Below are 55751 nucleotides of genomic sequence, written 5' to 3'. Positions count from 1 at the left end.
CCGGACTGGCCGTCGCGTACGCGGCGGGCAACGCCGCCCGTTCGGCCATCCCACTCCTGCCCGCCGGGCTCGGTGTCATGGACGCCGTGCTCGTCCCCGCACTGACCGCCAGCGGAATGACCGGCGCCGAGGCGGTGTCCGCGATCGTCGTCTACCGCCTGGTCAGCTTCCTGCTCATGGCCACCATCGGCTGGATCGTCTTCGCGGCACGCTTCCGGGGTGCGCAGCAGCAGGGCGAGGAGGGCCCGGACCCCGCACCACTGTGGCGCCGCCGGAAGTAGGAGGTCTCGCGCGGCGAGCGCACGACCGGACCTCGGTGGCATTGCAATGATCCAGCAGTCGTTTCACTGACGGCGCGGACCTAGCCGCTCGAGATATTGCTCGTCTGAGCGAATCGGTTCGACGCAGCCGTCGCACTGGACACGTTCGTGGAGCACCGGGTGACCTACACGATCGGCTCGATCACAGTGTTCAACGCCCTCTCAGACGTGCCGGGTGTCAGCGCGGCCCACTTCCCCTCGGTCAGGACCCTCTCTTGCGGCGGCGCGCCCATCTCACCTTCCACTCGACTTGCGCCGAGTCGACGGACCGAAACAATTGTCGGTTCGGGAGTGGACCTGACCGCACGGGGCGAAAACGACGTACGCGGTGTGGCTGGTCGGGTGACGGGCTGGTGACGTAGGCGATACCCGTGGACGGGTCCACCGTCACATCGAGAGTGGTCCCTTCCCGACACTCACCGTGGGTTTTCCCAACGGGGCGTCGTGGACGGCGGAATCACTCCGTGACTGCCCGCACACCGCCACGGGAGCATCGCGGCCACGGCAATCCAGGCCGCTCGCCTGCGTCGCCGAGGAGCGCCGACCATTCCGTCCACGACCTCTCCCGTCGACTCGGATCACCCGTAGTCGCCATTCTGTCACCACCAGTGGTGCGGAATGCCCGTGTCGGGCCGACCTGAACTCCTACGTCGAAACAAGGTTGACGCTCAAGCCGCCCCTGCTTGGTCGATGCTCATGCCACGGGTTTCACGAGCGCAGAGCATGACGGGTCCGAGGCACACAAGGAAGATCGCGCAGATGAGCCAGAACGGTGCACTCGTCCCCAGCTTCGTCTGGATGAAAGGGATCGACGCGACGACGAGGACTCCGCCGAAGCACCTGCTCGCGGATTCCACGAATCCCGCGGCGGTTCCCCTCGCATGGGTGGGGAATTGCTCGGACGTGAACAGTTTGGTGAAGGGAACCAAACCCGTGCAGAAGAACGCGCTGACAAACCCGCACGCGACAGCGAGAGCGATGTTCTGAGACAGTCCGAGCGCGCTGAATCCGAAGATGGCGCCGACGCTGTAGAGAAGAAAAGTCTTCTTGCGGCCGAGCCTGTCGGCGAACTGTCCCACCGCGATCGCCCCCACTGCGCCGGCAATGATGATTCCGATGGTGGTCACCAACGCTCCCTGGGTTGTCATCCCCATATCCGCGTACATGACCGAGGCGTAGACCAAGAGCACATAGGCGCCCGCGCTTGCACCGGCGCAGATCAGCAGGCACAGCACGAATCTGCCGAGCAACGGTCTGCGAAACAGATCCTTTGTCCCGCTTCCTCGTTCGGCGCCGGACTCGTACTCGGCGCGCACGACGGCGGCGACCTCGGGGTGCACGAGCTCATTCTCGTGGTTGTACCCGGCCTCGCGTTCCAACTGCTCGACCAGTGCCCGCGCCTCGTCTGCGCGACCCTTCAGCAGCAGCCACCGAGGGCTTTCGGGCAGATTCCGATAGATCAGCGGCACCGCGAGGATCGGGAGGCCACCGAGGAGGAACAGGATGCGCCAGGCCAGATCGACCGGAAGGTGACCGACCATGACGAGCGCCGCCGCCTGCGGAACCAGATAGCTCAGTGCGAGCACCGCGGACGCCGCCGCGATCATTCGGGCGCGGGATCGGGTACCGAGCAGTTCGGAGAGCATAAGGTACGGAATGGGAAAGACCGCACCCAATGCGAGTCCACCGAGAACCCGCATCGCCATGATCCACCCCACGTCCGCCGAAACCGCACACAGCGCCGCGAACAGCGAGAACAGCGAAACACCCCAGAGCAGAACGCTTTTACGGCCGTACCGGTCGATGATGCGTCCGGCGAGGGCTGCGCCCACGATGATGCCGCCGGTGGACGCGATCCCGAGCTGGGCGGTTCCCTGAGCCGTCAGGCCCCAGGGCTCCGTGACGAGCAGCAGGATCGGGCCGATGACCCCGGTTTCGAATCCTTCGGCGACCCAGATGACGGTCACGAGAATAGTGGTCAGCAGAGCTGTCCTGGTCATCGGCAGCCGGTCGAGGCGCGACAGCAGGTTGGCAGTCACCATGACATCTGGCGCCGCAGTGGTTTTGTCCATGACGAACCTCCTTGGGTGTATTCGGGGTCGACGAAGTCCGCGACCGGCACCGGTCGAAAGACGCGGACCTGGACGTGGATTCAGAGATGGGTCAGTCGGTGCCGAGGATCATCACCATGTACGCGGACATGACCATTCCTCCGGCCTGTACGAGACAGGTACGCGCATCCGGGACCTGGCGTGCGGCGCATTCGCCGCGCAGCTGACGGACGGCCTCGATCATCAGCTGCATTCCGAACTGACCGGAATGATTGAAGGAGAGCCCTCCACCGGAGGTGTTCAGCGGAAATGTCCCGCCGGGAGCTATTCGCCCGCCACCGACGAATGTGCCTGCACCACCTGGTTCACAGAACCCGAGCCCCTCGAGCGCGACGAGCACGTTGATGGTGAAGGCATCGTAGATCTGGACGACGTCGATGTCGTGCCGATCGACCCGCGCCATTGCCAGTGCGTCGTCGGCGATCTCGCGTAGCACTCCGTTGTCGAGCCAGTCCTCGGTGCCGAGCGGGGTCATGTGATGTCGGTAGGTGTCACCGAAACCCCGAATCGACACCGGCTTCTGCGCCAGATCGGCGGCACGCCCCGCGCTCGTCAGAATCATGGCACCGGCGCCGTCGTTGATCTGGCAGATGTCGAGCTTGCGGAGTGGGTCGGCGATGACCGGTGACGCGAGATAGTCATCCATGGTCAGAGGTTCCCGACGTGCCGCATTCGGATTGAGCTGCGCCCACCGGCGAGCGGCGACGGCCACCTCCCCGAGCTGCTCTGGCATGCAGCCGAACCGGTTCGCGTACAGCTGGGCCAGCATGGCGTAGTACCCGACAGGATTGAGCATTCCGTACGGCGTCGCGAACTGGCCCATCGGTGAGCGCGCGTCCTGGGCGACGCCACCCCGCGCGCGGCTCTTGTCCAGATGCTGTGTGCTGCCGTAGCTGACGAGGGCGACCTCGCACAGGCCTGCCTCGATCGCCGCCATCGCGTGGACCAGGTGGGTGATGTTGGACTGGCCGCCGACCACCGTGTTGTCGACGTACCGCGGGTGAATGTTCAGGTACTCCGCCACGAGCAGTGCGTTCGCGCGGTCGTCCCAGTGCGCGAAGACCCCGTCGATGTCGGCGGGGCCGAGTCCGGCCTCGAGCATCGCCAGGCGGGCGGCCCGGCATTGCAGCGACAGCGCCGTGGCACCGGCAGGCGCCTTGCCCAGACCGGCCTCGCCGACCCCGACGATGGCGTACCGCCCCGCCAGCGCTCTGTTGTCCGCCATCTCTCAGTCCGCCCGCAGGTGTGCGGCGATGATCTTGGCGCGGACGTCCTTCTTGAGGACCTTGCCGACCGCGCTGCGCGGCAACGACTCCCAGAACTCGACCTGTTTCGGCGTCTTCATGCTGCCGAACCGGTTGCGGCACATCTCCATTATGTTCTCGGCGGTCGCCTCGGACTGCGACTTCAGTTCGATCACGGCGGTGAGCCGCTCACCCCAGTCCTCGTCGGGCACACCGACGACAGCACAATCCTGCACGGCGGGATGTGACCAGATCAGTTGCTCGATCTCGCTGGGGTAGATGTTGAAACCGCCGGAGATCACTACGTCTTTCGTCCGGTCGACGACAGAGAGGTATCCGCTCTCGTCGAAGACCCCGATGTCTCCGGTGTGGTGCCAGCCGAAGCGGTGGGCTTCGGCGTTGGCCTCGGGATTGTCGAGGTACCCGGGACAGACCAGCTCACCTCGGACGACGATTTCCCCGCGTTCACCGGCCGGGACGAAGTTGCCGCCCTCGTCCATCAGCGCCACCTCGCAGGCCCCGGTCGGCCGGCCTGCCGACGCGAGGTGTTGTGCACCCGCGGAATCGTCACCGAGGTAATGATCCTGACGAGACAGGCACGTGATCACCCCCGGCGCCTCGGACTGACCGTAGAACTGGACGAAGACCTGACCCCACAGCTTCAGTCCTTCTTCGAGTTTGTCGACGGACATGGGTGCGGCGCCGTAGATGACGTACTCGAGTGAGGAACAATCGCGTGTGTGCACGTCGGGGTGCGCCAGGATCCGGTAGATCATCGTCGGCGGTAGGAACAGGTGTGTGACGCGCTCTCGTTCGATCAGTTCGAGGACCGTCGCGGGATCGGTCGACGGCGCGATCACGTTGCGGGTGCCGAATGCCGACAGCCCCATTGCCGTCGCGCCCGCAGCGTGGGTCAGCGGTGCAACCACCAGGTGCACCGGATCCTTCGCGGGTACGGTGAACTGGTTGGCGATCCGGTAGGCGGCGAGCAGACAGCGGTGGCTCTGCATGATGGCCTTCGGGCGGCCGGTGGTGCCGCCGGACGACTTGATGAGGGCAATGTCGTCGAGGTCTCGTCGGGTGGTGCAGGTCTGTCCGCTGTGCTCTCGCTTCCAGGCCTCGGTGCTGAGCCCGGGCGCGGTGTGCTCGCCGAACGCGATGCAGGCGGTGAGCGTGGGTACTTCGGACCGGATCCGGTCGATGTGGGGGAGGTACTGCTCGTGGTACACCAATGCCGACATCTTCGTGAATCGCATGAACCAGATCAGGTCCTCGATCTGATCGCGGGCGTTGAGGGGGACATAGGTGGCGCCCGCGCGCAGGATGCCGAGCATCGCGACGAAGCCGTCGGGATGGTTGGGGGACAGAATTCCGATCCTGCTGCTGGCCAGCCCTTCCCGGGTCAGTCCGTGCGCAATTGCGTGTGACGCGTCCACGACGTCCCGGTAGCTGAGTCGCAAGGTGTCGGACTGGAGGAACGTTCGGTCCGGGTACCGGGCGGCACCCGCGTCGAAGTAGTCGGTGATCATCGGTTGTCCGCCTCTGTCAGAGTGAATTGGGGAAGGACTGTTTCAGCGCTGATCCGTTCGAAGCGCACTTCGACGCGGGCACCGACGCGGATGCGATCGATCGGGCAGTCCACGATGTTGGTCAGCACGCGCACACCCTCGTCGAGTTCGATGACGGCCACGGCATAGGGAACCTTGTCCGCCATCGACGGATTGGCCGGAACGCGGCAGACCGTGAAGGTGTATATGCTCCCTGCTCCCGCCGACTCCACCCATTCGAGGTTCTCGGAGAGGCAGGCGGTGCAGAAGGCGCGGGGGTAGAACTGGTGACGTCCGCACTGCTCGCAACGTTGCACCACCAGGCGTTCCTGCCGGGCCGCATCCCAGTACCCCGCGGTCTCGGCGGTGGGCCGCGGTTCCGGGCGTACCGGGGTGTCAGCCATTGGCCCGCAGCTCGACTCCGGGGGCCACCAGGCGCACGTTGTGCTTGCTCCGCATCCGTTCGAGTCCGGCCACCAGCTCCACGATCGACTGCTGGACGGAGAAGGTGTCCTCGACCGGGACGAGTGCGTCGATCTTCTGGTCGCCGTACATGTACCGCAGGATCATCTCGTCCGGCGACAGGTGTCCGTACCGCCTGCGCAGTTCCGGCAGGATCGGGTCGAGGTGTGGTGGTGTCTCGGAGATGTCGCGCGACCCGTTGTTCATCACAAGGTCCTTGACGTTGTCGTCGACGGGCAGCGGCAGCGCACCGAAGTATCCGCACACGTACTTCTTCACTTCGTCCGGAACCACGGCGTACCGATCGGGGTTCAGGACGTTCATGACGGCCTGTGCAGCGACGATGGCGGGGAACGGTGTAGCCATGACCGGGGAACCCAATTCCTCACGGACCCGGCCGATCTCCTCGATCACCGCCGGCAGTCTGTCGGCAATTCCCGCGGCCTTCAGCTGTGCCTCGAGATTCGTCATGGCGCCACCGGCGTATTGCGTCTGGTAATTGGCGGGGTCGTACTCCGCGGGGACTCCGACGGGGTAGCCCAGTTGCGCGGCGAGCTTGCCCAGATACTCGCCGACCTCGTCGAGTGATCGGTCGTCGACGTCGACGTCGAACCCCAGGGCACGCAGATCCCGGGCCATCACCTGAGCCGACGGCAACGAGTTGCCGTTGGCCAGCGGATCGACGGCGGTCAGGATTTGATCCGCCCCATACACGGCCGCTTCGAGCGCGACCTGCGGACCCATCCCGGTCAAACAGTGCGTGTTCAACTCCAGCCGGGTGTCGCCGATCGCCGCCCGCAGCGCCGGTACCAGCGTCCGGGTGCGTTCGACGGTCAGGCTGCCGCCCGCGTCGGCAAGAGAAATCGTGTCCACGCCGAACCGGTCGATGACCTCCCGTGCCTGCCGGACGTAGAAGTCGTCGTCGTAGCCCGGTGCGAGGTTGAACACGAGAGCAATCGTGACCTTCGCGCCGAGCCGCTTCGCGATGCGGATCCCGGGTGCCACGTTGTCCCACGAGTGCAGGGAGTCGAGAACCGCGAAGTCACGGATGCCGTTGACGAACATCCGCTCGACGAACAGCTCGTTGATGTCGTCCGGTTGCGGGTAGAAGCCGTGAAGCAGGTTGCTGCGGACGGCCGCACGTAGCGGAGCCGTCGAGATCCGGTCAGCGAGCAGCCGCACCCGTTCGAACGGATCCTGATTCAGGAACAGAACTCCCGCGTCGAAGCCGACCATCGCGATGGCCTCGACGGCACCGAAGCCCGCGTCGGCGATCCTGCTCGCGATGGGCAGCATGTGTTCGGTGCGCATTCGGGTCGCCCACAGGCACTGGTGTGCGTCCCGGAGCGTGCCGTCGGTAAGGGCGATCGTCCGGCGCCGACCCGTCCGGGCGAATTCGGCCTCGACGAGGTGACGAAGGTTGGTGAGCACGGTGATTCACCCTTCCTGTTGCAGATGGATGCGGAGACCGGGCGCGGACACGGTCAGCGTGGCGTAGCGACCGGCCCGCTCGAGCAATCCACGGGTGAGGCTTTCGTAGGGTGTCACTGCTTCGTAGGGCTGCACGTCCACTCTCCGCGGGACGGTCGCGACCGTGACTCCCGCGATCCACGCGAGCAGAACGTCCTCATCGGCCGCGAGATCCGCTTCGGCCGTTGGGGAGTCGAGTTCGGACGTCAGCACCGAGCCGACCCGCGCCTGGAGGTCGACGCGTTGGTCACCGTCCACCGTGCCGTACACGCCCCGCAGCAGCCTCCGCAGAACCGGCCGGAGGGTCTCGTACCTCTGCTCCCCACCGAAGTGGCACATCGCCTGCTCGGCGATCGCCCGGGCGAAGGGGGCCACCATCGGCGGCGAGCCCATCTCGCTCCGCACTGCCGCGCATTCGCCGGCAAACGCGTGCAGGTCGGCCCACCGTCCGCGCTCACGCAGGGCGCTCCGGACGTCGGCCGCCACCTCGCCCGGCAGCTGATGGACGTACGTCGCCAGATCGAATGGCCACGGGGTTGCCGCGGGAAAGCCTTCCTGATCGGCGATCCCGGCGAGGATCGCATCGGCGGACAGCAGAGCGTCGAGGTTGGGCAGACCCTGAACGTCGTCGCGTCGCAGGACGCGGATCAGGGACGGCAGCGACGGAAGGGAGGGCCCGTTGGCGACCGAGGGCAGTGCGGTGTCGATGCCGCGGACGCCGAGCCGGCCGGCCTCGAGGGCGACGACGGTCCCGAGTGCGGTGTGGCACCGAGTGTGGAGGTCGAGGGGAGTGTCACCGAGCGCCGACACCAGTGCCGGGATGAGGGCGTGCGCCCGGTCCGGTGTCAGGACTCCGCTCTCGTCTCGCAGCATGACCCGGTCGGCGCCGGCAGCGACGAGCGATGCCGCGCGCTCCGCATAGGTTTCGTCGGACAGGCCGTCGTCGGCTGTATAGGGAAGCGCGGCAATGGCGGTCAGTCCCGCCGTGGTGGCAGATTCCAGAGCGGTCTTGAGGCGGACCAGGTCCAGCAGCGGATCCAGCAGGACCACCTGCCGCAGGCCCGCTGCTGCCAGTGCCGTCAGCCAGCCGTCGATCGCCGTGGGTCCGAGGACGTCGGCACCCGGCCGCCCATGCCCGGTCAGCAGGTTGACGGTGGCCCGCAACGGAACGGGGCCGCAGTGCCGATGGGCGAGTTCCACCCGCTGCAGCGGGTGTTCGTCGCGGGCCAGGCATTCGTCGAGCACCGCCGGGCTCAGCACCTCGACCGCAGCGAGGCCGCTGGACGACAGCGCGGCGGCGGGGGCGAGGAGCATCCGATTGTCCAGTGCACCCGCCCATACCGCGGCCTGGCCGTCGGTCAGGCTGGTGTCGGTGAAGGTGATCTGATGGTTGCTCATGCCGATGCTCCCGCCTCGGTGAGGGACTGGCGAAGGAAGGTGTCCTCGACCCATCTGGTGGTGACCGCTCCCGCGGCGAAGTCGGGGTGAGCGAGCACCGAGTGGTGGAACGGCGCGGTGGTCGTCGGACCGTCAACCGTCAACTCGGACAATGCAGTACTCATCTTCTCGATCGCCTCGGCTCGGGTGGGGGCGTGCACGATAATCTTCGCGAGAAGTGAGTCGTAGTACGGCGAGACCGTATATCCCGAGTAACAGTGCGTATCGACGCGAACGCCCGGCCCGCTCGGTGGTCCCCACTCCTCGACCAACCCCGGACTGGGGAAGAAGCCGCGATCGGGGTCTTCGGCGTTGATGCGGCACTCGATCGCATGCCCGTCCAGGACCACCTCGTCCTGCGTGAAGGACAACGGCAGCCCGGATGCGATACGAATCTGCTCGGCCACCAGATCGCGCCCGCTGATCATTTCGGTGACGGGATGCTCGACCTGGATGCGGGTGTTCATTTCCAGGAAGTAGTAGCTGTTGTCGCGGTCGTCGACCACGAACTCGACGGTGCCCGCACCGACGTAGTCCACGTTCCGGGCGAGGCGGACTGCGCTCTCGCCCATCGCTTCCCGTTCGCTCTCCCCGAGTACAGGCGAGGGTGCCTCCTCGATCAGCTTCTGATGCCGCCGCTGCGTCGAACACTCTCGCTCACCGAGGTGTACGACGTTGCCGAACTGATCGCCGATGACCTGGATCTCGATGTGCCGTGCGCGTTCGATGAACTTCTCGACGTACAGGGTGGGATCACCGAACGCCGATTGGGCCTCCGACGACGCGGACCTGAACAGTTCCGGGAGTTCCGCCGCCGACCCCACGACCCGCATGCCGCGGCCCCCGCCGCCCGCGGTCGCCTTGATCAGCACCGGAAACCCGATCTCCGTGGCAATCGCCAGAGCCTCGTTCGGATCGGACACTGCCCCCGAGCCGGGCACGCAGGGAACCCCGGCCTCCGATGCCAGGCCCACCGCCGTGATCTTGTCGCCCATGCTGTCGATCGACTCCGGTGTCGGGCCGATGAAGATCAGGCCGGCGTCACCGCAGGCACGGGCGAACGACGCTCGTTCGGACAGGAACCCGTAGCCGGGATGGACCGCGTCACAACGGGTCCGCTTCGCCGCCCGGATCAGCAGGTCCGCGCGAAGGTAGCTGTGGGCCGGCTGCGGCGGGCCGAGGACGACGACCTCGTCGGCCATCCGCGCGGCCAGGCTGTCGACATCCGCGTCGGAGACCCCGACCACGGTCTCGATGCCGAGCCGACGGCACGCCTGGATGATACGGACCGCGATCTCGCCGCGATTGGCGACGAACACTCTCCGGATGTCGTGCCGCACGACTGGGATGTCGCCGGTCATGCTCCGGCCTCCGCCTCGGTGGGATCGACGATCATCAGGATCTGCTCGTGCTCGACTGCCTGACCGTGCTCGACGAGGATCGAATGAACCCGGCCCGCTGCCGGCGCCGCGACCGAGTTGAACATTTTCATCACCTCGATCAGGCAGAGTGTCGCGGATGCCTCGATCTGCTGACCCTCTTCCACGAACGGCGGCTGAGTCGGTGCCGGTGTGCGGAAGAACGTGCCCGGCATGGGTGCCCGGATGGCGATCATCCGATCCGGGACTTCGGCGAGTGCCGGGCTGCTCACGGCGACCGGGGTAGCGGCCGGTGCGTGCGGCGGCGTCACGGCTGGCGCCGGGGCCGGGGCCGGGGCCGCGGTGGCGGTGGCGGTCGTCGGTGCGAGGGCTTCGACGGGCAGTGCACTCATCGACGCGGCCCCCGGCTTACGCGCCTGCAGTACGACGTCGCCGATCCGGAGGTCCAGCGAATCGAGATACTCTGCGGTGTCGAGTAGTTCAAGGATGCGTCGGACGTCTGCGTGTTGGAGATTCATGGTCTGCTCCTCGTAAGTGGCGTTCGCGATGAGGTGTCGGTCAGGCCCGCATGGTGCGTGCGGTCGTGCCGAGCTGTGCGGGCAGGATTCGGTAGGCCTGACGTACCCATTCGCACAGCATCGGACGGGTGTCGCGGGGGTCGATGACGTCCTGGATTCCGAACCTTTCCGCAGTTCGGAACGGGTTCTCCACGGGTTGGAACCGCGCGTAGAGTTCGGCACGGAGCGCGTCCGGGTCATCACTTTCGGCCAGGGTGCGCCGGTAGGCGGCCTCGACGCCGCCCTCGATGGGGATCGATCCCCAGTGCGCCGTCGGCCAGGCGAGGCGCCGGTTGATGCTGCCACCACCTATCGGCCCGTAGGCGGCGCCTGCCAGCCCGTAGGCCCGACGCACGAACAGCGAGAGCCAGGGGACGCGAGCCTGCTCGAGGGCCATGGCCGTCCTGATGCCCTTGCGGAGGGTGCCCTTCTGCTCGGCGTCGCGGCCGACAAACGTCCCGGGCTGGTCGATCAGGTTCACCACCGGCAGGTGGAACGTGTCGGCCATGTCGACGAACCTGGTGATCTTCTCCGCGGAATCGACGGTCAACGATCCGCCGAGCCACATGGGATCGTTCGCGAGGACCGCCACGGTGTGACCGTCGAGACGGGCGAGCATCGTGATCTGAGACTGTCCGAAATACCGTCCGATCTCGAACAGGCTGCCGTCGTCGAAGACCGAGGCCAGCAACTTGCGCATGTCGTACGAATACTGCTTGATTTCCGGGATCGTCGTGGACAGGGCCTCGTCACGACGATCCACCGGATCGGCGCAGGCCCTCACCGGAGGGAGCTCGTGAACGCTCGACGGAAGGTACGACAGGAATCGGACGACGTCGTCGAGTGCCTCGAATTCGTCGGCCGCCTCGTTGTCGACGACACCCGATGCACGCGCATGCACACCCGCGCCGCCGAGCTCGGCGTTGGTGACGTCTTCGCCCACCGCCTTCTTCACGACTGCCGGTCCACCCGCGAACAGGTAGGAACCCTCGGCGGTCATGATCGACAGGTGACTCGCGCACACCCGGACCGCGCCGAGGCCTGCGGCCGCGCCGAGCGCGACGCCGACGACGGGAACTGTGGCCAGCAACTCCACCATCGGCCAGTGCGGGTATCCCGGAATCTTGGTGGCGGACATCTGCTCGAGGAGGTTGACGCTACCGCCGGCGGTCTCGACCAGCCGGATCACCGGCCACCGGTACGTCAATGCCAAACGCTCTACGTACTGCCATTTTTCGGGGTTGGTCGCTTCCGACGATCCCCCTCGGACGGTGAAGTCCTCGGCGACGACGATGACGTCCCGACCGTCGATCTCCGCCTGCCCGCACACGACATTCGACGGTTCGACCGAGATCAGCTGCCCGCGTTCGTCGTAGCGGGCCGATCCGGTCATCATGCCGATCTCGCGCCACGATCCTTCGTCGACGAGCCGTTCGATGCGTTCGCGCGCCGTCAGTCGGCCGCGCGCGTGTTGGCGCTCGATCTTGTCCGGGCCGCCCATCGCCAGAGCGAACTCACGGCGCTTGGCGATCTCCGCTTCGAACCACGGCCGGCCGGTGCTGTCCGCTGCGCTGGTGCCGACGGTCAGGACCGGGGCCGCCGCTCCGGATTCGATCTGGGTCATGACGAGATTTCCTTCTGTCTGGGATGGCGGTCAGCGAAGCGCAGCGGCCGGCAGTACGTCCGCGAGGTGGGCGCGCACGTGGTGGGTGGAGCGGGCCACGAGGACGCCTGCATCGGCGAGCGCTGCACACTTTTCCTGCACGGTGGCTCCGTCGGCGCTGCGCGGCGCGTGCCCGAACGGCAGCGTCGTCGGGAGGGAATCTGCGGCACGCCCGGCCACCATCGCGATGACCGGCACGTCGATTCGTCCGTCTGCCACCGCGACTGCCAGGTCGATTTCCTGGCCGCCGGACGGTTCGCCGAACACCACCACAGCGCGGGTGTTCGGGTCACTCGCGGCGAGTTCGACGCCTTCGGTGAGGGTCGTTCCGACCGCGGGCGTGCCGCCGATGGACATCTGCACGCTGGTTCCCCATCCCCAGTTGCGCATCAGCATCGCCAGTTCGGAGGCCATGCCGCCGCTGCGGGAGACGATGCCCACCGAGCCGGGCGCGAATCGCTGCCACGGTTCGTTACCGCCGGGGCAGCCGATTCGGCCCACGCCGGGGACGACGACACCTTGGGAGTTCGGGCCGATGACGTGGCAGTGGTGCTCTCGCGCGACCGCGAGTGCCCGGAGCCAGCGATGCTGAGGGATGTTCTCCGAGCTGACCACGATCAGTTCGATGCCCGCCTGTGCGGCCTCGGCTACCGCATCGGCGGCGGCGTGCGGCGGCGCGTAGCTCATCGCGACCCGGGAGTCTGTCGCCGCCACGGCCTCGGCGACGGTGTCGAAGACCGGCACGCCGAGCACCGCGGAACCCCCCTTGCCGGGGGTGACACCGGCGGCCACGTCGACACCGGAATCGAGCATCCACCGCGTTTCCAGCTGCCCCTGCCTGCCCGTGATGCCCTGCACGAGAAGACCTGAACGGGCTTCGAGAAGCTCACGAATCATCGGACGAGTCCTTCCAGTTCCTGCGGCGACTGCTCCATCGCGGTCAGCAGTAGGTCGCATGCGTCTTCGAGTGAGGCCGCGCGATCCAGGACTAGAGCCCCGGGCAGACGCCGACGGAGGACGGCGTGCGCCTCCGCTTCGTGTGGGCCGGCCAGCCGGACGACGGTCGGCACCCGTGTGGAGTCGAATCCGGCCCGATCCGCGGCAGCAGCGAACTCGACCGCCACGTCGCGGGCATCGGCGAGACTCAGCACGGCGCCGCCGAACAGCACCCCGCGAAGCCCGGGGACGGAGAGCGCCGAACTGAACAGTGTCTGCAGCTTCGCGCTACCGGCACCCGGCGACGCGTCGAGGTAGCAGGCGGGACGGATACCGAGGTCGGTCAGGTAGTCCAGGGCGAGAAGCCCCGCACCGCCGCCGGTGATCATGCAGGCGACGTCGCCGTCCAACTCGAAGAACTTGATGCCCGCCCTATTCGGTTCGGCGGCGTCGGCCTCGCGGACTGCCAGTTCGCGTGGGGTGGGTGCGCGGTCCACGACGGGGTCGGCATCCACCAGTGCCGACGGGCGGAGTGCCTGTGCGTCGGGATGACCGTGGGGGTCGAATTCGACCGCCACACCGACGGCGACCAGTCGCTGACCGTCCCAGCGGAACGGGTTGACCTCGACGAGGACGGCCTCCGCACTGCAGAAGGCGGTCCAGAGAACCTGCAGCGCATCACCGATCGCACTGCGCAACCGAGGGTCCGACACGGCGGCCCGGTCGAACAGGTCGGCGACCGCGTGGTCGTCGGGGCCTTCCGCCAGGCCGACCGTCACGGCAGCCGCCTGGTGCGCATCGAATCCGACTCCACCGGTGGCGGCGGCGCGCACGACAGCACCACGAGTCGTCTCGTCCAGGGCGATGGAGAGGTAGCACTCCTCGCCCTCGACGAATTCCTCCACCACCGCGGGCGCACCGCTCCGAAGAGTAGCGGTGACGGCGGAGGACAGCTCGTCCCGGGACCTGCAGATGTGCACGAGGCCGGCGAGGCCCTTGCCGCTGCCGGCGATGTCCGGCTTCACGACCCACTGCGGGCCGAACGCCGGCCCGTCCGGCAGAAGTTCGTGCTCATGCGTCACGACGACCAACTCGGGCGTCGCAAGGCCGACCCTGCGCAGCCATGGCATTGCGGCGCTCTCAGTGGCGCGGGGCATCGCGTCTCCTTCGTTTGGGGCCCTCCCCGGGCCTCTCGATTCGTTTCCCAGTGTGATCCGGGTAACTGATTCACGGAAGTGAGCGCAAGCAACCGGGGCGATTGCCATCATCGATCACTCGGGTCTAGGGTCGCGGCATGAGGTCGGAGCAGATGCGCTATCTGGAGGCCGCGATCCGCCTCGGTTCGCTGCGCAAGGCCGCTCAGGAGGTGGGCATCGGGCAGCCGACTCTCAGCCAGCAGATCCGGCGCCTCGAGGAGGACCTCAATGTCGTCCTCTTGATCCGTCGCGCCAACGGGGTTCTACCCAGCGCGGAGGCCCGGATTCTGCTACCGCACATTCGACAGGTGTTGCAGGCCGATCGCGCGCTCCGCGAGGAGGCGGCGCTGATCAACGGACTGCGCAGCGGCAGCGTGCGCCTGGGTGCCGTCACGACGGCCAGCCAGATACTGCTACCGAGAGTGGTTCCGCTCTACCGGAACTCGTTCCCCAACGTGCGCTTCTCGGTGTGGGAATCGGGCTCCCAGGGTGTGCGCGACAGCGTGACGAACGGCGAACTCGACCTCGGACTCGTCGTGAGGGCCAACGACCCGGCCTCCGACGCAAGCCTCACCGCAACCGACCTGATCTCCGACGAGGTCGTGCTGTGCGTGTCCCGGCGACATCCTCTGGCCGGCAAGTCGACAGTGGGAATTCAGGACCTCGCAGGCCAGTCCTGGGTGGTGTCTGCGCACGGTTTCGCCCTGCGTGAGTTGGTGGACACCGCGTTCGCACCGCCGGCCCAGGACATCGTCTACGAGACGACGAACCCGCACACGAGCCTGCTCATGGTCGCGGCGCGCGTAGGTATCGCCATGCTTCCCCGGCACACGCTCCGCGACCACTGCGCCGACGAAGTGGTCACTCCTGCAACGGATTGGGATCCGCCTCAGCTGACCGTCTGCATGATCAGGCGGGCGGACACTCAGCCGGCACCGGCCGTGCGCAAGCTCATCCAGGCTTTACGCGAGGTCAGCGCGGACTGGTCACGCGACCACCTGATCACCAGGTAACTGATCGCGCCATCGCCAGGGGATCATGCAGTCGCTTCTCGCCCTGATCTCACCCTTCGCCCTGCGATTCCACGACCCACGCCGCGATCTGCGCGCGTGAATTGAATCCCAGCTTCGTCAGGAGATGTTCCACGTGCCCCTGTGCGGTGCGGGGCGAGATCACCAGCCGAGCGGCGATCTCCTTGTTGGTCAGCCCCTCGGCGATGAGGGTGGCAACCTCACGCTCCCGCTTCGTCGGTGCAGGCGACGGACCGGCGGACGTCGGAGAGGGCGAAATCTGCTCGCCCAGCGCGTAGGCGACGGCTGCGTCGAAACCGAGCGCCGTGCCCCTTCTGCGGGCCGCGGTGAAGGCCTGCTCACTCATCGCCTCTCGGGTCCGGCGTTCGCACTCGTCCTGGTACACGCTCAGGCCGGGCACCAACACCGTCGAACTGCCCACCGACCGGGTGAACTCGTCTGCGGCGCCCAGCAATACGACCGCGCGTTCCATGTCCTGTTCCTCGGCGGCTATCCATGCGAGTGCCTGCAGACACACACTGGCATTGAGTCGATCGTTCACCCGACGCTCGACCTGAAGCGCCTGCCCGAGGAGCTGGACCGCTCGTGCTCTCTCCCCGAGCCGCCACACCGCGACGGCCAGCGCCCACAGCGAATACGACCGATACACCGATTCGCCCTGCGCCTCGGTGATCGCGAGGACGCGCTCATGACATTCGATGGCTCGCTCCGTGTCGTTCACGAGGTCGTGCGTCATGCCGAGACCCACGACTGCAGCCACCTCGTAAAGGTCGTTGCGTGCAGTGAACCCTCGGACGGCCTTCTCGAGATGTACGCGGGCGTCGGGAAGGCGCCCCGCGAACAGTGCCGCGTATCCGAACGCGTGGTCGGCGTGCGCACGCACCAGCGGGTCGGTTGTCTGAGCGGCGACCGCCTGCGCTTCCTTCGCGAGCGCGTCCGACACGGGAATGTCGCCCTGCACTCCGGCCAGCACACTGGCGGCGTAGAGCGCCTTGACCCGATCGCCGGTAGGCTCGGCCGGTTGTCGAGCCAGGAGGCGACCGAGCCATCGCCGACCCTCGCTGAGCAATCCCCTGGAAAGCCAGAACGGGTACAGTGCGGCAGCGATCCGCAGTCCCGTTGCGGGACTGTCGGACACGCAGAAATCCAGCGCCTCGCGGATATTCGGTTGTTCCCGACCCAGTCTGGAGATCAACGCGAGCTGCCGGGAACTGATCCATTCGGTTTCCGCCTCGACCGCCAGCCACTCACACCAGTCGCGGTGCCGACGGCGAAGCGCGATGTAGTCGCCGCTCTCCCGCGCCTTTTCCCGCCCGTAGGCGCGGACGGTCTCGAGCATTCGGAACCGCACCGCGGAACCCGACTCTTCTCTCGTCAGGATCGACTTGTCGACGAGGAACGTCACGGTGTCGAGGAGGTCGTCTACGTCGTCACCATCGCAGACCTGTTCCGCGGCCTCGAGTTCGAAACTGCCCGCGAACACCGAGAGCTGCGCCCACATCCGTTGTTCCGCAGGAGTGCACAGGTCATAGCTCCAGTCGATGCACATCCGCAACGTCTGCTGCCGCGAGGGCGCGTCCCTGCTGCCGCGAGTGAGCAGCAGGTAGCGGTCGGTGAGGCGCTGCAGGATCTGGTCGGGCGTCATCGCGCGAAGCCGGGCCGCCGCCAGTTCGATCGGTAGCGGCAGCCCGTCCAGCCGCTGACAGATTCGGGCGATGGTGACCTTGTTCTCCTCGGTCAGCTCGAATCCCGGGGCTACGGCGGCGCCGCGTTCCGCGAAGAGAGTGACCGCATCGTTGCGGGGCAGTCCTTTCGGCAGGTGGTCGGGATCAGGGACGGGCAGCGGGGGAATCAGAAGCGCTGTTTCCCCGCCGATTCCGAGCGGTTCGCGACTCGTCGCGAGAATTCGCAGCCGAGGGCACACGCGGAGCAGGATCTCGGCAAGTTTCGCGGCCGCGGCCACCACCTGCTCGCAGTTGTCCAGCACGAGCAACACTTCACGCCGGGTAAGGAACTCGACGAGCACCTCGTGTGAAGGTCGGGCAGACTGGTCGCGCAACCCCAGTGCGGCCGCCACGACCCCCGAAAACAGCGAATCATCCAGCAACTCAGCCAGTTCCACCAGCGTCACACCGTCGGAGAAGTTTCGTTGTGCCTTGGCGGCTGCGCGTAGAGCAAGCCGGGTCTTTCCCACCCCGCCGATTCCGGTCAACGTCACCAGCCGCGACGTCGACAACAAGTTCGTCGCCTGGGCCAGTTCCGTGCGGCGGTCGACGAAACTGGTCAGCTCCAGCGGAAGTCCACCCGTTCGGCCCGAATCCGCCGGTGACCACGACGGCCGGACTGACGCTCCGCCCTGCACCGCGGCCGGTTCGGTGTGCATTGCCATCTCGTCGACCGGGAAGCCGTGATGCAGTTGGGACTCGCGCAGTTGCCGACCCAGTTCCACAGCGGAGGGGCGAGCGCCGGCCTCGGAGGACATGGCACGTTCGATGACAGCGCTGACCCCCTCGGAAATGCCGTGTTCGCGCGGGTTCGGAACCGGCTCGGACGTGATCCTCAGGAACTGTGCCACCAATTGCTCACCGCTTCGCCGTTCGAACGCCGCATGACCGGTGAAAGCAGCGAACAGGGTGGCGCCGAGGCCGTACACATCGGCGGCCGGACTCGGGGACTCACCGGCGACCACCTCGGGGGCGGTGAACGCCGGCGAACCCGTCACGACGCCGGCCGTGGTTTCGAACCCACCGGCGATGTGAGCGATGCCGAAATCCGTCAGCGCAGGCTCGCCGTAGTCGGTGATCAGGATGTTCCCGGGCTTGACGTCGCGGTGCAGGATCCCGAGGCGGTGCGCGGCCGCCAGCGCGCCGGCCATCTTCACCCCGAGTCGCAACGCTTCGTCCAGCGGGAGCGGTCCGTGACGCCGGATCCGCTCGTCGAGCGACCCCTCAGCGTGGTACGGCATCACGATGAAGGGCCGGCCGTTGCCGGTGACATCGGCGTGGAGAACATTGACGATATTGGGGTGACCGGTCAGCCGGCCGGCCGCACGCTGCTCACGCAGGAACCGTGCCCGGTTCTCCTCGTCGAGGTCTGCGGTGAGGACCTTGACCGCCACGGTGCGGTCGAGCGCAGCCTGCGTGCACCGGTACACGACGCCGAAACCGCCGCGGCCGATCTCCTGGGCATCCTCGAATCCGGCCGCCGCCAACTCCGCCGTGACCGAACCGGACACCGCGCGTTGCGTCGCGAACGGATCGACGTCCGTCATCGACTACATCGATTCATCCCGCTCGAGGCACTGCCGACGAATGCCACACTGCTCACCTCTCGACGATGTACCCCAGGATATCGCCGCGCCGCACCGCTGCGAAGTCGACGAGAATGGTGAACACGGGGTTGGCTGGACAGCCGAAGGCGAACCGGGTGGCTCGGAATGAGCCACCCGGTTCGCTCTCACCTCGTGCGCTGGCGCACACGTCACGGTCGTTATCGAAGCGACCGCAAGCCCGCGCGGACCTCGTTTACCAAATGCTGGGGCTGCTCCCAGGCGGCGAAGTGCCCGCCCTTGTCGAGCTTGTTGAAGTGGATGAGGTTGGGGTAGGCCTTCTCTGCCCAACTGCGCGGTGCCTGATAGAGCTCGTCGGGAAAGACACTCACGGCAACCGGGATGGAGACGCTACCGGCGGCGAAGAACGGGGCCTTGTTCTCCCAGTAGAGACGAGCCGCTGACAACGCCGTGTTCGTCAGCCAGAACAGGGTGATGTTGTCGAGTACATCGTCTCGCGTCAGGCCTTCGGGCTGTCCCGCGAAGACCCGCGAGATCAGCGCCAAACTCGCCGGGTCGTGGTCGATCATGAAGGCGGCCAGACCGACGGGCGAATCCGCCAATCCGATCAGTGTCTCCGGCCGCGATCCCATCTCCACGGCGTAGCCGATGTGCTGATAGAAGAATGCCAGCTGGTCGCACGCAGCCTGTTCGTCGTCGGACAGATCGGCGGGCACGGGATGCCCGGTGAGGAGCGCCTGGTCGATCTCGGGTGGAACCACCTTGGCCATGTTGGTGTGGATGCCGAGCAGTTCCGGCGGTGCCTGCACCGCCATCGCCTCTGTCACGATTGCACCCCAGTCCCCGCCTTGTGCCACGTACCGGTTGTACCCGAGGCGCTTCATCAGCTCCACCCAGGCACGTGCGATGCGGTCGGGGCCCCAGCCGGTCGTCGTGGGCTTGCCCGAGAAGCCGTAGCCGGGCATCGACGGAATCACCAGATGGAAAGCATCCGACGCGTCACCACCATGGGCGGTGGGATTGGTCAGGGGGTCGATGATCTTCAGCTGCTCGACGATCGAACCGGGCCACCCATGTGTGACGATGAGCGGCAACGCATCCTCGTGCTTCGAGCGGACGTGAATGAAATGGATGTCCAACCCGTCGATCTCAGTGATGTACTGCGGCAGAGCATTCAGCTTCGCCTCAACCTTGCGCCAGTCGTATTCCGAGGCCCAGTACTGCGCCAGTGCCTTGCTCGTCGCGAGCGGTGTGCCCTGCGAATGATCTGCGACGGTTTCCGTTTCGGGCCACCGGGTGGTCTCGATGCGCGCACGCAGTGCCTCGAGTTCGGAGTCGGGGAACTGGACTGTGAACGGCCGGATGGTGACGTCGGTTGTGAAAGACATGTACGTTTCCTTGCTGTGTTGGTTGTTGGTCGAGAAGGGTTTTCGTTGGATTGGCGCCTCTGACGGGCCGGGGAGCGATGACGTTGGTTCGGCCCTCAGGGGAGCGTTCGACGGTGCGACCGTCTACCTCAGGGTGCTGCTTTCCCAGCCGTCGAGGATCTCGTTGCCGATGGTGATTTCGGCGCGGCGGTCCTGCCTCTGGTCGCGTTGACGGTCGTGCCGGCGCTGCTGCATGGTGTTGTCGTGATCGCGGGGGATGTCGTGGCTGGCGACGGCGGAAAGGGGGATGGGCGCCGGTGTGCTGGTGGATGCGGCCGCGACGCCGGCGGGGATGATGGCGAGTGCGGCGGCGGCGACTGCGACGGTGGCGAACCGCTTCCAGGAGGTGCTGGTGGTGTGTGCCTTGGTGTGGTGTTGGTGTGTGCTGTTCATGCCGATAAGACTCGCAATTGCGCGGCGAGTGGGACGGCGAAGATCTACGTGCTTCACTACCCGCATTTCCTACGCAGGTACCCGCGGGGACCAGCGAAGCCCTTGCTGAGTTCAGCCCGGGTCCGCACCCAACGCAGCGGGGGCACTGCCCGAACTACGGATTTCGGGACTCGATGCTCTCCTCGCGGGCGATCCAGGCGGCAAGCTGCGCGCGGGATCGGTGTCCGGTCTTCGTGAGGATGCGATCTACATGTCCTTCGGCGGTACGGGGCGAGATAACCAACCTTTCCGCGATCTCCTTGTTCGTCAGTCCCTCGGCCACCAGCTTTCCCACTTCTTTCTCACGAGGTGTGAGTTTCACCTTCGCTGCAGGAGTGGCCGCCGCTGCGGGCTGGGACGTGCGCTTTTGCAGCGCGAATTCGATCGACGCGAGGTGTTCGAGGCGTTCACCGGCCCGGAATTCTTTCTCGAACGCAGAGTCACCCAGCAGCTGGCGGGTGCGTTGTTCGTAACGAGTCCGTGTGCGGATCAGCGTGTCGTTTCCGAAAAGTGGCGAGCTTCCCATCTCGCCGCACAGGGTGCGCCCGATACCGAGCAGGCGGGCGGATCGGACGGGGTTTGCTTCCTCGATCGCGATCCACGCCAGAATTTCGGTGCATGTACTCACACCCAACCAGTCACTCAGTGACTGCTTCAGTTCGAGCGATTCTTTCAACGAGTCCGAAGCTTGCGGGTACTTGCGCTGGGTCCACAGGGCAAGTCCGCGGGCCCACAGCGCCCATGACGTCGAGAAGTGCTCCCTCAGCGACTTACCTGAGGCGATGGTTTCGTCCGCCCAGGCAAGGGATTGTTCCAGGTTCCCGGACAGGCAGTGCACTAACGCGAGCTGAGCGCCGCCCAGCAGTGTCAGGGAATTGACCTCCCCTGACTCTGCGTGAAGTGCCATGCCGGCAGTGAGGTTCTCCAGTGCGACGTCGAGATTTCCGTTTCCGAGCATCTCCGCCGCGCCCCGGAACTGAACTGCAAACGCCTGGGCGGTTCGATCACCGATCGCTTCCGCGACGGCGCTGCATTCCAGCAAATACTGCTTGGAGGTCGGGTTGTCGCCCTGAACCATGGCGTTCCACGCGATCACCCAGAGCGCTTTCGCCCTCTCGCTGCTCGGATCCTGGTCGGTCTCCAAGGCTCGGGTCAGCCAGTACCGCCCGTCGCGCAGCAGGCCACTCGCGTTCCAGAAGAACCACAGTGCACCCGCCATCCGGAGACCGGTTCGCGCCTCGCCGGGGGTGGACAGGCAGTACTCCAGCGCCGCCCGCAGATTCGCCCGCTCGTGCCGGAGACGACGGTTCCATACCAGCTGACCTGACCCCAGTGACTGGCTCTCGCTGAGTTCGGCCAAATGCAGGAAATAGTCTCGATGATTCCTGCGCCACGTGTCCGCGTCGCGTTGCTCGGCAAGTTTCTCGGCCGCGTAGTCCTTGATGCTTTCCAACAGTTTGTATCGGACTGTGGATCCGGATTGAACGGTGGAAATGACCGATTTTTCGACAAGACTGGAAATCAGGTCAAACGCGTCCGAAACGATGTTCGGATCGGTGCACACGCTCTCGACCGCATCGAAATCGAATCCGCCCGCGAAGACGGACAGCCGCGCCCACAGGACTTGTTCCTCCGGCGAGCACAGATTGAAGCTCCAATCGATGGCGCCACGCAGCGTTTGATGCCGCACCGGTCCGCCGCGGTTTCCTCGCGTCAGAATTTCGAAGAGTGCGCCCTCGCGCGACAGGACGCGGTCGAGGGGTAGGGACCTGATCCGGACCGCTGCGAGTTCGATAGCCAAAGGGATGCCGTCCAGCCGCTGGCACAGGCGGGCAACCTCCAGGCGGCTCTCATCGTCGAGGGTGTATCCGGGGACGACGGCTGCAGCGCGTTGCTCGAAAAGATCGACCGCCTCGGAATGAAAGCTCTTGGCGTTCTGTCCGTCGGCGAGTTGAGCTTCCTCGGGGACCGGCATGGGGGGTACCTCGAACACGGCCTCACCCAGCACACCGAGAGGCTCCCGACTGGTTGCCAGGATCTCCACACGGTCCGACCGCCGAACAATGTCGGCCGCGACGCTTCCGCTCGCCTCGATCAAGTGCTCGCAGTTGTCCAAGACGATCAGTGCATGTCTTCCACCGAGGAATTCGAACAGGTAGTGACTACCGTCCGCAGTCATTCCGTCTCGGATGTCGAGCGCCTCGGTAATCGCGCTGACGACAAGTTCTGGAGTGGAGATCGCGGCGAGATCCACAAACCAGACGCCGTCGGTGTAGGTTCTGCGCACTTCCGAGGCGACGCGGCATGCCAGCCGGGTTTTCCCCACCCCACCAAATCCGGTGAGGGTCACTATCCGAGAATCCGACAGACGCGCCTTGACGGCGGCTACTTCATTGCGGCGTCCGACGAAACTTGTCACTTCGCGAAAGAAGTCGTGTGCATGGGAGACGAGTTGGTGAGGCGGCGGCACCCTCACGTTCTCCTGTGGCTGCACGGCTCCCGCTTCGGCGTGCAGTGCCATCTCGTCGACGGGAAACCCATGGAGACGTTGGGATGCTCGGAGTTGCTGACCAAGTTCCGTAGCGGAGGGGCGGTCCTCCGGGGTGCCGGTCATGGCACGTTCGATGATCGCGCTGACGTCCTCGGGAACACCGTGCTTCCGTGGGTCCGGACCAGGCTCGGCGGCGATCCTCAGGAATTGGGCCACCACCTGCTCCCCGCTGCGGCGTTCAAAGGCGGCGTGACCGGTCATCGCAGCGAACAACGTGGCACCGAGGCCGTACACGTCGGCGGCAGCACTCGGGGGTTGGCCGGTCACCACCTCGGGGGCGGTGAACGCCGGCGAACCCGTCACGACGCCGGCGGTGGTTTCGAATCCGCCGGCGATACGGGCGATGCCGAAATCTGACAGCGCTGGCTCGCCGTAATCGCTGAGCAGGATGTTCCCGGGCTTGACGTCGCGGTGAAGGATCCCGAGGCGGTGGGCAGTCTCGAGGGCGCCGGCCATTTTCACCCCGAGTCGCAGGGCTTCATCCAGTGGGAGTGGGCCGTGGCGGCGGATCCGCGCGTCGAGGGAGTCCTGGGCGTGGTACGGCATGACGATATACGGCCGACCGTTGTCGGTGACGCCGACGTGGAGGACATTGACGACATTGGGGTGTCCGGTCAGCCGGCCCGCCGCGCGCTGCTCGCGGACGAATCGTTCCCGGTTCTGCTCGTCGAGGTCTGCGGTGAGGACCTTGATTGCCACCGTGCGGTCGAGCGCCGCCTGGGTGCAGCGGTAGACGACGCCGAAACCGCCGCGGCCGATCTCGTGTGCGTCCTCGAATCCGGCGGCTGCCAGATCGGCCGTGACCGAACCCGACGCGTCGCGTTGCGTCGCGAAGGGATCGATGTCAGTCATCGACTGGATCGATTCTTCCGGTCCGAGCCACTGTCGAAGAAGTGCACCACCGCTGGCCTCTCGAGGAGATACCCAAGGATATCGCCGACGGCCCCCATCCGATGCCCGACCTACGACCCACGTAGGCAGAGTGTTTTCTGGTTGCGCCCCTGGACGATGATGTTACGCACAACCAAACACCCGCCCAGTCGTTCCCGGCGCCGTGCGCTCTCGGGCGCGTCCGGCGGGATCGCCCGGGTGACGGATGATCTTCGCAGGTCAGACTGCCGCGGGCAGCGTCGTCACGCGGGCGAAACTTTTCCTGCCCGAAGCGAGTAGCCCCGCACGTCGGCGGGTACCCCGCATCCACGCTGCCCCGGGATCGACGGCCCCGAGTGGCAGCCAGGTCCCCTGACCGGTCCCCCTCGGCCGGGAGACCGTCCGCCGCTCGTGTCCGGGGACGCCCCCCTCTTCCTCGGACACGAGCGGCTCGTCGTGCGCCTGCACGTGCGGTTAGTCGCGAGGTCTCCGGCGCCGTTCTCGGCCCGCGAAGCCGCAGAATACTGTAATCGTTCACACGACCCGCCGAAGCCGAAACGCGGTTGTCATTTTCTGCGCACCTTGCACATCGAATCGGCTCTCGCATAGTCACTTTGACGTTGACGACACATCAAAGGAAGGCGAGGATCATGCGACAACCGGGCTGCGGTGCCCCGCGTCGTGACCCGACAACGGTCATGACTCGGCCGTCCTCACCCGCACACTTCCGAGGTACTCGCCGCAAGTAGTTCGATACAAGGAGTCGCACGTGGGCGCTGCGCAGATCGTGTTCTTAGTCGGCCTTGCTTCTCTGATCGTGGCCATGGCACTACGCAAGAACGTCATGATCCCCGCGGTACTCGCGACATTTGCCACGGCACTTGCGTACAGCGGCAGCGTCCCGAATGCCATCATGTCGGTGTTCCGGGCCACCATCACTTCCGGCACCGCGCTGTTCGAGATCTTCATCGTCATCGCGGCGGTGACCTCGATGCTCGCGGCGATGCGAGCGATCGGTTCCGATGAGGTGATGGTCCGCCCCGTCAGTCGGTGGATGGTCAATGGTCGCGTCGCGTACATCGTGCTGTTCGTCTTCACCTATTTTCTCTCGCTGTTCTTCTGGCCGACCCCGGCACTGGCCCTGATCGGTGCGGTCCTGCTTCCCGCCGCGATCAAGGTGGGTCTGCCACCGCTCGGAGCTGCGGTGGTTCTCGCGATCTCCGGCCAGGGGATGTCGATCGCCTCCGACTACGTGATCGGTCTTGCGCCGTCGATTTCCGCGAGCGGCGCGGGCGTTCCCGCCGACGACATCGCCGATCGTGCCCTGGTGATCTCATTGATCGTCGGTATCACTGCGGCGGTGCTCGCCTACTTTCTGACCGTCCGCCGCAGGATGCGTACGGACGGGGTTCCGGGCACCGACCCGATCGGTGGAACCGGGCATCCCCCCGGCGGTGTCGGTGGCACACCCGCCGGCCCGGCTGCCGGTTTCGCGCCGAGCCCGGAAGTCGCGGTCTCACCCACCGCCACGGACGTGCTCGACGAGGAACTGCCCGGGTTCGAGGACGACGGAACGAGAATCACCGATCGCCCGACTCTGACCCGTGCGTGGGCGATCGGCGTGCCTGCCGCGTTCGTCGCCGTCCTGGTCTACATGTTGGTCGGTCGTTTCACCGATCTCGTCCCCTGGGAGGACGGCGCGGGCGCGTCTCTGGTGGGAGGCACGGCAATCATCCTGACGGCCCTCGTGACCGTCACCTCACGACGCTCCGATGCGCTCGAATTCTGCGCCACCCACTTCATCGATGGTCTGTCGTACGCATTCAAGGCGATGGGCATCATCCTTCCCGTCGCAGGTTTCGTGTACATCGGAATTCCCGACTATTCGGGCGCCATTCTCGGACTCGACGACGACACCACCGGTCCGGCCTTCCTCTTCGACACCGTCGAACGGGTGCAGCCGTACATCCCCGACAACGGCGTCTTCGTCGCGCTCAGCATGCTCTTCATCGGTATGGCGGTCGGTCTCGACGGTTCGGGGTGGGCGGGCTTACCCCTCACCGGCGGATTGGCTGCCGCGCTGGCACCGCAGTCCGGAATGGACACCGCGACCTTGGCTGCCATCGCCCAGAACGGCGCCACATGGACGGGCGGGGGAACTCTCGTGATCTGGTCGTCGCTGGTGGTGGTCGCCGGATTCTGCCGGATACCGGTTGCCGAACTGGTCCGCCATCTCGTCGTCCCGGTGATGGCCGGACTGCTGCTGGCTACCGGAGCCGCCGTCGTCATCTGGTAGCGGCTCAACGCCGAACAAGATTTCCGCACAACCCTGACAGGGAAGGACACCACGAAATGAGCTCGGTCCCGTTCCGCTACGACCCCGCCCGGTGCGCACTGATCGTCATCGACATGCAGAACGATTTCTGCTCTCCCGACGGGTCGCTGGCACAGAAGGGCTTCGACGTGACCGCCCCGGTGGCGATGGCACCGCGCCTGGACCACCTCGTCGCGTCCGCGCGCACGGCCGGGGTCCGGGTGATCTTCGTACGTACCCTGCACGACGAAACCACCGATACACCCCAGTGGCTCGGCCGCATCGGCGAGGGGCCGGACGCGGCACGCACCGGAATTACCTGCCGCACAGGAACACCCGGGGCAGGCTATTACGCCGTCGCTCCGCAGGACGGCGACGTGGTGATCACGAAGAACCGGTTCAGCGCCTTCGTCGGCACCAACCTCGATCTCACCCTGCGTTCCCTCGGCATCGATTCCCTGCTCTTCACGGGGGTCGCCACCGAGGTGTGTGTCGAGTCGAGTCTGCGTAGCGCGCTGTTTCACGAATACTGGGTTTCGCTCGTCGAAGACTGCGCCGCCACCTACAGCCGAACAGCCCACGACGCTTCGGTGTCCGTCGTCGCACAGAACTTCGGCACCGTGATCACGGCCGAGAAGCTCGAGACGTTTTGGACTGCAGGATTGTGAAAGGCTTCAGCCGGCGACGGGTGCGGCAAGCGAGGTCGGCCAGCGATCAGCTGTGACTGTGCAGTGGTGTACCCGCGAGAGCGAGGTGTGCCTCGCCGAGCGCTTCGGCCTGGGTGGGGTGCGCGTGCACGAGGGCGGCGACTTCGCCGGGGTAGGCGCCCCAGTTGACGATCAGTTGGGCCTCGCCGATGAGTTCGCCCACGCGCTCGCCGACCATGTGGATCCCGACGACCGGTCCCTCCGTGGCTCCGGCGCGCACCAGTTTGACGCCGCCGCTGGTTCCGAGGATCTGACTCTTGCCGTTGCCGGCGAGGTCGTAGACGACGGTGGCGACGTCGCCGTGCCGCTCGCGGGCCTGGTCTTCGGTGAGCCCGACCGACGCGACCTCCGGGTTGGAGTACGTCACCCGGGGGATGCCGCTGTCCTCGATCGATGTCGGGCTCAGACCGGCGATCGTTTCCGCGACGAAGATGCCCTGCTGGAATCCGCGATGCGCGAGTTGGGGTCCGGCGACGATGTCGCCGACCGCGTACACGTCCGGCTGCGAGGCGCACAGAGAGTCGTCGACCGTGACGAAACCGCGGGAGTCGAGTACGACGCCGTTCTCGGTGAGCCCGATGTCGGTGGTCCGGGGTCCGCGGCCGACCGCGACGAGCAGCAGGTCCGCCTCGATCGTGTCGCCCGACTCCACCGTGACGCTGACCGTGCTCTCGTCCTGGACCGCCTTCGCGAATCGGGTGCCGGTCATGATCGTGATGCCGCGTTTGCGGAGGGCCCGGGTGAGTTGCTTCGACGACCACTCGTCCTCGGCGGCGACGAGCCGCGGCAGCGCTTCGACGATCGTGACGGCCGCGCCCAACGAAGCCCAGATACTGGCGAACTCGACCCCGATGACACCGCCGCCGAGTACGACGACGCGCTTCGGAAGCTCGGGAAACGTCAGCGCTTCGTCGCTCGTGAGGATGCGGCCACCGATCTCGAGTCCGGGCAGGCTCCGGACCTGCGAGCCGGTCGCGAGCACCAGCGACGTGCCGGTGATCGTGCGATCGCCGACGTGGACGGTGCAGCCCCCGCCGTAGCGGCCGGTGCCGTGCACCACCTCGATCTTGTGGCTGCGGACCAACCCCTGCAGGCCCTTGTACAGACGTTCGACCGTCGCGTTCTTGTAGGCATGGACACCATCGAGGTCGATCCCGTCCAGCGTCGCACCGATACCGAGGGCCGACGCGTGATTGACGGTGTCGGCGACCTCGGCGGCGTGCACGAGCGCCTTGGTGGGGATGCACCCTCGGTGCAGGCAGGTGCCACCGACCTTGTCCTCTTCGATCAGGGTGACGGTCTTGCCCAGTTGCGCGGCGCGGAAGGCGCAGGCGTACCCGCCGGATCCACCGCCGAGAATCAGGACGTCCGGTTGGTCGGACATGGGAAAACTCCCTCGGTCGGGCACGTCACGGACGTGCCGGAAGGTTGGAAGGAACAGGGGCTCAGCTCAGTGCGATCAACGTCAACGGGTCCGACAGGATCTGACCGATGGCCGCGAGGAATCTCGATCCCTGCTCGCCGTCGACCAGTCGATGGTCGAACGACAGGCTCAGTGTGGTGACCGAGCGCAACGCGATCTCGCCCTGGTATTCCCACGGCTGCCTGCGGATCGCGCCGAAGCACAGGATCGCCGCCTCGCCGGGGTTGAGGATGGGCGCGCCCGCGTCGACACCGAAGACGCCGACATTGGTGATCGTGATCGTGCCGTCGGCCAGATCGGCGGGCCCGGTCTTGCCCTCCTTCGCCGTGGTCGTCAGATCCGACAGGGCGATCGCGAGGTCGCGCAGACCAAGGGTGTGGGCGTTCTTGATGTTCGGCACCATCAGCCCGCGCGGGGTGGCGGCCGCGATGCCGAGGTTCACGGAGCGTTTGAGGACGATCTCCTGAGTGTCCTCGTCCCAGAACGAATTCAGGGTCGGGTTGGTGCGCAGCGCCACGAGCAATGCCTTGGCCACCAACGTCAGTGGTGTCAGGCGCACGTCGGTGAAGTGCTTCGTTTCGCGCAGCTGAGCCAGGAGGTCGATCGTCGGGGTGACGTCTACCGTGACGAACTCGGTGACGTGCGGGGCGGTGAATGCGCTGCGGACCATCGCTGCGGCGGTGTGCTTGCGGACGCCCTTGATCGGGATGCGTTCCTCGTCGGCGTCCGGCGGGACCGTCGCCGCGGACGTCGTCACCGGGGCGGCGGTGCGGTGGCGCTCGAGGTCGTCCCTGGTGACTTCACCGTGCACCCCGGTTGCGTCCACTTCGGTGAGGTCGACACCGTGTTGCTTCGCGGCGAACCGCACCGGGGGAGAGGCCAGCGGACGCGACGTGCCCGGCGCCGCGGTGACGTCGACTCGGGTTCCCGCCGCCGGACGCCGCTGCCGACGCCGGCTCGAGGAGTCTTCGGCCACGCCGTAGCCGACCAGGACCGGGGTCCGCTCGGCCGGGGCCGCGGGAGCGGTCGGCTCGGGGGCGTCCACCGGGTCCTCGCCGGCGACCGCGACGTCGATGAACGGGCTGCCGACGTCGACGGTCGTCCCCTCCTCGGCGTGCAACGCGACCACCGTTCCGGCGTAGGGCGAGGGCAACTCCACGGACGCCTTCGCCGTCTCGACCTCGGCGATGATCTGGTTGAGCGTCACGGTGTCGCCGACCTTCACCAACCAGGTCAGCAGTTCGGCGTCGGTGAGGCCCTCGCCGAGGTCGGGCAGCAGGAATGTCTTGACAGTGGGCATGGCGAACTCCTGGTTCCTACGCGGTGAAGGTGCGGTCGACGCCGTCGAGGATGCGGTCGACGTCCGGCAGGAAGTGCTCCTCGAGTTTTGCCGGCGGATACGGGACGGTGAAGCCGCCGACGCGGGCCACCGGTGCTTCGAGGTGATAGAAGCAGCGCTCGCTGATGCGGGCAGCTATTTCGGCACCGATCCCGAGGAACACGGGCGCCTCGTGGGTGATCACCAGACGTCCGGTGCGCTGCACGGACGCGGCGACGGTGTCGACGTCGAGCGGGGAGATGGACCGCAGATCGATCACCTCGATCGACCTGCCCTCGCCCGCAGCGACTTCCGCGGCCTGCAGTGCAGTTGTCACGAGCGGCCCGTAGGCGACGACGGTGGCGTCGGTGCCCGGTGCGACCACCCGGGCCTTGTGCAGTGGGCTCGTCTCGGCCGCCGGGTCGAGCTGCCCCTTCTCCCAGTAGCGGCGCTTGGGTTCGAAGAACAGCACCGGATCGTCCGACGCGATGGCCTGCTGAATCATCGTGTGCGCGTCGGCGGCGGTGCTGCAGGTGACGACGCGAAGACCCGCGGTCGCGGCGAAGTACCCCTCCGGCGACTCGGAGTGATGCTCGATCGCACCGATGCCGCCGCCGTACGGGACGCGGATGGTGATCGGCATCTTCACGTTTCCGCTCGTGCGGTAGTGCAGTTTGGCGACCTGCGAGACGATCTGGTCGAAGCCGGGGTAGATGAACCCGTCGAACTGGATCTCGCACACCGGCCGGTATCCGCGCATCGCGAGACCGACTGCGGTACCGATGATCCCGGATTCGGCGAGCGGGGTGTCGATGACACGGTTGGGACCGAAGTCCTTCTGCAGTCCGTCGGTGATGCGGAAGACGCCGCCGAGTTTGCCGATGTCCTCTCCCATGAGCACGACCTTCGGGTCGTTCTCCAGGGCGCGGCGCAGGCCGGCGTTCAGGGCCTTGCCGAGCGGAAGCGTGGTCGGGGCGGCCGCGGAGATGGCTGTACTCATGCGTCGATTCCTTCGAAACTGTCGAGGTAGGCCGCGAACTGGCGCCGCTCTTCGTCGACGAGGGGATGGGGTTCGGCGTACACGTTGTCGAACAGGGACATCGGCTCGGGTTCGACGGTCTCGAGGCATCCGCGGCGCAACGCCGCTGCGGTGTCGTCGGAGCGCTGCTGCACGGCGGCGAGGTAGTCGTCGTCGATCGCGCCCGCCGACTCGAGGAGGGCGCGGATGCGGTCGAGGGGGTCCTTGCGTTTCCATTCCTCGTCGAGCGCAGCGGGGCGGTACCGGGACGGGTCGTCGGACGTGGTGTGCGGGCCCATCCGGTAGGTGACCGCCTCGATCAGGGTGGGTCCGCTGCCTTCCCGTGCCCGTTCGAGCGCGGCCCGGGTCACGGCGATCACGGCGAGGACGTCGTTGCCGTCGACGCGCACGCTGGGAACACCGAAGCCCCGGCCCCGCGCGGCGATACTCACCCGCGATTGCAGGCTGACCGGTTCGGAGATCGCCCACTGGTTGTTCTGGCAGAAGAACACCACGGGGGCGTTGAAGCTCGCGGCGAACCCGAAGGCCTCGGAGATGTCGCCCTGACTGGTGGCGCCGTCGCCGAAGTAGGTGATCGCGGCGCCGTCGGAACCGTCGAACTGCATGCCCATCGCATACCCGGTGGCGTGCAGTGCCTGCGCGCCGACGATGATCGCGGGCGTCGTCATGTTGTATTCGAACGGGTTCCAGCCCGAGTGCGTCGACCCTCGCCAGAACCTGAGCATGTGGGTGGGATCGACGTCGCGGCAGTACGCGACTCCGTGTTCGCGGTAGCTGGCGAAGACGAAGTCGTCCGGACGGAGGGCGCGCGCCGACCCGACCTGCGCGGCTTCCTGCCCCAGCAGCGGAGCCCACAGCCCCAGTTCGCCCTGACGCTGCAGCGCGGTCGCCTCCGCGTCGATGCGCCGCACCACGACCAGGTCTTCGTACAGCGCGCGCACCGACGTGATGTCGACATCGTCGACGTACCGGGAATAGTCCGGATGATTTACTCGCGCACCGTTTTCGGTGACCAGCTGCACCACATCGTCATTGTCGAACACGAAAACCTCCGAAAGTGATGTACCGGGAGAGCTCGCTGCCCGCGAGTGACCTTTTCGGTCAGAATGTTGCATTCACACAACCACCAGGATTCATCATGCGCAAGTGCTGTCGAGCAGATTAAGCAGAATGCTCAAATAGGAAGCTCTGAACTCTGGCATACTGCGCTACATGACGAGACTCGATCGGACCGACGCCCGCCTGCTGCTCGCCCTGTGCGACGCCCCTCGCGCCACCGGGGTGCAATTGGCCTCCCTGCTGGGGATGGCACGTAATACCGTGCAAGCAAGGATGTCTCGCTGGGAAGAGCAACGAGTGCTCGCACCCGTCGACCGCTGCGTGTCACCCCGCGATCTGGGGTACCCCCTGCAGGCGTTCGTCACCGCGGTGGTCGACCAGCATCGCCTCGAGGACGTCATCGAGCACCTGCGGGACATCGCCGAGGTCGTGGAGGTCGTCGGCATCTCCGGAGCGGCGGATCTGCACATCGGCGTGGTCGCCGTCGATGCCGACGATCTGTATCGGGTCGCCGGCCTCATCCTCGCCGTGCCGGGGATCGAGCGCACCACGGTGTCCGTCGCGATGCGCGACGCCATCCCCTACCGAACCCGTCCGCTGCTGGAGCGGATCGCCGAGGAGCAATGACGAAGGCGCTGCCGTCGACCGCCCGGCAGCGCCTGTTCTCCGATCAGTGGTGTGCGGCGACGACCTCCCCGCCGACGTCTTCGGTACTGCGAGTGGGACTTACCCGCGATCTGAGCACGAGTACCAGCACGACGGCGACGAGCATGACCGCCCCGACGACCCACAGGCCTGCGCGTGAATTCCCGGTGGCGTCGAACAGCCAACCCGTGACGTACGGGGCCCCGAAACCGCTCATGTTGCCCACCGAGTTGACGACCGCGATACCTGCGGCGGCACCCGCGCCGGTGAGGAACGTGCTGGGCAGGTACCAGAACACCGGCAGGGCACAGAACACACCGACCGCGTTGACGGTCACCGCGATCATCGTCGTGAGTGGCGACTGCATGTACAGGGCGATCGGAATGGAGACGGCTCCGATCAGGGTGGGGATGGCGACGTGCCAGATCCTTTCACCGGTACGGTCGGAGTGCCTGCTCCACAACACCATTGCGACAGCACCCACTGCGAACGGGACCGCGACGATCAACCCGGTGGTGAACAGCGAGAAGTCGGTGTCGAACGTCTTCTTGAAACCGGCGACGATGCTGGGCAGGAAGAAACTGAGCGAGTACAGCCCGTAGGTGATCCCGAAGTAGACGAGCCCGAGCATCCAGACGCGGGAATCTGTCACCGCCCGGCGTACCGACCCGCTGATGTGAGAGCCGGATTCGGACGCCTCGGATTCGAGTTCACGAGTGAGCCACACCTTTTCGTCCTCGTCCAGCCATGTGGCCTGCGAGGGCCGGTCCGTCAGGTAGAACCAGGTGACCACCGCGAGCACGACGGCCGGGATCCCCTCGAGCAGGAACATGACCCGCCACCCGGACAGCCCGAACAGCCCGTCCCAGTACTGGATGATGGCGCTCGACAACGGGGCGCCGAGCGCCGACGACACCGGGAGCGCGAGAAGGAACAGGCCCATCAGCCGGACCCGATAGGCGCGGGGAAACCACAGCGTCAGGTAGAGCAGAACACCCGGGAAGAATCCCGCCTCGGCGATACCCAGCAGCATGCGCAGCGTATACAGCGAGCCGGCATTGGGCACGAAGGCCATGGCCGCCGCGATGATTCCCCACGTGAGCATGATCCGGGCGATCCACCGGCGCGCCCCGAACCTGTGCAGCGCGAGATTGCTCGGCACCTCGAACAGGAGATATCCGATGAAGAAGAGCCCGGAGGCCAGACCGAACATGGTCTCGGTGAGTCCGAGTTCCTCGCTCATCGTCAGCTTCGCCAGCCCGATATTGGTCCGGTCGAGATAGTTGACGAAGTAGGCCAGGCCGAGGAACGGAATGAGCCGCCGTGCGACCTTCCGGACCACCCTCTCCTCGATCTCGGGTTTCTGCAGTACAGACGACATGTGTGACTCGACTTTCTGAGGAGTGGGCATGGGTCGGACCGCCGTGTCCCGCTCGGCCGAAAAGCTTGCGTGACAGGCGTTGGTGCTCGGGGTGGTTTACGAGAAGATCTTCCCGGGGTTCATGATTCCGCGCGGGTCGAGGGCGTTCTTCACCGCTCGATGCATGCCCAGGACGACCGGGTCGAGTTCCTGGGCGAGGCCGTCCATCTTCAGCAGACCGACACCGTGCTCGCCGGTGACCGTGCCGCCGAGTTCCAGTGCCGCGTCGATGATGTCCGCGAACGCGGCCTGCGCGCGGGCGCGGGCCGCCTCGTCGTCGCGGGGTGTGATCAGGAGCGGGTGCAGGTTTCCGTCGCCGGCGTGTGCGATGTTGGCGATGGTGGTCTCGTGGGCGATGCCGATCTGTTCGATGCGCGCAAGCATCTCGGGGACAGCCCGTTTCGGCACGCACACGTCTTCGGTGAGGACCGGTCCGAGTCGTTCCATCGCGGGGTAGGCCAGACGACGCGCAGCGAACAACGCGTCCGCTTCCTCCTGGTCGGTGGAGACGGCAGACCACGTGGCTCCGGCTTCGTCGAAACACGACAGCATCTTCTCCGCTTCCTGGTCACCGACGACTCCCGCGGTGTCGATGCGGCCGAGCAGAACGACGTTGGCCTCCACCGACAATCCCATCTTCTTCCACGCGTCGACGGCGATGAGGCACTGCTTGTCCACCAGTTCGAGCGCCGACGGGGTGAGCCCCGCCGCGGCCACCGCGCTGACGGCCCGGCCCGCGTCGACTATGGAATCGAAGTAGCCGGCCACCGTGCGCTGCGGGTCCTGGAGCGGTCGCAGTTTGACGGTGATTTCGGTGATGACGCCGAGCGTTCCCTCGGATCCGACCATGAGACCCGCCAGATCGTAACCGGCCACACCCTTGGCGGTCTTGCGTCCGAGGCGCACGAGGTCACCGGTGCCGGTCACGATCTGCATGCCGAGCACGTAGTCGCGGGTGACGCCGTACTTGACGCAGCACAGTCCGCCCGCGTTGGTGGCGACGTTCCCTCCGATCGTCGACCACGGTGAACTGGCCGGATCCGGCGGATACCAGAGTCCGTGTTCGGCGCACGCGGCGCGGAGATGGTCGTTCACCACGCCGGGCTCGACGACGGCGTACCGCTCGAGCGGATCGATTTCCTTGATCGCGTTCATGCCCTCGAGGGCGAGGACGACGCAGCCGTCGGTCGCGTTCGCTCCGCCGGACAGACCGGTCCCGGCGCCCCGGGTGACGACGGCGGTGTCGTGGTCGAGGCAGGCGCGCACGACAGCCTGGACTTCGAGGGCCGTTCGGGGCCTGACGACAGCGAGCGGTGCTGCGTACGGCGCCCACTCGGCTTCGTCGTGCTGGTACTTCGCGACGACGTCGGGGTCGCGCACGACGCGATCCGCGGGAAGGGATGCCAACAGTGCATCGATCAACATGGCGAAAACCGGTCCTTTGCGGGCGAGAAGGTGATGTCTCGAATCTAGCTGTGATCTGGATCTCGGCCAATGTAGATTTCATCTATCAAATCCAGGAATCCATGGATGGAGACACCAGTGAGTACTCCCGATCGCGGCTGGATGGAACTGCTTCTCGACGACGCACCCATCGACGAACTCGATGTCCTCCGGCGCACGCTGATCGAGGAATCCGGCGCGTCCGACAGGGCCGCGGTCGAACGCGAAGCCAACGCCGCACTCCGGCTCCGCGCGCAGCTCGACCAGCGCCAACAGCGCAGTAGGGAGCTGGCGGCGCTCAACGACATCGCCGTCCGGTTGACGACCGTCCGCTACGACCGGGTGTTGCTGCAGGAAGTGGTCGATCAGGCGCGGCAACTTCTCGGTGTGGATCTCGCCTACATGGGATCGGTGTACGACGAGGAATTCGTCATCGAGGTCACCAGCGGGGCCTTGACCCCGAACCTCGTCGGAATCCGACTGTCCCTGGACGAAGGACTCGTAGGCCTGATCGTCCGCAGGTCCGCACCGGAGTGGACACCCGACTACCAGAGCGAACCGGCGTTCCGGCACATCACCGGAGCCGACAGCGCAGCGCGGTCGGAGAACATGCGCGGCCTGCTCGGGGTGCCCCTGCGCGTCGCCGACCGCGTCATCGGTGCCCTGTTCGCGTGCAAGCGTCAGGAGCGGGCCTTCACCGAATCCGAGATCGCGCTGCTGTCGGCGCTGGCAGCCCATGCAGCGATCGCGATCGAGAACGTTCGCTCGTTGGAACGTGAGCGAGACACCGTCGCACGGCTCGAATCGGTGAACGCCGAATTATCACAGCGCACAATCGAGCTCGAACAGATACTGCAGTGGGATCGGACGCTGACTCAGGTGGTGCTGCTCGGGGCGGGAGTGCAGCGTTTGGTGCAGGAGGTCGCGCAGCTCTCCCGGCAACCGGCCTATTTCGTGCAGGACGAATCCGCGTTGCCCGTCGACCTGATGCCGCATGCCGATGACGTGTCGGCGGCGGTCCGTGAGCTTCGGGCGGGAGGGAAGGACCACACCGAACGCGGCGAGGTGGTCGCACAGCGTGTCGCGGCGGCCGGCGAGATGCTCGGCGCCCTCCTGTGCGTGGGAGCCGGGCAGCCGACCACGCGTCTCCTGCTCGAACGTGCGGCACCCGCGATCGCGCTGTCGCTCGCCGAGGAACGTGCCGCCGGGGAGGCGACGCGTCGTGCACGGGATGCCTTTCTCGTCGACCTGCTGACCCATCCCGCCGCGACCGCACAGGACGAGCGCCGCCAACTGCGGTTGGCCGGACTCAACCCCGACACGACGTACTGCGTCGCCGTGGCGATCGCCACGGGCCCGGACACGGTCCGTACCGCCCTCGGGACATTCGCGTTCCCTTCGGGAACCGTTGCCGCGGAGCATGGTTCCCGCGCACTGGCGGTCGTGCCCGCCAAGGATTCCGCCTCCGTCCAGGCGGTGTTCACCGCCGGACGGCTCGACGCGACGATCGGAATCGCGGAGCCGGCGCGTGGCGCGAAGGCGCTCGCGCAGGCCTACGTCGAAGCCCAGCAGACCGTCGACGTGCTCGACACATTGGGACGCGCCGGGGACGTCTCGTCCGCGCGCGGCCTGGGCATCTACCGGATCCTGCTGAGTCACATGGCGCGCGAGCACCTCGACGAACTCACCGAGGCCCAACTGGGGCCGCTGATGGCGGAGCAGGCCAAACGCGGAGTGCCACTGCTGGAAACACTGTCGGAGTATCTCGCTCACGGACGCCACCATTCGGCGACCGCGGCGAGTCTCGGCGTGCACGTCAACACCCTCTACCAGCGTCTCGACGCGATCGACCGCCTCCTCGGCCCGGACTGGCGCAACCCCGACAAGGCTCTCGATCTACAGGTGCTGATGCGGTTGCGCAGAACCGCGGAACTACTCGGCGCACGAACTCGGTGACACGGTTCAGGCGCTGATGCCGCCCGTGAGGATCGCGGCGAGTTCGGCGTAGGCGTGCGCATCGTCGAGTCCGGTGCTGTCGCGGACCCCGCGTTGCTGGATGCGGACCATCATTGTGGCGGCGAGGTCGGCGGCGAAGGCCGCGTGCACGTCGCGGAAGTCCCCGCCGGCGACGCCTTCGGTGATCAACTCCTGGACTCGACCAGCCGCGAACTGGGTGTTCCGTTCGTACACCTCCCGTGCCGGCGGGAAGGCGTCGAGGTCGGCCATGAACTGGTCGGATGCGGCCGAGAGGGCGGTGCCCACGGCCGACAGGTAGGCGGTGATCCGCTCGCGGGCCCCGGCGATCGGCTCGATGTGCGACTCGACGTCGTCGGTCGCGCGGCGGAAGAAGTGCACGGTAGCGGCTCGGACGAGCTGCTCTTTGCTGCCGGCGAGGGTGTACAGCGTCGACTTCGAACAGCGCAGCCGGTTCGCGATCTCGTCGAGCGTCAGGTGGGCGAACCCCTCGACCAGGATCAGGTCGACGAGGGCGTCGAAGAGCTGGGTGCGCCGTCGGGTGGCGAAACCGGGTCGGGTGGGCTGCTCCATGACAGAAATAGTACTGGGCGATGCCTTGCAGTACTATTCCGCAATCAGTACCCTGGGGCGTAATCCAGTACTGTTTTCCGTAGCCTTCTCGAGGAGAAACCGTGGCCGTCGATCGCTTGCTGCCTACTGACGAAGCCCGTGACCTGATCCAGCTCACGCGCGACGTCGCCGACAAGGTCCTGACGCCGATCGTCGACGAGCACGAGAAGTCGGAGACCTACCCCGAAGGCGTGTTCGCCACCCTCGGCGAGGCCGGACTGCTGAGCCTGCCGTACCCGGAGGAGTGGGGCGGCGGGGCGCAGCCGTACGAGGTGTACCTGCAGGTGCTCGAGGAGATCGCCGCCCGCTGGGCATCGGTCGCGGTCGCGGTCAGCGTCCACAGCCTTGCCTGCCACCCACTGATGGCGTTCGGCACCGACGAACAGAAGCAGCAGTGGCTCCCGGAGATGCTCGGCGGCAACACCATCGGCGCCTACAGCCTGTCCGAACCGCAGGCCGGATCCGACGCCGCCGCACTGACCTGCAAGGCCACAGCGACCGACGGCGGGTACGTCGTCAACGGCGCGAAGGCGTGGATCACCCACGGCGGCATCGCCAATTTCTACAACCTCTTCGCCCGCACCGGTGAGGGATCGAAGGGGATCTCCTGCTTCCTGGTCCCGAAGGACACCGAGGGCCTGACGTTCGGCAAGCCCGAGGAGAAGATGGGCCTGCACGCCGTGCCGACAACGTCCGCGCACTACGACGACGCCTTCGTGCCCGCGGAACGACGTATCGGCGCGGAAGGGCAGGGTCTGCAGATCGCGTTCAGCGCACTCGATTCCGGCCGGCTTGGCATCGCCGCGGTCGCCGTCGGTCTCGCGCAGGCCGCCCTCGACGAGGCCGTCGCCTACGCCCAGGAGCGGACTGCGTTCGGCAAGAAGATCATCGACCATCAGGGACTCGGCTTCCTGCTGGCCGACATGGCCGCCGCCGTCGACTCGGCACGCGCCACCTACATCGACGCGGCCCGTCGCCGCGACGCCGGCCTGCCGTACTCCCGCAACGCGTCCGTCGCCAAGCTCGTCGCCACCGACGCCGCGATGAAGGTCACCACCGACGCCGTCCAGGTGCTCGGCGGCTACGGCTACACCCGCGACTTCCGCGTCGAGCGGTACATGCGGGAAGCGAAGATCACGCAGATCTTCGAGGGCACCAACCAGATTCAACGCCTGGTCATCAGCCGCACCCTCGCCGCGAACTGACGCACCCACCCCCGAGAAAGGCTCCTCCTCACATGCCCACCTCTGTGATCATCGCCGGCGCCCGCACCCCGATCGGCCGCCTGCAGGGTTCGCTCGCCGGATTCTCCGGCGCCGACCTCGGCTCCATCGCCATCGACGCGGCGCTCGGCAAGGCCGGTGTGGCCCCGGACCAGGTGCAGTACGTCATCCTGGGTCAGGTCCTCACCGCCGGCGCCGGGCAGATGCCCGCCCGTCAGGCCGCCGCGAAGGCCGGCATCCCGATGAGCACCCCGTCGCTGAACATCAACAAGGTCTGCCTGTCGGGGGTCGAGTCGATCATCCTCGCCGACCAGTTCATCCGGTCCGGCGCGTTCGACGTGATCGTCGCCGGCGGCATGGAGTCGATGAGCCAGGCACCGCACCTGCTGCCCGGTTCACGCGGCGGTTTCAAGTACGGCGACGTCACTCTCGTCGACCACATGGCCCTCGACGGGCTGCACGACGCATTCACCGATCAGCCGATGGGGCTGCTCACCGAGGCCGGCAACGACAAGGACGTCATCGCCCGCGACGACCAGGACGCGTTCGCGGCGCGCTCGCACCAGCTGGCCGCCAAGGCCTGGGACAACGGGATCTTCGACGACGAGGTCGTCCCGGTCGAGATCCCCGCCCGCAGGGGTGAGAGCACCTGGCTGCGCCGCGACGAAGGCATCCGCCCCGACACCACCGTCGAAACCCTGGCGCGGTTGCGCGGCGCGTTCCGCGACGGCGGCACCGTCACCGCGGGGAACGCGTCGACGATCAACGACGGCGCCGCCGCCGTGGTGGTGATGAGCAAGGAACGCGCCGAGGCGGAGGGGCTGACCTGGCTGGCCGAGATCGGCGAGCACGGCATGGTCGCCGGACCGGATTCGGGTCTGCAGTTCCAGCCGTCCGGTGCCATCGCGAAAGCCTGTTATGCGGAAGGTATCTCGCCCGTCAAGCTGGATCTGATCGAGATCAACGAGGCGTTCGCCGCGGTCGGGATCGCCTCCACCCGCGAACTCGGCGTCGACCCCGACCGGGTCAACGTCAACGGCGGTGCCATCGCCCTCGGCCACCCGATCGGCATGTCCGGCGCCCGCATCACCCTGCACCTCGCGCTCGAGTTGCAGCGCCGCGGCGGCGGCACCGGTGCCGTCGCCCTCTGCGGCGGCGGCGGACAGGGCGACGCCCTGATCCTGCGCGTCCCCTGACAACCCCGCTTTACCACCACTGCCGCAACCCTATTCGAGGAGAACTCTGTGAAGATCGATGGAGCCGTCGCTGTCGTCACCGGCGGAGCATCCGGACTCGGTAACGCCACCGCCCGGGCCCTGCACGAGCGCGGTGCACAGGTCGTGCTGCTGGACCTCCCGTCGTCCGACGGGGAAGTCGCCGCCAAGGAGATCGGGAAGGGTGCCTACTTCACGGCCGCCGACGTCACCTCCGCCGGCGACGTCACGTCCGCGATCGACTTCGCCGCGTCGCTCGGCGACCTTCGCGTGGTGGTCAACTGCGCCGGAATTGCGACGCCCGGCAAGGTTCTCGGCAAGGCCGGCGCCCTTCCCCTCGCGGACTTCGAACGCGTCGTCCGCATCAACCTCGTCGGCACCTTCAACGTCCTGCGCCTCGCCGCGGAGAAGATCGCCCAGACCGAACCCGTCGACGGGGAACGCGGCGTCATCATCGACACCGCCTCCGTCGCCGCGTTCGACGGCCAGATCGGTCAGCCCGCCTACGCGGCTTCCAAGGGCGGCGTCGCCGCGATGACACTGCCGATCGCCCGCGAACTGGCCCGCCACCTCATCCGCGTCGTCACCATCGCGCCCGGAATCTTCGAAACGCCCATGATGGCCGGGCTTCCCGAGGAGGCGCAGAAGTCCCTCGGACAGCAGGTGCCGCACCCCTCCCGGCTCGGCAAGGCCACCGAATACGCCGCCCTCGCCGCGCACATCATCGACAACGCGATGCTCAACGGCGAGACCATCCGCCTCGACGGCGCCATCCGGATGGGCCCCAGGTAGGCGACCCGACCGTTGCGGTCGGCGGCACCGAGTCATCGCGTGCCGCCGGCGGCACCGACCGGACGGATTCCTCGATCCGACTGGGCCGGATCGATCGGCCTACATTCCTACGTAGTTCGCGCATGTGACTGCTGCTCGACGCACCCGCGCTTTCCGGAGGGGGTCGAAATTGCCGCCACACATGCGACCCACATCTTCGGTGCGGGAGCATGCGTTCCATTCCACGCAACAGCCTGGAGATGGAATGATTTCTCCACGTGGAGTGCGTTGCGAGCAGCGGAGCCTTGTCCGAGCCCTACGCCGGAACGGTTTGCCTTTCGGCAGCCGATTGCATTGTTCCTCGGTCGCGAAGATCATCCGCTCCCGTCCTTGCTCCACTCCCTTTCGCACTGTGCCTACGAGGCTGCCAGTCGCTTTACGCAGCAAAGCTTTCTGACCACTGAGGTCGTTCGCGAGGGCCACCACGCGGTATGGGCTGACTGGCCAGACGATATACGGTGACGAGATCAGGCTTGGCCGCACGTTGTGCCTGAACGGAACAAGGACCGGAGCGTCGCACGTCATGAATCGCCCTTGCGGATCGTGCCAGATCTCAATCTGTCGAGTCGTGAGGACGTCGGCGGCTTCCCACATAGCCTTGAACAACAGTTCGGTGTGGATGCCTGCCAGTCGATTCGGGTTTGCTGCGTCGTTGTCGATCGACTGGTGCTGCTCAGGATTCTGGGCGAGTAGCCACTCGTCGTACTGAAGGTGAAGGCGCCGCTGCTGCAGCGTTCGCATTCTTTGAACTGCGATTGAGACGCATAATCCTACTAAGTGGTCTGATTCGTTAATTTGTCGGGGGTCATGCCGCTTGCAGGGTTCGATCGTGGTGGTCGAGTCGTTCGAGGTGCCGGTGCAGGTCGGTGATCGTGTAGCGCCACTTGAACGGCACGGCGGTGGCGTTGTACCGTTCCTCGAAGGTGAGCAGGCGCCGTTCGACAGCATCGAGGTCTTCGAAATCGTTGGGTGAGAGCACTTTGCGTTGGATTATAGAAAAGTAGATCTCGACCTGATTGAGCCACGACGCGTGCACCGGGGTGTGCACCATCACCGCGTTCGGATACCTCGCGGACAGCCGATCGATCGCGGCCCGGCCCCGGTGCGAGGATCCGTTGTCGACGATCCAGAACACGCGTTGCGCCGACGCATAGGGCTCGCAGGTCATGACCTGATCGACCAGGGCGGTGAACGGTACTATGCCGGTGGACTGTTCGCATCGACCGAACACCCGGGCGTGGTGGACGTCGTAGGCCGCGAGATACGTCAACGCCCCACCGCGGCGGTAGTCGTGATTGACTCGCATCGGACGGCCTTTGCCGGCCGGCTGGGTGTCATGGCAACGGCGACGGGCCTGGATGGAGGGTTTTTCGTCCGCGGAGATCACGTACTCGTCCGCGCCCAGCTCGATGCCGTCGTACCTGCGGGCATACAGATCGAGGACGACAGCGGCTTTGGTCTCGAACTGTGGATCCCGGATGAAGATCCTTGGGTTCGTGCGGTGATCGCAACACCACTGATCAAAGGGTGTTGCACATGGCGAAATATTCTCATCGGATGGTTCCGGAGATCTTTCAAACGTTCTGGGCGGGGATGGCTGCGGGTGAGTTCATCACGGACGCGGCCGAGGCGGCCGGCTCGTATCGCAAACAGGGCGCTCGGTGGCTTGCGGCATGCGGTGGGGTGCGTCCCCGGCGTGGCCGCAACCTCAAGGGCCGTTGTTTGACGTTCGCGGAACGGGAAGAGATCGCCATCGGCATCGCCGCAGGTCACACGCTTCGTGACATCGCGAAAGCCCTGAACCGGAGTCCGTCGACGATCTCACGCGAGATCGCCCGCAATCGTGAGCCGTCCGGGCGGTACCGAGCCAGATCGGCGCACGCAGCCGCCTACCATCGGGCCTCGCGGCCCAAGCCGTCCAAGCTCGCGACCAATCCGTCGCTGCGCGAGACGGTCGAGAAATCTCTGACCGAGCGCCATTCACCCGAGCAGATCGCGGGCCGCCTCCGACTCGATTTCCCCGACGATCCACAGATGCGGGTGAGCACCGAGACCATCTACCAATCGCTCTACCAACCCTCCCGCGGCGGACTCGAACACACCCTCACCCGATCGCTGCGGACCGGACGTGGGCTGCGCCGACCCAGTCGGAAAGCCGGCCAGCGCAAGAATCGGATCCCCGACATGGCCAACATCGCGGACCGCCCCAAAGACGTGAAAGACCGTGCAGTAGCGGGGCATTGGGAGGGTGACCTCATTGTCGGCAAACGGAATCTGAGCGCGATCGGCACACTCGTCGAACGTTCGACCGGCACCGTCATGCTCGTTCATCTGCCCGACGGATACAAGCCCGAGCAGACCGCGCCCGCGTTGACCGAACAGCTCGAGACGCTGCCCACGAGCCTGCGCCGGACCTTGACGTGGGACCAGGGTTCGGAGATGCGGGACTGGAAGAGCGTCAGCGCGGCCACCGGCATCGACATCTACTTCTGTGATCCACACGCACCCTGGCAGCGCGGGACCAACGAGAATACGAACGGCATTCTCCGTCAGTACTTCCCCAAAGGTTCGGACCTGAGTGTGCACTCGAAAGCAGACCTGGAGTGGGTCTCACGGCAACTCAATGAGCGCCCCCGGAAACGGCTAGAATTTCGCACACCCATCGAAGAGATGGAACGACTGCTGTTGCGATGACCGCCAGAATCCGCCATTCCCTCACTGAGAATCTTATCGAGGTCGACGATGTGGTCGGAATGGAGTTGAGTAAGGAACACTCCGGCCAGTACATCGAGGGACCATCGAAGTCCGATTCGTAGTTGCTGCCCAGCTTGGCGTTTCGGAGCTGACGCATCACCCCGTGGCCGGCGTCGATGAGATAGAACCGATCGTCGACCACAACGGCGGATGCAACAGTGCCGAGTGTGGCGGTGCGCGTGATGACGAACGCACCGCCACACCTTGGGCCGGCTACTTCACGACGCGGATCGCGTGGTCTTCGACGTACTCGCCCATGCCCGCTTCGCCGAACTCGCGTCCGATACCGCTCTGCTTGACGCCGCCGAAAGGCATGCGCAGGTCGAGGGATTCGAATGCGTGCGAGTTGATGAACGTACTGCCGGCCTCGATCTGACGCGCGATCGCAAGTCCGCGATCGATATCGGTCGTCCAGACTGATGAGCCGAGTCCGTATTCGGAGTCGTTCGCCCACTCCACGACCTGGGTTTCGTCGTCGTAGGCGATGAGGGGGATGACGGGTCCGAACTGTTCGCAGCTGCTGATCGGCGCGGAGTGTTCGACGTCGCGAACCACATGCGGGAGAACGTAGTACCCGTCAGCGGCAGAGTCGAGCTTCTTTCCGAGCTGGATGATGTTCGCGGAGGAGTTCTTCGTCCCTTCGATCAGGTTCGTGACGCTGTCGAACTGGGCCTTGTTGTTCAGCGGTCCGAAGCTGGCGTTTTCGTCCAGCCCGTGTCCGACGGCGTACTGGTCGACTCGTTCGCAGAAGGCGTCGGCGAAGGTGCCGTACAGCGAGCGGGGTACGTAGATGCGCTTGACCGCGAAGCAGATCTGGCCGGATCGGGTGAACACGCCCTTGAGCATTCGGTCGAGCGCGGCATCGATGTCGACATCGTCGAGGACGACCGCCGGGTCGTTGCCTCCGAGTTCGAGGGTCAGGTTCTTGATCGTGCCTGCGGCCGAGGCCATGACGTGCCGGGCGGTGGCGGTGCCGCCGGTGAAGCCGACCTTGCGCACCAGCGGATGGGAGGTGAGTGCCTGTCCGACGTCCGCGTTTCCGTGGACGACGTTGACCACGCCCTCGGGAAGTTGTTGCGCGATGCGTTGCAAGGCCAGGGTCAGCGCGGCAGGCGCGAACGGGGACGGCTTGAGCACGATGGTGTTGCCTGTGGCGAGCGCGGGCGCGAGCTTCATCATGGTCAGCACCACGGGCATGTTCCATGGCACGACCGCTGCGACGACGCCGCGGGGAACGCGCTCGATGCTGATGAAGCTCTGCTCGTCGTCGTACTGGACGGGTGTGAAGAACCCGTCGACGAGACTCGCGGTGTGCTGGAGCACACCGGTGCCGAGGGCGAAGTCGGTCTGAGCTTCCCACAGCACACCGCCGTGCTCGCGGACGAGCAGCGGCGCGAGATCCTCCGCGCAGTCGGCGAGCACGTCTGCGGCGCGGAGCAACAGCTGAGCCCGCTCGGCGGGCGGGACGTTCCTCCACGACGCGAACGCGCGGTGCGCCAGTTCCACCGCCTGGTTCACATCGGCGGGGGTGCCGACTGCGACACGGGCGACGATGTCGTCGAGGCGGCCGGGGTCACGGACCTCGTCGTAGTTGTCGACGTCGGTCAGGGTGTGGCCGATGAGGTGGCCGATCGACAGGACATCGTGGGTGGTGGTCATGAAAATTTGCTCCTTGGCTGGTTGCGGAGAAGATGGTTTGCCGGTGCGGAGGTGTGCTCAGAAGACGACAACTGGCTTGATCGTCGACCCGTCCGCGGAGTCGGCGAACGCGGTGTTGATGTCGGCGAGAGAGTAGGTGCGGATCAGCTTGTCGAACGGGAATCTGTCCTGTTTCCACAGTTCGACCAATCGGGGGATGAACACCTGGGGCACCGAACTGCCCTGGATGATCGTCTTGAACGTCCACCCCTTGACCAGCGACGCGCCGATCTCGAAATTCACCTCGGTGCCGGGGGCGGCCGCACCGACGAGGGCCAGTGTTCCTCGAATTCCGAGGGAATCGGCGGCTTGGCGCAGCACCGCCGGTACCGCGGTGGTGTCGATGGCGTAGTCGACGCCGTCCCCGTTCGTGATCTTCTTCAGTTCGTCGACGACATCGACGGTGCCGGCGTTGACGGTGTGCGTGGCGCCGATCTGCTGGGCGAGCTCGAGCCGGGAATCGTGGAGGTCGACGGCGATAACGGTGGTGCATCCGGCGACGCGGGCTGCCATGATCGCGGCCGAGCCGACGGCGCCGGTCCCGAACACCACGAGGGAGGTTCCCGGCTCGGGACGCAGGTCGTTGAGGACGGCGCCGGCACCGGTCTGCAGGCCACAGCCGAGCGGGGCGAGGGTGGCGAGTGGCGCTCCGGGATCGACCTTGACGACGCTGGTCTCGACGACGTTGGCGTGCGTCGCGAACGAGGACTGCCCGAAGAAGTGGGAGGAGATCGGTGCGCCGTCCACCGATAGTGCCGTCGTGCCGTCGTGCCGGTGTCCGCCGAAATCTTCTTCGAAGAGGTTCTCGCAGTATGCCATTCGACCGGACCGGCACTGCCTGCAGTGCCCGCAGTAGGCGGCGGACAGGACGACGTGATCGCCCACATCGACGTTGGTGATTGCCTCTCCGATCGCCTCGACGACGCCGGCACCCTCGTGGCCGAGGACGGCGGGGAGAGGGGTGGGGTAGATGCCGTCGCGCACGATGGCGTCGGTGTGGCAGATGCCGGTGGCGACCATTCGCACCCGCACCTCGTTCGAACGCAGCCCGTCGAGCTGCAGTTGCTCGATAGTGAGTGGTTCGCCGGTGTTGCGGGCGACGGCGGCGGTGACGGTCGTGGTCATGAACTCTCTTCTCTCGGAATGAACGGCTATCCGGTCAGCTCGCTGCGGCCTCGACGAGGGCAGCGGCGAGCGGCTCCGGCTGGGTGAGCTGGGATTCGTGGCTGCCAGGGGTGTAGATCAGGGGTGCGCCTGGAAGCCGTTCGGTGAAGCGAGGGGCCCAACCGAATTCCCCGGGCGGCAGGGCGAGGTCATCCTTGGACAGCACGTAGCTAGAGGGCAGTTGGAGCCGTTCCCACTCATCGAGGTCGAGGGACTCGTTCATGGTGTGGAACGGTTGGCTTTCGAGCAGTGGGTAGACGATGCGTTGGGTCTCGGGGGATGCGTCCTGCATGAAGGCGGCGCAGAACACTTCGAACGGGAACGTCACCGAGTTGTCGGTGGAGGCAGCCGCCGAGGCGCGGAACATGTCGCCGTAGGCGGGCGGGCACAGATCGATCAGCGACTCTCCGGTCTGGGGCACGAACGCGCTCCAGTAGACCAACCGGGAGATGCGTGTCGCGAGCCGCACGGAGGCGCCGGAGACGGGGAAGCCGCCCCAGCTGTGACCGACGAGGACGATGTCGGTGAGGTCCCGCTTCTCGACGTAGTCGACCAGGTAATCGACCGAGTCGGCGAGGTGGATGTTGGCTTTCGTGTCTTCGGTGCCGAGTCCGGGCAGGGTCGGCATGTACACGCGATGTCCCTGAGCGCGCAGATAGCCGGCCACGGGCCGCCAGGACCAGCCGGCGTGACAAGCGCCGTGGACGAGGACGAAGGTTGTGGACATGGTGTCTCCAATCGAGGGGTGTCAGAGTCGTTCCGACGATGCCGAGGCCGTGAGCTGCGAGGTGGCGGGAACGGTGCTCGACGGGTGCGGTGTGCTTGCAGCCGATCGGCTGACCAGCGCGACCGCGAGGCAGCCGAGCGCGGCGAAAGCCGCGAACGCGTAGAAGTTCCACTCGACGCCGAGCGCGGAGGAGGCGATCCAACCGCCGAGGATCGGCCCGACGATGGCGCCGACCCGGCCGAGTCCGAGTGAGAGGCCCAGAGCCGCGGTGCGCTCGTTCTCACCGAAATATGTCGCGACGTAGCCGTTGACGAGGATCTGGGTACCGACGGTGCCGAGCCCGGCGACGGCGACCACGGCCATGGCTGCAGACACCGGCAGTCCTGTTCCCAGGGCGAGGATGGCTACCACGGCGAGCAGGAATGACGTGACGGTGACCGGTTTGCTGCCGAATCGGTCAGCGGCTCTCGAGGCTGCGAGTGCACCGACGATGGCTCCGAGGTTGAGCACCAGCAGGAAACTCAGCGAGCTACCGAGGGAGTAGCCCGACTGGCGCATGATGTTCGGCAACCAGGTGTTGACCCCGTAGACCAGAAGCAGGCCGCAGAACGAGGCGACGACGAGAAGGAGCAGGGGGATCCGGCGGGGCCCGGTCACCAGCGATGCCATGCTTCCGTTCGACGTGGTGGCCGACGATGCGGGGAGGTCGATCCCGAACTTGTCGGCGAGCGCCCGCACTTCGATGATTCGGCCCTTGCCGACGAGGAAAGCCGCGGATTCGGGGAGGTACCGCCACGCCAGGGGCACGATGGTGACCAACGGCAACAGACCGAGGGCGTACATGATTCGGAAACTGTTCTCCGGAAGCAAGGCCAGCGCTGCGAGGGCGGAGAGCATGCCCCCGACGGAGTAGCCGCTGTACATCAGTGCGTTGTTGAACTGCCGGCGCGACGGCGGTGAGTACTCGACGGTCAGTGCGATGACGGTGGGGACGACACCACCGAGGCCGAGACCTCCGAGGAATCGCAGCAGGCCGAACACCTCGGGATTGGGCGCGAGCGCGGTGAGGCCCATGATCACCGAGAAGGAGATCAGCGAGCCGAGCACGATGGCGCGGGCGCCGACCCGCGAGGCCAGCCACCCCGACAACAGTGCCCCGAGCAGCATGCCGACGAGCGCGTAGCTACCGATCGCACCGATCTGGCCCGCGGTGAGCTGCCAGGGTTCGTAGGCGAGGAGTGACGGAACGGTGGCGCCGTAGACGACCAGGTCGTAGCCGTCGTAGACGATGATGACGAAGCAGAGGGCGACGATCGAGGCGCTGGAACGCCGGGTGCCGGGGCCGTCGAGTGCGGATGTGGTCAGGGGGGTCACCTGTTTCCTCCGTTGCGGGTGGGTGTCTGGAGGTGATGGGGGAGTCCGACACACTTGCGTGACGTCGGGCGGTTCGTGGTCGGTGGGACGACCGCGAGAAGACTATGTGAGCACAGTCACTATGTGACATAATTGCCTCTGAAGTCAATACCAATGACACATATTGCTGGTCGAATGGATCGATCGCGGGCGAAGGGATGGCACACATGCGACCACGGGCACTCGTGTTCGATCTGTACGGCGAATACTTCCGCTATACCGGCGGGGCGGCCAAGCTCGGGGCCCTGACCGAACTGATGGGGGTCTTCGGAGTCGAGCCGGCCACGGTGCGGGTGGTGATGACCCGCCTGCGCAAGGAGGGGTGGTTCGACTCGGCGAAGAATGGGCGCGAGGTGTCGTACCTGCTCAACGACAAGAGTTGGCACCTGCTCGACGACGGCCGTGCCCGCATCTTCGAGCGGCACTTCGACGACTGGGACCGCACCTGGACGCAGGCGCTCGTCGACGAATCCGACCTGAGCCGCGAGCGGCGCAAACGCATCGAAACGGCACTGACGTGGTGGGGGTTCGGGCATCACGGCGGCACCGCCTGGTTCTCGCCGCACGACCGAGAGAAGCAGCTGCGCGAAATGCTTTCCGGTGATGACGAACTGCACATCCAGTTCCTGCGCAGTCAGACGGCGGGCCTTCCGTTCGACCGACTCATCGCGGAACGGTGCTGGGATCTGCGTGAGCTCGGCGCCGACTATCAGGGGTTCATCGAGGAGTTCCAGCCCAGGTTGGCGCGCTACCGCCGGGGCCTCGGCGGCCGGGCGGCCCTTGTCGAACGGATGCAGCTGATTCAGGAGTATCGGAAGTACCCGTTCCGCGACCCCGACCTGCCGGAATCGCTGCTGCCGCCGGGTTGGCGCGGCCGGGTCGCCCACGAGGTGTTCACCGAGTGCCACGACACCCTTCGTGCAGGTGCGGAGGGTTTCGTCGCCCAGATTTCGGAAAACATGTAACAACGTCATTGACTATTCGACAAAATCTGTCACATAATTAGGTGAGAGTTCGCCCGAGATCCGGGCCACAGTCATATGAGGGGCCGACATTGATGTCCATCCCAGATCAGAATTCGTCGCCTGACGCAGCACCGCTGCGCGTCGCCTGCATCGGCGGTGGACCGGGCGGATTGTTCTCCGCCATCGCGTTGGCACAGACCGTGCCGGGGACCACCATCGACGTCTTCGAACGCAACAACGAATCCGACGTCTTCGGATTCGGGGTCGTGTTCTCCGACGCGACGCTCGACAACGTCGACCGGATCGATCCCGTACTGCGGGACGCTCTGGCCGAGCACGGCAGGCACTGGGACACCATCGAGGTGCGCAGCAAGGGTGTGACCACATCCGCCGGCGGCAACGGAATGTCCGCCGTGCACCGACGGGTCCTGCTCGGAGCACTGCAGGACCGCGCGACCGAACTGGGCGCGCGCCTTCATTTTTCGACCACCGTGGATGTCGACGCGCTCGACGCCGGCGGTGAGTACGACCTGATCATCGCCGCCGACGGCGCGAACTCTGCATCGCGGGAACGCTTCGTGGACGAGCTCGGGCATTCGGTAGACGAGGCCGCGGTCAAGTTCATCTGGTTCGGCACCACGTTCCAGTTCGACGGACTGACCTTCCTGCACAAGCAGTCCGAGCACGGGAATTTCGCCGTGCACGCCTACCCGATCGGCTCCGACCTGAGCACGTTCATCGTCGAAACCGACGAGGCCACCTGGCGCCGTGCGGGCCTGGACGGCTTCGACATGTCCACCCCGCCCGGGCAGTCGGACCTGGTGTCCCAGCGTTACCTCGAGGAACTGTTCGCCGATCAGATCGACGGCCACTCGTTGGTGGCGAACAACTCTCGGTGGGCGAACTTCCGTACCCGCCGCACCCGCCGCTGGCACACCCGCGCCGCGCAGGGCACCCCCGTGGTCGTCCTCGGCGACGCCGTGCACACCGCCCACTTCTCGGTCGGCTCCGGCACCAAGATGGCCATGGAAGATGCCGCCGTCCTCGCCCAGACCGTCGCCGATCATCGCGGCGACCTCGACGCCGCCCTAGCCGCATTCGAGGACATCCGTCGCCCACAGGTCGCGAAGATCCAGGACTCGGCGATGCCGAGCCTGTCCTGGTGGGACCACTTCGGGGAGTACTACCGCGCACTCGAACCGTGGCAGTTCGGATTCCATTTCTTCAGCCGCGCCATCTCGGCCGAGAAGATGCGCGTGCGCGACCCCCGGTTCGTCTCCGACGCCGAGCGCGCCTGGAACACCCAGCACGGTGCCACGCCCCTGGATACCCCGCTGACCATCGGAGCCGTCATGCTCGGGTCCCGGTTGCTGCAGATCGCCGAATTCTCCAACGATTCCCTACATTTCAGCGACGGCACGACGACAGTGGCTGCCGGAACATCCACCGGCGAACCGGACGTGGCGGCGATCTTCACCGCACCGGACGCAGACCGGACCTCGCTCGACGTCGTCACCCGCACCGAACTCGATGAGCTGTGTGCGCGGAAACCGGTTGCTGTCGCGGTCCGCGGAGGCACTGCCCTCTCCCGGGTGTTGTGCGCCGAACACATCCGCTTCACCCATCGCATCCCGGTGATCGTCGTCGACCAGCCCACGTCTCTGCGCGCCAGGCGCGCTGTCGACGAACGGGACTGCGCCGCAACGTTGATCCTGTCCGGTCGCGCCGACGCCGTCGCCTTCGAATCTACCGCCGACGCGCATCCGCGTGTCCTCACCTCCGCCGAGGTCGCGAAATGACACTGACACACACTCCCGCGCCGACGAACACACAACTGAACCGACTGTTCGCCCCGACGTCGATCGCCGTCGTCGGAGCATCCGCCTCGCCCGCGAAACTGGGGTCGGTGATGCTCGACGCGATCACTCGTGGCAGCGACGGCACCGTGACTGCCTACGGGATCAACCCCAAGGGCGCAGGCGACGGATTCCACGTGTCGCTGGCCGCCGCCACCGAATCGCACGGCGCGCCAATCGACCTGGCCGTGCTCTGCATTCCGGCCGCCGCCACCCCAGCCGCGCTGCGTGAGGCCGCGGACTGCGGCGTCGGCGCCGCGCTGATCTGCTCCGGCGGATTCGCCGAGGCCGGCCCCGACGGTATCGCGCTGCAGAATCAGCTCGCCGACATCACTGCCGAGACCGGGATCCGGTTGCTCGGCCCCAACACCTCCGGCTTCTTCCGCCCGGGAAACACCACCGTGAGTTTCGTGCCGACGGTCGAACACATCAACCGCGGCACCGTCGCGGTCGTCGCGGCCAGCGGCGGCATGAACCACGCCCTGTCGTTCCTGCTCTCCGAGCAGGGAGTCGGCGTCGGACTCGGGGTCGGGCTGGGCAACAGTGTCGACGTGACCAGCGTCGACGTACTCGAATACCTGAGCGAGGACCCGACCGTCACCGCCATCGCGCTCCACGTCGAATCCGTCGACGACGGCCAGGCGCTGCTGGCGGCGGTGCGCAAGGTCACTGCCGAGAAGCCGATCGTGGCGATCGTCGTCGGGCGCAGCGACGTCTCCGCCTTCTCCGAATCGCACACCGGCGCCCTCGCGACGTCCTGGAAGACCACCCGGGCGCTGCTGGCCGAGGCCGGCGCCGTGGTCGTCGACTCCGAGCGGCAACTCGTCGATGCGCTCGCCGTGCTCAGCCGCACCCGACTGACCGCCGCCCCGACCCCCGGCATCGGCCTCGTCACCGCCCAGGCCGGCCCCGGTCTGATGATCCTCGACGAATTGCTCGCCCAGGACGTGCAGGTGCCCACCCTCACCGGATCGACCCAAGCGGGGTTGTCGGAACTGCTGCCGCCGTTGACGTTCCAGGCCAATCCCGTCGACACCGGTCGGCCCGGCGCCACCTTCGGCAACGTATTGGCGACCACAGCGGCCGACCCCCGGATCGACGCCCTCGCGGTCTACGCCCTCGCCGAACCCGACGCTATCGATCTCGCCGCCGCCGTCCGCGAATCCGGAGTACACACCGACGTGCCCGTCGTCCTCGGCATCGGCGGCCCCGGAAAGGCCGTCGGCAAGACCTCCGCGTCGGCCGGAGAGATCGGCGTCCCGGTACTGCCGAGCCCGACCGCCCTCGCCACCGGCATCAGTGCGCTGGTACACGACGCACGAAGTCGCTACCTGCGCGCCGCCGACACCACGACCACCACGCCGTCGGCGGCACCGGCACTCTCGCTGCCCGCCGACGAGGCCACCGCCAAGGACCTCCTCGACGCCCTCGGAATCGCCACACCCCAGAGGCGCGTCTGCACCGACCGCACCGCCGCACACCAGGCCCTCACCGAAATCACGCTCCCGGTCGCGGTGAAGATCCTCGACGCCACGGTCGTGCACAAGACGGAGATCGGTGGAGTCCACCTGGGGATTCGCACCGCGGAGGACCTCGACACCGCACTCGACGCACTCGACGCCATCGACGCACCTGCGTATCTGGTCGAGAGCATGGCCACCTCCGGGGTGGACCTGTTCCTCGGCGCCCGCCGCGACCCGGTGTTCGGGCCCATCGTCGTCGCCGGTCTCGGCGGCACGGCGGCAGAAGCCATCGGCGATGTCGCCATCCGCAGCCACCACCTCACCCACGCCGCGGCTGCCGCCATGCTCGACGACCTCCAGTGCGCGCCGTTGCTCGACGGCTGGCGTGGCGGCCCCGTCCTGAACCGCGACGAGTTCGCCCACCTCGCCGTCACCGTCGCCGGCTACCTGGCCGCCCATCCCGAGATCAGCGATATCGAGATCAATCCACTGCGGCTGACCCCGACCGGACTGACGGCCCTCGACGCGGTCATCCTCCCGGCACCGAACCGGCCCACCGCACTCGAAGGAGAGCTGCAATGAGCACCCGCACCCCGCTGTCCATCGAGGGTGTCGTGCCCTGGCCCGACGAGGTCGCCGAGCAGTACCGCAAGGCCGGGTACTGGCAGGGAACGTCGATCGGCTCCCACATCGCCGGACAGGTCGAGCGCCGACCCGACGACGAAGCACTCGTCGACGGCTCCACCCGCCTGACCTACCGGCAACTGTGGGACAAGTCCGCCTCCTGCGCCCAGTACCTGCTCGACCTGTCGATCGCCCCCGGTGACCGGATCGTGCTGCAACTGCCCAACAGCTGGGAGTTCGTCGCACTCACCCTCGCATGCTTCCGGACCGGGATCGTCCCCGTGATGGCGCTGCCCGCGCACCGCAGACACGAACTCACTCACCTGGCGTCGCTGTCCGAGGCCACCGCGATCGTCGTCGCCGACACCGACCGGGACACCGACCTGCGCCAGATCGCCCAGCAGATCGCCGCCGACGTACCCAGCATCCGGACGGTGCTCGTCCACGGAGAACTCTCGAACGACGCGACGCCGCACGCACCCGAGCGCGCGCTCGCCGCCGGCATGGACACCCCCGTTCGATTCACCGACGCCGAATACGAACCGACCGGCGCCGACGTGGCCTGCCTGCTGCTCTCCGGCGGCACCACCGGACTGCCCAAACTGATCGTCCGCACCCACGACGACTACGTCTACAACGTCCTCCGCTGCAACGATGTCACCGAATTCGACTCCGACACCGTTTATCTCGGGACCTTGCCGAGCAGTCACAACTTCCCACTGGCGTGTCCGGGCATTCTCGGTGCGCTGTTCGCCGGCGGCCGCACCGTGATGCTGCCGTCGCCGGCCCCCGAGCGGGCCCTGCGCACCATCGACGCCGAAGGCGTCACCGTCGCCACCGTCGTTCCCGCCGTCGCCCAGACCTGGATCGAGCACCAACGCGAGCACCACACCATGACCGGCACCACGCTGCGGGTGCTCCAGGTGGGCGGATCCCGCATGCCCGACGAACTCGCCGCCCGCGTCGAACCCGTCCTCGGCGCCCGTCTGCAGCAGGTCTTCGGGATGGCCGAGGGACTGATCAACATGACCCGTCTCGACGACGACCCGGAAGTCATCACCAATACCCAGGGCCGACCGGTCAGCGAGGCCGACGAGATCGCCGTCGTCGACGAGATCGGCGAACCGGTACCCGACGGCACCCCCGGCGCCCTGCTCACCCGCGGCCCCTACACCCCGCGCGGCTACTTCCGGGCACCCGAACACAACGCGAAAGCGTTCACTCCCGACGGGTGGTACGCCAGCGGCGACATCGTCGTCCGCCGCCCCGACGGAAACCTGGTGGTCGCCGGCCGCGACAAGGACATGATCAACCGCGGCGGGGAGAAGATTTCCGCCGAGGAAGTCGAGAACTTCGCGTACCAGATCGACGGCGTCGAGATGGCCGCCGCCGTCGCCATGCCCGACCCCAAACTCGGTGAAAAGCTGTGCCTGTACCTGTCGCTGACCGAAGGCCACGACGTCACCCTCGACGACGTCGTCACCCTCATGAACGAGGCCGGCGTCGCCCGATTCAAACTCCCCGAGCGGCTCGTCATCGTCGATCAGATGCCCACCACCAAGGTCGGAAAGATCGACAAGAAGGCCATGCGCGAAGACATTCGCCAACGCCTCGCGCAGGAACACGCCGCGTCGTAAGACTTCCGAGGATCGGCGACGTGTATGGCGCCGTCGCCGATCCTCGGTCTCCACATTCGAAGGAGCCCTCCATGCATACCCCCGACCCCTCGCTCGACGACGCTCCGGAGCTGAAACAGCTCTACCACGATTTCGAGGCCGAGCACCTGAATCCGTTGTGGACCCAGCTCGGTGATCTGATGCCGATGACGCCGGCGTCGCGGGCGGTGCCGTTCGTGTGGAAGTGGTCGACGTTGTATCCGTTGGCGCGGCGGGCCGGGGATCTGGTGCCGGTCGGCCGGGGTGGGGAGCGGCGGGCGATCGCCC

The 55751-nt window shown here is 66.5% G+C and carries 41 protein-coding genes and 2 pseudogenes; 16 read left to right on the top strand and 27 right to left on the bottom strand.

Features of this window, described 5'->3' with window-relative positions; translation table 11 throughout:
* The coding region (locus G9373_RS26575; protein WP_206032648.1) for a lysylphosphatidylglycerol synthase domain-containing protein at nt 1-281 on the top strand (281 nt) is incomplete at its 5' end.
* Between the two features lie 96 nt (nt 282-377).
* Nucleotides 378-566: pseudogene (locus G9373_RS46690) on the top strand (long-chain fatty acid--CoA ligase); the annotation flags it as partial.
* 422 nt (nt 567-988) lie between these two features.
* Here the strand turns inward: G9373_RS46690 and G9373_RS26565 are convergent.
* The 11 genes from G9373_RS26565 to G9373_RS26515 form a co-directional block, all read right to left on the bottom strand.
* A complete protein-coding gene (locus tag G9373_RS26565) occupies nt 989-2392 on the bottom strand; it encodes an MFS transporter (RefSeq protein WP_240960737.1) in 1404 nt (467 codons plus the stop codon).
* Between the two features lie 91 nt (nt 2393-2483).
* Complete coding sequence (locus tag G9373_RS26560; protein WP_167117547.1) at nt 2484-3656, bottom strand: thiolase; 1173 nt, start codon at nt 3654-3656, stop codon at nt 2484-2486.
* Between the two features lie 3 nt (nt 3657-3659).
* Complete coding sequence (locus G9373_RS26555; RefSeq protein ID WP_167117544.1) at nt 3660-5204, bottom strand: AMP-binding protein; 1545 nt, start codon at nt 5202-5204, stop codon at nt 3660-3662.
* Entirely contained in the window at nt 5201-5626 is a 426-nt protein-coding gene (locus G9373_RS26550; protein WP_133985662.1) for a Zn-ribbon domain-containing OB-fold protein, read from the bottom strand. Before G9373_RS26550 ends, G9373_RS26555 begins: the two co-directional genes overlap by 4 nt.
* Nucleotides 5619-7115, bottom strand: coding sequence for a pyruvate carboxylase (locus G9373_RS48255; protein ID WP_167117541.1), 1497 nt, complete (start codon nt 7113-7115; stop codon nt 5619-5621). The genes G9373_RS26550 and G9373_RS48255 overlap by 8 nt, the downstream gene beginning before the upstream one ends.
* A gap of 6 nt (nt 7116-7121) precedes the next feature.
* Complete coding sequence (locus G9373_RS26540) at nt 7122-8552, bottom strand: hypothetical protein (RefSeq protein ID WP_167117538.1); 1431 nt, start codon at nt 8550-8552, stop codon at nt 7122-7124.
* On the bottom strand, nt 8549-9952 hold the full coding sequence (accC, locus tag G9373_RS26535) for an acetyl-CoA carboxylase biotin carboxylase subunit (protein ID WP_167117535.1): 1404 nt from the start codon (nt 9950-9952) through the stop codon (nt 8549-8551). Before accC ends, G9373_RS26540 begins: the two co-directional genes overlap by 4 nt.
* Complete coding sequence (locus G9373_RS26530) at nt 9949-10488, bottom strand: biotin/lipoyl-containing protein (protein WP_133985666.1); 540 nt, start codon at nt 10486-10488, stop codon at nt 9949-9951. The genes accC and G9373_RS26530 overlap by 4 nt, the downstream gene beginning before the upstream one ends.
* A 40-nt stretch (nt 10489-10528) precedes the next feature.
* Nucleotides 10529-12151, bottom strand: a complete 1623-nt coding sequence (locus G9373_RS26525) for a carboxyl transferase domain-containing protein (protein WP_167117532.1) — start codon at nt 12149-12151, stop codon at nt 10529-10531.
* A 30-nt stretch (nt 12152-12181) separates the two neighbouring features.
* Nucleotides 12182-13087 (bottom strand): CoA-binding protein, encoded by a 906-nt coding sequence (locus G9373_RS26520; RefSeq protein ID WP_166680650.1) that lies wholly within the window; start codon nt 13085-13087, stop codon nt 12182-12184.
* The gene (locus G9373_RS26515) at nt 13084-14283 is read right to left on the bottom strand and encodes an ATP-grasp domain-containing protein (protein ID WP_167117529.1); all 1200 of its coding nucleotides are present in this window, start codon (nt 14281-14283) and stop codon (nt 13084-13086) included. The genes G9373_RS26520 and G9373_RS26515 overlap by 4 nt, the downstream gene beginning before the upstream one ends.
* A gap of 137 nt (nt 14284-14420) precedes the next feature.
* On the opposite strand from G9373_RS26515, the gene G9373_RS26510 reads away from it, so the two are divergent.
* Nucleotides 14421-15335 carry a LysR family transcriptional regulator gene (locus G9373_RS26510; protein WP_240960736.1) on the top strand — a complete coding sequence of 305 codons (915 nt, stop codon included), beginning with the start codon at nt 14421-14423 and terminating at the stop codon, nt 15333-15335.
* Between the two features lie 49 nt (nt 15336-15384).
* Here the strand turns inward: G9373_RS26510 and G9373_RS26505 are convergent, their stop codons facing one another.
* The 4 genes from G9373_RS26505 to G9373_RS26490 all read right to left on the bottom strand — a co-directional run bounded on the left by G9373_RS26505 (nt 15385) and on the right by G9373_RS26490 (nt 23904).
* Nucleotides 15385-18624 carry a protein kinase gene (locus tag G9373_RS26505; protein WP_167117526.1) on the bottom strand — a complete coding sequence of 1080 codons (3240 nt, stop codon included), beginning with the start codon at nt 18622-18624 and terminating at the stop codon, nt 15385-15387.
* Nucleotides 18625-18842: 218 nt separating this feature from the next.
* Complete coding sequence (locus G9373_RS26500) at nt 18843-20030, bottom strand: epoxide hydrolase (RefSeq protein WP_005257753.1); 1188 nt, start codon at nt 20028-20030, stop codon at nt 18843-18845.
* 123 nt (nt 20031-20153) lie between these two features.
* Complete coding sequence (locus G9373_RS26495) at nt 20154-20462, bottom strand: hypothetical protein (protein WP_167117522.1); 309 nt, start codon at nt 20460-20462, stop codon at nt 20154-20156.
* A 154-nt stretch (nt 20463-20616) separates the two neighbouring features.
* On the bottom strand, nt 20617-23904 hold the full coding sequence (locus G9373_RS26490) for a protein kinase (protein ID WP_167117518.1): 3288 nt from the start codon (nt 23902-23904) through the stop codon (nt 20617-20619).
* 787 nt (nt 23905-24691) lie between these two features.
* Between G9373_RS26490 and G9373_RS26485 the strand changes: the two genes are divergently transcribed.
* Both G9373_RS26485 and G9373_RS26480 read left to right on the top strand, forming a co-directional pair.
* On the top strand, nt 24692-26218 hold the full coding sequence (locus G9373_RS26485; protein WP_167117515.1) for a permease: 1527 nt from the start codon (nt 24692-24694) through the stop codon (nt 26216-26218).
* 56 nt (nt 26219-26274) lie between these two features.
* Entirely contained in the window at nt 26275-26904 is a 630-nt protein-coding gene (locus tag G9373_RS26480) for a cysteine hydrolase (RefSeq protein ID WP_005257768.1), read from the top strand.
* A gap of 46 nt (nt 26905-26950) precedes the next feature.
* Here G9373_RS26480 and lpdA read toward each other — a convergent pair whose 3' ends face one another.
* The 4 genes from lpdA to pdhA all read right to left on the bottom strand — a co-directional run bounded on the left by lpdA (nt 26951) and on the right by pdhA (nt 31766).
* The gene (gene lpdA, locus G9373_RS26475; protein ID WP_167117512.1) at nt 26951-28327 is read right to left on the bottom strand and encodes a dihydrolipoyl dehydrogenase; all 1377 of its coding nucleotides are present in this window, start codon (nt 28325-28327) and stop codon (nt 26951-26953) included.
* Nucleotides 28328-28388: 61 nt separating this feature from the next.
* On the bottom strand, nt 28389-29666 hold the full coding sequence (locus G9373_RS26470; RefSeq protein WP_167117509.1) for a dihydrolipoamide acetyltransferase family protein: 1278 nt from the start codon (nt 29664-29666) through the stop codon (nt 28389-28391).
* Between the two features lie 16 nt (nt 29667-29682).
* Nucleotides 29683-30684 carry an alpha-ketoacid dehydrogenase subunit beta gene (locus G9373_RS26465; protein WP_167117506.1) on the bottom strand — a complete coding sequence of 334 codons (1002 nt, stop codon included), beginning with the start codon at nt 30682-30684 and terminating at the stop codon, nt 29683-29685.
* Entirely contained in the window at nt 30681-31766 is a 1086-nt protein-coding gene (gene pdhA, locus G9373_RS26460; protein ID WP_005249848.1) for a pyruvate dehydrogenase (acetyl-transferring) E1 component subunit alpha, read from the bottom strand. Before pdhA ends, G9373_RS26465 begins: the two co-directional genes overlap by 4 nt.
* Before the next feature lie 169 nt (nt 31767-31935).
* On the opposite strand from pdhA, the gene G9373_RS26455 reads away from it, so the two are divergent.
* A complete protein-coding gene (locus G9373_RS26455; protein WP_025433548.1) occupies nt 31936-32409 on the top strand; it encodes an Lrp/AsnC family transcriptional regulator in 474 nt (157 codons plus the stop codon).
* A gap of 43 nt (nt 32410-32452) precedes the next feature.
* On the opposite strand, the gene G9373_RS26450 is transcribed toward G9373_RS26455, so the two are convergent.
* Both G9373_RS26450 and G9373_RS26445 read right to left on the bottom strand, forming a co-directional pair.
* The gene (locus G9373_RS26450) at nt 32453-33808 is read right to left on the bottom strand and encodes an MFS transporter (protein WP_167117503.1); all 1356 of its coding nucleotides are present in this window, start codon (nt 33806-33808) and stop codon (nt 32453-32455) included.
* A gap of 96 nt (nt 33809-33904) precedes the next feature.
* Nucleotides 33905-35272, bottom strand: a complete 1368-nt coding sequence (locus tag G9373_RS26445; protein ID WP_167117500.1) for an FAD-linked oxidase C-terminal domain-containing protein — start codon at nt 35270-35272, stop codon at nt 33905-33907.
* Nucleotides 35273-35377: 105 nt separating this feature from the next.
* Here G9373_RS26445 and G9373_RS26440 point away from each other — a divergent pair, with 105 nt between their 5' ends.
* A complete protein-coding gene (locus G9373_RS26440; RefSeq protein WP_206032647.1) occupies nt 35378-37246 on the top strand; it encodes a GAF domain-containing protein in 1869 nt (622 codons plus the stop codon).
* Between the two features lie 6 nt (nt 37247-37252).
* Here the strand turns inward: G9373_RS26440 and G9373_RS26435 are convergent, their stop codons facing one another.
* Nucleotides 37253-37837 carry a TetR/AcrR family transcriptional regulator gene (locus G9373_RS26435; protein ID WP_005567928.1) on the bottom strand — a complete coding sequence of 195 codons (585 nt, stop codon included), beginning with the start codon at nt 37835-37837 and terminating at the stop codon, nt 37253-37255.
* 101 nt (nt 37838-37938) lie between these two features.
* Here G9373_RS26435 and G9373_RS26430 point away from each other — a divergent pair, with 101 nt between their 5' ends.
* From G9373_RS26430 to G9373_RS26420, 3 genes are read left to right on the top strand one after another with little or no spacing between them, the layout of a single operon-like run.
* Nucleotides 37939-39081, top strand: coding sequence for an acyl-CoA dehydrogenase family protein (locus G9373_RS26430; RefSeq protein WP_065492637.1), 1143 nt, complete (start codon nt 37939-37941; stop codon nt 39079-39081).
* A 32-nt stretch (nt 39082-39113) separates the two neighbouring features.
* Complete coding sequence (locus G9373_RS26425) at nt 39114-40295, top strand: acetyl-CoA C-acetyltransferase (RefSeq protein ID WP_065492638.1); 1182 nt, start codon at nt 39114-39116, stop codon at nt 40293-40295.
* A 48-nt stretch (nt 40296-40343) separates the two neighbouring features.
* A complete protein-coding gene (locus G9373_RS26420) occupies nt 40344-41105 on the top strand; it encodes an SDR family NAD(P)-dependent oxidoreductase (protein ID WP_005257808.1) in 762 nt (253 codons plus the stop codon).
* Between the two features lie 844 nt (nt 41106-41949).
* On the opposite strand, the gene G9373_RS26415 is transcribed toward G9373_RS26420, so the two are convergent.
* A complete protein-coding gene (locus tag G9373_RS26415; protein ID WP_346842849.1) occupies nt 41950-42531 on the bottom strand; it encodes a transposase in 582 nt (193 codons plus the stop codon).
* Nucleotides 42532-42680: 149 nt separating this feature from the next.
* Here G9373_RS26415 and G9373_RS26410 point away from each other — a divergent pair, with 149 nt between their 5' ends.
* Nucleotides 42681-43838: an IS30 family transposase gene (locus tag G9373_RS26410; RefSeq protein ID WP_240960735.1), complete on the top strand. Its 1158-nt coding sequence runs from the start codon at nt 42681-42683 to the stop codon at nt 43836-43838.
* Between the two features lie 273 nt (nt 43839-44111).
* Here G9373_RS26410 and G9373_RS26405 read toward each other — a convergent pair whose 3' ends face one another.
* Genes G9373_RS26405 through G9373_RS26390 form a run of 4 tightly spaced genes read right to left on the bottom strand, consistent with a single transcriptional unit; the run spans nt 44112 to nt 48861 of the window.
* Entirely contained in the window at nt 44112-45557 is a 1446-nt protein-coding gene (locus G9373_RS26405) for an aldehyde dehydrogenase family protein (RefSeq protein ID WP_133985696.1), read from the bottom strand.
* 57 nt (nt 45558-45614) lie between these two features.
* Complete coding sequence (locus G9373_RS26400) at nt 45615-46721, bottom strand: NAD(P)-dependent alcohol dehydrogenase (protein WP_167117497.1); 1107 nt, start codon at nt 46719-46721, stop codon at nt 45615-45617.
* Nucleotides 46722-46755: 34 nt separating this feature from the next.
* Entirely contained in the window at nt 46756-47487 is a 732-nt protein-coding gene (locus G9373_RS26395) for an alpha/beta hydrolase (protein ID WP_167117494.1), read from the bottom strand.
* Between the two features lie 21 nt (nt 47488-47508).
* Nucleotides 47509-48861: an MFS transporter gene (locus G9373_RS26390; protein ID WP_133985702.1), complete on the bottom strand. Its 1353-nt coding sequence runs from the start codon at nt 48859-48861 to the stop codon at nt 47509-47511.
* A 206-nt stretch (nt 48862-49067) separates the two neighbouring features.
* Between G9373_RS26390 and G9373_RS26385 the strand changes: the two genes are divergently transcribed.
* From G9373_RS26385 to G9373_RS26365, 5 genes and pseudogenes are all read left to right on the top strand, one after another.
* Nucleotides 49068-49865, top strand: a complete 798-nt coding sequence (locus G9373_RS26385) for a PaaX family transcriptional regulator C-terminal domain-containing protein (RefSeq protein ID WP_133985704.1) — start codon at nt 49068-49070, stop codon at nt 49863-49865.
* Nucleotides 49866-49957: 92 nt separating this feature from the next.
* Nucleotides 49958-51664: an FAD-dependent monooxygenase gene (locus tag G9373_RS26380; protein WP_133985705.1), complete on the top strand. Its 1707-nt coding sequence runs from the start codon at nt 49958-49960 to the stop codon at nt 51662-51664.
* Complete coding sequence (locus G9373_RS26375) at nt 51661-53766, top strand: acetate--CoA ligase family protein (protein ID WP_133985707.1); 2106 nt, start codon at nt 51661-51663, stop codon at nt 53764-53766. Before G9373_RS26380 ends, G9373_RS26375 begins: the two co-directional genes overlap by 4 nt.
* Complete coding sequence (locus G9373_RS26370; protein ID WP_133985709.1) at nt 53763-55445, top strand: AMP-binding protein; 1683 nt, start codon at nt 53763-53765, stop codon at nt 55443-55445. The genes G9373_RS26375 and G9373_RS26370 overlap by 4 nt, the downstream gene beginning before the upstream one ends.
* Nucleotides 55446-55516: 71 nt before the next feature.
* Nucleotides 55517-55751 (top strand): annotated as a pseudogene (locus G9373_RS26365) (cupin); the annotation flags it as partial.

Source organism: Rhodococcus sp. A14, from assembly GCF_011603105.1.
Classification (GTDB): domain Bacteria; phylum Actinomycetota; class Actinomycetes; order Mycobacteriales; family Mycobacteriaceae; genus Rhodococcus_F; species Rhodococcus_F opacus.
Note: the sequence above shows the minus strand (reverse complement) of the source record. Positions and strands in the feature narration are given on the sequence as shown.

Excerpts from the sequence above, each read along its gene's own strand:
- G9373_RS26565 (WP_240960737.1), bottom strand. The coding sequence starts at position 2,392 with ATGGACAAAACCACTGCGGCGCCAGATGTCATGGTGACTGCCAACCTG.
- G9373_RS26560 (WP_167117547.1), bottom strand. The coding sequence starts at position 3,656 with ATGGCGGACAACAGAGCGCTGGCGGGGCGGTACGCCATCGTCGGGGTC.
- G9373_RS26555 (WP_167117544.1), bottom strand. The coding sequence starts at position 5,204 with ATGATCACCGACTACTTCGACGCGGGTGCCGCCCGGTACCCGGACCGA.
- G9373_RS26550 (WP_133985662.1), bottom strand. The coding sequence starts at position 5,626 with ATGGCTGACACCCCGGTACGCCCGGAACCGCGGCCCACCGCCGAGACC.
- G9373_RS26540 (WP_167117538.1), bottom strand. The coding sequence starts at position 8,552 with ATGAGCAACCATCAGATCACCTTCACCGACACCAGCCTGACCGACGGC.
- accC (WP_167117535.1), bottom strand. The coding sequence starts at position 9,952 with ATGACCGGCGACATCCCAGTCGTGCGGCACGACATCCGGAGAGTGTTC.
- G9373_RS26530 (WP_133985666.1), bottom strand. The coding sequence starts at position 10,488 with ATGAATCTCCAACACGCAGACGTCCGACGCATCCTTGAACTACTCGAC.
- G9373_RS26525 (WP_167117532.1), bottom strand. The coding sequence starts at position 12,151 with ATGACCCAGATCGAATCCGGAGCGGCGGCCCCGGTCCTGACCGTCGGC.
- G9373_RS26520 (WP_166680650.1), bottom strand. The coding sequence starts at position 13,087 with ATGATTCGTGAGCTTCTCGAAGCCCGTTCAGGTCTTCTCGTGCAGGGC.
- G9373_RS26515 (WP_167117529.1), bottom strand. The coding sequence starts at position 14,283 with ATGCCCCGCGCCACTGAGAGCGCCGCAATGCCATGGCTGCGCAGGGTC.
- G9373_RS26510 (WP_240960736.1), top strand. The coding sequence starts at position 14,421 with ATGAGGTCGGAGCAGATGCGCTATCTGGAGGCCGCGATCCGCCTCGGT.
- G9373_RS26505 (WP_167117526.1), bottom strand. The coding sequence starts at position 18,624 with ATGACGGACGTCGATCCGTTCGCGACGCAACGCGCGGTGTCCGGTTCG.
- G9373_RS26500 (WP_005257753.1), bottom strand. The coding sequence starts at position 20,030 with ATGTCTTTCACAACCGACGTCACCATCCGGCCGTTCACAGTCCAGTTC.
- G9373_RS26495 (WP_167117522.1), bottom strand. The coding sequence starts at position 20,462 with ATGAACAGCACACACCAACACCACACCAAGGCACACACCACCAGCACC.
- G9373_RS26490 (WP_167117518.1), bottom strand. The coding sequence starts at position 23,904 with ATGACTGACATCGATCCCTTCGCGACGCAACGCGACGCGTCGGGTTCG.
- G9373_RS26480 (WP_005257768.1), top strand. The coding sequence starts at position 26,275 with ATGAGCTCGGTCCCGTTCCGCTACGACCCCGCCCGGTGCGCACTGATC.
- lpdA (WP_167117512.1), bottom strand. The coding sequence starts at position 28,327 with ATGTCCGACCAACCGGACGTCCTGATTCTCGGCGGTGGATCCGGCGGG.
- G9373_RS26470 (WP_167117509.1), bottom strand. The coding sequence starts at position 29,666 with ATGCCCACTGTCAAGACATTCCTGCTGCCCGACCTCGGCGAGGGCCTC.
- G9373_RS26465 (WP_167117506.1), bottom strand. The coding sequence starts at position 30,684 with ATGAGTACAGCCATCTCCGCGGCCGCCCCGACCACGCTTCCGCTCGGC.
- G9373_RS26455 (WP_025433548.1), top strand. The coding sequence starts at position 31,936 with ATGACGAGACTCGATCGGACCGACGCCCGCCTGCTGCTCGCCCTGTGC.
- G9373_RS26450 (WP_167117503.1), bottom strand. The coding sequence starts at position 33,808 with ATGTCGTCTGTACTGCAGAAACCCGAGATCGAGGAGAGGGTGGTCCGG.
- G9373_RS26445 (WP_167117500.1), bottom strand. The coding sequence starts at position 35,272 with ATGTTGATCGATGCACTGTTGGCATCCCTTCCCGCGGATCGCGTCGTG.
- G9373_RS26440 (WP_206032647.1), top strand. The coding sequence starts at position 35,378 with ATGGAGACACCAGTGAGTACTCCCGATCGCGGCTGGATGGAACTGCTT.
- G9373_RS26435 (WP_005567928.1), bottom strand. The coding sequence starts at position 37,837 with ATGGAGCAGCCCACCCGACCCGGTTTCGCCACCCGACGGCGCACCCAG.
- G9373_RS26425 (WP_065492638.1), top strand. The coding sequence starts at position 39,114 with ATGCCCACCTCTGTGATCATCGCCGGCGCCCGCACCCCGATCGGCCGC.
- G9373_RS26410 (WP_240960735.1), top strand. The coding sequence starts at position 42,681 with ATGGCGAAATATTCTCATCGGATGGTTCCGGAGATCTTTCAAACGTTC.
- G9373_RS26405 (WP_133985696.1), bottom strand. The coding sequence starts at position 45,557 with ATGACCACCACCCACGATGTCCTGTCGATCGGCCACCTCATCGGCCAC.
- G9373_RS26400 (WP_167117497.1), bottom strand. The coding sequence starts at position 46,721 with ATGACCACGACCGTCACCGCCGCCGTCGCCCGCAACACCGGCGAACCA.
- G9373_RS26395 (WP_167117494.1), bottom strand. The coding sequence starts at position 47,487 with ATGTCCACAACCTTCGTCCTCGTCCACGGCGCTTGTCACGCCGGCTGG.
- G9373_RS26385 (WP_133985704.1), top strand. The coding sequence starts at position 49,068 with ATGCGACCACGGGCACTCGTGTTCGATCTGTACGGCGAATACTTCCGC.
- G9373_RS26380 (WP_133985705.1), top strand. The coding sequence starts at position 49,958 with ATGTCCATCCCAGATCAGAATTCGTCGCCTGACGCAGCACCGCTGCGC.
- G9373_RS26375 (WP_133985707.1), top strand. The coding sequence starts at position 51,661 with ATGACACTGACACACACTCCCGCGCCGACGAACACACAACTGAACCGA.
- G9373_RS26370 (WP_133985709.1), top strand. The coding sequence starts at position 53,763 with ATGAGCACCCGCACCCCGCTGTCCATCGAGGGTGTCGTGCCCTGGCCC.